Raw genomic sequence first — 55,211 nt, forward strand, 5'->3', positions numbered from 1 at the left:
CTTGCGTTTCCGACTCTATCAGATCTTTCCGATCCGATTTCCTCGGTGCTTTCCAGGTTCTCGCTTTCGCGTTTCCCTTTCCGGCGGTTCCGACTCTATCAGACCCTTTCGGGCCTGATTCCCAGTCGGCGGGGTTTGCCGTGGCTTTCCGGCTTTCGCCCGTCGGCCTTTCGACATTCACTACGTTAGCCGATTCCTCCGTGGGCTCATAATCGAGTCCTGCGAGTTTGAATTCAGGCATGCGGACACGCCGAATTCTCCCCCGCTGAGGGGATGTCGTAGGTAGTGGGTTGGCCGCTTCCGGCTGCAGGCGATTGCCGTACCCGGGTCAAGCGGCTCGGGCTACGTTACGCGCCTCCCAAGGGAGAGTCAACTTCGGCGCCGCCTCGGTACGTGGGCCCGGTACGGGCTGACCGTCGGGTCGTCGGCGACCCAGTAGCGCCACGGGTGGACGCCGCCCTCACCCGCCACGCCGGTGCGCGGGCCGCTGCGTACCTGGTCGCGCGGGACGGCGGCGCCGGTCAGGATGCGCAGCGGGGTGTCCTCGGCTGTGCACGCGTCCGTGCCGTTCAGGGCACGGTCCACGCCCAGGGCGGTGGCCAGCCGGGCCGGGCCTTTGGCCAGTTCGTTGTCGTTGCGGGCGGAGAGCCGACGGGGGCGGGCCAGGTCGGCGCCCTCGATGATCTCGCCGGCGCGGAGCAGAACCGCGCTCGCCCGGCCCTCGGGGCCGCACACCAGGTTCATGCAGAACCACATGCCGTAGGTGAAGTAGACGTACACATGCCCGGGGGGACCGAACATCACGTCGTTGCGGGGTGTGCGACCGCGGTAGGCGTGGGAGCCGGGGTCGTTCTGACCGTCGTAGGCCTCGACCTCTGTCAGGCGGAGGGCGATCGGACCGTCCGGGGCGTTGCGCACGAGGACACGGCCCAGGAGGTCGGGGGCCACTTCGAGGATGGGCCGGTCGAAGAATTCCCTGGGGAGGGGCGTACGGTCGGGGCTCGCGATCATGCCGTCCGAGCGTAACGCAGACGGGTCCGTGCACGGGGTGGCCAGGGGGCGTCCGCCTTGCCAGGGTGTGGCGGTGTGGAACCGGCCACCGCCGGATCGCGTTTGTAGGGATCAAGGGTTCACACACTGCCTGGAGAGGGAGAGACATGGCGTTCAAGAAGCTGCTCGCGAGCCTGGGGGCCGGCGGGGCTTCGGTCGAGACCGTCCTGAGCGAGGTCAACGTCGTTCCGGGCGGTGTCGTCCAGGGCGAGGTGCGGATCCAGGGCGGGTCCGTCGACCAGCGGATCGAGGCGCTGTCGGTCGGTCTGCAGGCCAAGGTCGAGGTCGAGAGCGGCGACCAGGAGCACAAGCAGGACATCGAGTTCACGAAGAGCCGGCTCGGCGGTGCCTTCGAGCTCAAGGCGAACGCGGTGCACGCGGTGCAGTTCGGGCTCGAGATCCCGTGGGAGACGCCGATCACGACGATCGACGGACAGCCCCTGCGCGGCATGGACATCGGCGTGACCACGGAGCTGGAGATCGCGCGCGCCGTGGACTCCGGCGACCTGGACGCGATCAACGTGCACCCGCTGCCGGCGCAGAAGGCGATCCTGGACGCGTTCATCCAGCTGGGCTTCCGCTTCAAGAGCGCGGACATGGAGCGCGGCCACATCCGGGGTACGCGGCAGAAGCTGCCCTTCTACCAGGAGATCGAATTCCTTCCCCCGCAGCAGTACCGGGGGCTGAACCAGGTCGAGCTGAGCTTCGTGGCCGACGCGCAGGCGATGGACGTCGTGCTGGAGATGGACAAGAAGCCCGGGCTGTTCAGCGAGGGCAGCGACACGTTCCGTTCCTTCAAGGTGGGGCTGAACGACTACCAGGGAACCGACTGGGTCGCGTACCTCAACCAGTGGCTGTCGGAGGTCGGCAGCAAGCGCAACTGGTTCTAGGGGCTGATCTAGGCTCGGTCGTCTCTGCACCAAACGATCAGGAGGTACCGAGGTGACCGAGCTCGAGCGGCGTCCGCTCCCCCATGACTTCCACCCGCCCGTGCCGTCGTTCACGGTCGTGAGCGAGGACGTCCAGGAGGGCGCGACGCTCAAGGACGCTCAGGTCCACGCGGCCGGCAACACCTCGCCGCAGCTGCGGTGGGAGGGTTTCCCCGCCGGGACCAAGAGCTTCGCCGTGACGTGCTACGACCCGGACGCCCCGACGGGCAGCGGGTTCTGGCACTGGGTGGTGTTCGACATCCCGGCCTCGGTGACCGAGCTGCCGGTGGGCGCGGGCAGTGGCAGGTTCGAGGGACTGCCGGACGGTGCCGTACAGGCACGCAACGACTTCGGCAGCAGGGACTTCGGCGGTGCCGCGCCGCCGGCCGGGGACGGACCTCACCGGTATGTGTTCACGGTGTACGCCGTGGACCAGGAGAAGCTGGGGCCGGACGCGGAGGCCACTCCGGCGTTCGTCGGGTTCAATCTGCGGTTCCACACGATCGCGCGTGCCCAGCTGATCGGTGAGTACGAGGTGCCCGCCGAGGGCTGAGTGTTCCCAGCTTTCATGGAACGTTTGCCCGCCTCTGGTCTTGGAATGGATCAGGGGCGGGCATTTTTGTTGCGGGGGTGGCGGGGGCTCGTCCCCCGCAGGAGCAGCAGATATTGCGTTGTCCATCCCGGCGTGCCCGGCCAGAGTTGATCCCAGCCTGCCAGGGGGTGGGCCGGTGCGCACGGGAGGTGGGCTGGTATGCGGGACACGCTGGTACTGAACGCGAGCTTCGAGCCGTTGTCGACGGTGACGCTTAATCGAGCCGTCGTTCTGGTGCTCCAGGACAAGGCCGTCGTCGAACAGGCCCACCCCGAACTGCGGATGCGCGGAGCCGCGCTCGACATACCGGCGCCCCGGGTGATCAGGCTGTGCCACTACGTACGGGTGCCCTTCCGAAGACGGGCGCCGTGGTCGAGGCGGGGGGTGCTGGTCCGGGACCGGCACCGGTGCGCGTACTGCGGGCGGAGGGCGACGACCGTCGACCACGTGGTGCCGCGGTCGCACGGTGGGCAGGACACGTGGCTGAACACGGTGGCCTCGTGCGCGGAGGACAACCACCGCAAGGCGAACCGGACTCCGGAGCAGGCGGGTATGCCACTGCTCCGGGCGCCGTTCGAGCCGACACCCGCGGACGCCATGTTGCTGGCGCTGGGACGGGACGACTTCGACGCGCTGCCCGAGTGGCTGGCGCAGCCGGCCGCGTAGCCCGTAGACGGTGCCTCGTGGCTCGTAGTTCGTGATCCGTGATCCGTGATCCGCCGCTACGTCGATGGGGGCGCAGCCTCTGGTGAGAGGTGCGCCCCCATCGGCGTAGTGGGTGTTGCCGTCAGTCGATGGACGGCTTCTCGCGCCGCTCCTGCGCCGGGACGCTCGCACCGGAGCCGCCGCTTCCCGAACCGCCGCCCAGGCCGCCGAAGTTGCCCATGGCGCCGGACAGGCCCTTGAGGGCGTCGCCGATCTCGCTGGGGACGATCCAGAGCTTGTTGGCGTCGCCCTCGGCGATCTTCGGCAGCATCTGGAGGTACTGGTAGGAGAGCAGCTTCTGGTCCGGGTCGCCGGCGTGGATGGCCTCGAAGACCGTGCGGACGGCCTGGGCCTCGCCCTCGGCGCGCAGGGCGGCGGCCTTGGCCTCACCCTCGGCGCGCAGGATCTGGGACTGCTTCTCGCCCTCGGCGCGCAGGATCTCGGACTGCCGGACGCCCTCGGCCTGGAGGATCGCGGCGCGCTTGTCCCGGTCGGCGCGCATCTGCTTCTCCATCGAGTCCTGGATGGAGGTGGGCGGTTCGATGGCCTTGAGCTCGACGCGGTTGACGCGGATGCCCCACTTGCCGGTGGCCTCGTCGAGGACGCCGCGCAGGGCCGCGTTGATCTCCTCGCGGGAGGTGAGGGTGCGTTCCAGGTCCATGCCGCCGATGATGTTGCGGAGTGTGGTGACGGTGAGCTGTTCGATGGCCTGGATGTAGCTGGCGACCTCGTAGGTCGCGGCGCGGGCGTCGGTCACCTGGTAGTAGATGACCGTGTCGATGTTGACGACCAGGTTGTCCTGGGTGATGACCGGCTGCGGCGGGAAGGGGACGACCTGTTCGCGCAGGTCGATGCGGTTGCGGATGGTGTCGATGAACGGGACGACGATGTTGAGGCCCGCGTTCAGTGTCCGCGTGTAACGGCCGAAGCGCTCGACGATGGCGGCGCTTGCCTGTGGGATGACCTGGATGGTCTTGATCAGGGCGATGAAGACCAACACCACCAGGATGATCAAGACGATGATGACCGGTTCCATCGTGGTTGTCCGTCCCCTTCTCCGCCTCGGCGCTCCGGCAGATCCTATTGACCCCGGCTACTGAACCTGACTACTGCTGATCCTACGGCTGTTGAGGATCTTGCTGGTCGAGTCTGACAGACCGTCGTGTACCTCGGGGGGTGTTCGGTCCACTTTCGTCCGGCGAGGTCACAGGATGATCGCCGTGGCCCCCTCGATGTCCACGACATCCACTTCCTCGCCCGTCTCGTAGGCACGTCCGCTGTCGAGTGCGCGTGCCGACCAGACCTCTCCGGCGAGCTTGATCCGGCCGCCGGAGCCGTCGACCCGCTCCAGCACCACGGCCTGTCTGCCCTTCAGGGCGTCCACGCCCGTGGCGAGTTGGGGCCTTTGGGAGCGATGTCGGGCGGCGATGGGCCGTACGACGGCGATGAGCGCGACCGAGACGATGACGAAGACGAGTACCTGGACGACGACGTCCACACCGAACCCGGAGGCGATGGCGGCGGCGACCGCGCCGATCGCGAGCATCCCGAACTCCGGCATCGCGGTCACGACGAGCGGGATTCCGAGCCCTGCCGCGGCGACGAGCCACCACACCCATGCGTCGATGTCGTTCACGTGGTCATGGTAGGTCCGCAGGACTCGCTGGGGACAGGGCGCACGGGGGGCGGGTCAGGACAGAGGGAGCCCCTGCGCGGTCCAGCGGTCGCCGACCTGCTCGACGACGAGCGGCAGCCCGAAGCAGAGGGACAGGTTGCGGGAGGTGAGCTCGAGCTCCAGCGGGCCGGCGGCCATGACCTTGCCCTGACGGATCATCAGAACGTGGGTGAAGCCCGGGGCGATCTCCTCGACATGGTGGGTGACCATGATCATCGAGGGGGCGATCGGGTCGCGGGCGAGGCGGCCGAGGCGGCGGACGAGGTCCTCGCGCCCGCCGAGGTCGAGGCCGGCGGCCGGCTCGTCCAGGAGCAGCAGCTCGGGGTCGGTCATCAGCGCGCGGGCGATCAGTGTGCGCTTGCGCTCGCCCTCGGAGAGGGTGCCGAACCTGCGGTCCAGGTACTCGGTCATGCCGAGGCGGTCGAGGAAGGCACGGGCGCGCTGCTCGTCGATGTCCTCGTACTCCTCCTGCCAGCCGGCCGTCATGCCGTAGGCGGCGGTCAGCACGGTCTGCAGGACGGTCTGGCGCTTGGGCAGCTTGTCGGCCATGGCGATGCCGGCCATGCCGATGCGCGGGCGCAGCTCGAAGACGTCGGTGCCGGGCTCGCCGAGGGTCTCGCCGAGGATGGTGGCGGTGCCCTGGCTCGGGTAGAGGTAGCTGGACGCGACATTGAGGAGGGTGGTCTTGCCGGCGCCGTTGGGGCCCAGGATGACCCAGCGCTCCCCCTCCTTCACCGACCAGGAGACCTGGTCCACCAGAGCCCGGCCCTCGCGGACCACGGATACGTCCTGAAGCTCCAGAACATCGCTCATGAGCGCGTTGTCTCCCCTTGCATTGTGGCCGGTCTCGGCTGTCGCGTACGCCTGTGCTCGGGCCGCCGCGCCGGGGGGCGCAGGCCCTCCAGGAAATCTACGCCACCGGTCGGCTTCACCGTTCCATCGGTCCGGTCCTTAGGGTGGGGGCATGCTCTCGGAACCACGCGCAGGGCGCCTTGCCGCCTGGGGAAACGCCCTTATTGCCGGAATGGTCTCGCCGGATGACGCCGCACTCGCGATCGTCGGCGAAGACGCGGTGCACCGGGTGGAGGGGTTGCCCGGTGAACCGGCGCCGGTCGGTCTCACGCTGGCGCTGGGACGGCTGCGGGCGCTGGGGGCCGGTGGGCTGCGGGTCGCGCTGCCCGCGCCGGGGCATCCGCTGGGCCTGAGCGGGCCGCCGGAGTTCAACGCGCGGGCGCTGGAGGCCGAGGAGGCGGTGATCTGTCACGGTGCCGCGCTCGGGCTGGTGCCGGAGGTCTACGAGGCCGGTCCCGAGGGTGATGTGCATGTCGAGGTCGTCTGGCACTGCCTGCCGGTGCGGGAGGCGCCGCCCGCCGATGTGCCCTCGCTCGGGGAGGCCGAGCGGGAACTGGCGGAGGGGCTGCGGGACGCGACGGAGGTGCTGACGCGGCTGGATGTCGCCGGGTCGGGGCCGGTCGCGGAGGCGGCGGTCGCGGCGTACCGGGCACGGGCGGAGCGGGGGCGGGAGGTTCTCGCGCCGGGGTATCCGCCGCGCGCTGTACGGGTGCTGGAATTGGCACAGCGGGTGGGGGCGTTGGTGTCGCTGGCGTATGAGAACGGTCACGGGGGTGCGGTGAGCGCGTCCGAGATGGCGGCGCGGGGGGAGGCGTTGCGGCCGGTGGAGCGGACGGCTCGGCGGGCGCAGGTCGCGGCGTACAACTCTGTCGTGGAGGAGCGGGAGCGGGGGGTGCGGTGACGTCCCTTGGTCGTGCGGGGGCGTTGCTCTGAGGAGGTGCCCGGCGTTGGTGCGGCCGGGGTGGGGTGCGCGGCCCGGCGCTGACGGGGTGCCTCCCCCACTCTCGGCTGCGCTCGAGCGGGAGGTGCCCCCACCGCCCACCCGTGCCGCCCCAGCGGCACGACTGCCCGCAGCTGGGGGGTGGGGGAAATGCGACCGGCCTCCCGGGGTTGGCCCGGGAGGCCGTGGTCGGCTTGGTGGCCTGGGTCAGTGGTTGACGCCGAGGTTGCCGAAGGCCGGGTTCAGGACGCCGATGACGTTGACGCTGTTGCCCACGGCGTTCACCGGGATGTGGACCGGCGCCTGGACGACATTGCCGGAGGCGACGCCCGGGGAACCGATGGCCTCGCCGTGGGCGACGGAGCCGTCGGTGGCGGAGGCCATGCCCGCGCCGGCGGCGATCAGCCCGCCGGCCATCATCGTCACGGCCGCTGCCTTCTTCAGGTTCTTCACTTACTAGCCCTCCTTGCGATCGCCGCGGCAGTCGCCGCGGCACGCACTGGAGAACGGCCGGGCCCCTCGAAGGATGCGCCGTATGGGGGACATTCCCACGACGGTATGAATCTCCGACCGGAGGGGAACCCTCCGGGCTGCCGCCGCGTACCGGGCAGCCGGTCACGGGTCAGCCGGTCATGCCGTGGCGCACGGCCCACAGCGCGGCCTGGGTACGGTCCGCGAGATCGAGTTTCATCAGGATGTTCGAGACGTGGGTCTTCACGGTCTTCTCCGAGAGCACGAGCGCGCGGGCGATCTCCCGGTTGGAGCGTCCGTCCGCTATCAGGCCCAGCACCTCGCGCTCCCGCTCCGTGAGGGTCCCCGCTCTGCCCTGGCCGGAGTTGCCCTCCTCCTGGGACAGCAGGGCGCCCGCGACCTCGGGCTGGAGCAGGATGTGGCCGGCGTGGACGGAGCGGATGGCGCCCGCCAGCGCGTCGGGATCGACGTCCTTGTACACGTAACCGGCCGCGCCCGCCCGCAGGGCCGGGACCACCGTGCGCTGTTCGGTGAAGCTGGTGACGACCAGCACGCGCGCGCGGTTGTCCAGCTCGCGGAGTCTGCGCAGCGCGTCGACTCCGTCCATGCCCGGCATCTTGACGTCCATGAGGATCACGTCGGGCTTCAGCTCCTCGGCGCGGTCGACTCCCTCGGCACCGTCCGCGGCCTCGCCCACCACCTCGATGTCGTCCTGCACCTCCAGGAAGGTGCGCAGGCCCCGGCGGACCACCTGGTGGTCGTCGACGAGCAGCACCTTGATCGCGTCAGCCACCGGGGACCTCCATCTCGATGGTGGTGCCCTTGCCGGGCGCCGATTCCACGGTCAGCGTGCCACCGGCGCCGTTCGCCCGGTCCCGCATGGAGACCAGGCCCAGATGGCGTCCCGCGCGGCGCACCGTACGCGGGTCGAAACCGCTGCCGTCGTCGGTGACCCGCAGCACGGCTCCGGTGCCGCACCGGTGCAGCGTCACGTCGACGTGTTCCGCCGCGGAGTGGCGCAGGGCGTTGTGCAGCGCCTCCTGGGCGACGCGCAGCATCGCCTCCTCCTGGGCGGCGGGCAGGGCCTTGACCCCGTGCCCGGCGAAGGTCACCCGTGCGGCGTGGGCGCGGTCGAGGACCTGGATCTGGGTGCGGAGGGTGGCGACGAGGCCGTCCTCGTCCAGGGCGGCCGGGCGCAGCTCGACGACGGCGGCACGCAGTTCGTCGGCGGCCTCCGCGGCGAGCGCGGCGACCTGTTGCAGCTCGCCCTTGGCACGCGCGGGGTCGCGGTCGACCAGGGTGGCGGCGGCCTGAGCGGTCAGGCGCAGGGAGAACAGTTTCTGGCTGACCGCGTCGTGCAGTTCGTGGGCGAGGCGGGAACGCTCCTCGGCGATGGTCAGCTCGCGGCTGCGCTCGTAGAGGCGTGCGTTGGTCAGGGCGATCGCGGCGTGCTGGGCGAGGATGCCCAGCAGTTCCTCGTCGTCCTGGGTGAAGCCGCAGCCACCGTCCGGTTTCGGGCAGTTCTTGTTGGCCAGGAACAGCGCGCCGATGACCTCGTCGCCGTCGCGGATCGGCAGGCCCAGGAAGTCGACCAGGTCGGGATGGGCGGAAGGCCAGCCCTCGAAGCGGGGGTCCTTGCGGACGTCGCCGAGGCGCTGGGGCGTGGCCTCGTGCAGCATCGCGGCGAGGATTCCGTGCTGACGCGGCAGGGGGCCGATGGCCTTCCACTGCTCCTCGCTGACGCCGTCGACCACGAACTGGGCGAAGCCGCCGTGGTCGTCGGGGACGCCGAGGGCCGCGTACTGCGCGTCGAGCAGCTCGCGGGCCGAGGCGACGATCGTCTTGAGGACGTCGCGCACCTCGAGGTGCCTGCTCATGGCCAGCAGCGCGGAGCTGACCGCGGCGAGGCCGGACCGGGGGCCGTGACTCATGTCCTCACGGTACCGGCGGAGTGTGACACCGGGATCGGACCTGCGGCCGCCGTCGCCTAGGGCGGTGGGCCTAGGCCTCCGGTCCCCCGGCCGGTCCTAGGCGGGAGGGCTCCCGGTGGTCCTAGGGCGAAGGGCCCCGCACGGTTGCGGCTCGTGCCCGAGGCGGCCGGTGCGGCCCGGTTCCTACGTTGAGGATCACGCCGCGCCGATCAGGAGGCGTGGACGACGAGAGGACCTCTGTCATGCCTGTCGCGATCATCACGGGAGCTTCGAAGGGACTGGGCCGGGCGCTCGCCGGGGCCTTGGCGGCACGGGGATGGGATCTGGTGCTCGACGCCAGGACGCCGGAGACGCTCGAGGAGACGGCGGCGGCGCTCGAGGCGTACGGCACGCGCGTGACGGCGCTGCCCGGGGATGTCACCGACGCCGGGCACCGGGCCGGGCTGGTCGCGGCGGCCTGGCGGCTGGGCGGGGTGGACCTGCTGGTCAGCAACGCGAGCGCGCTGGGCGCGGAACCGCTGGTGCGGCTGGAGGAGCTGCCGGCGTCCGGGCTGCGGCGGGCACTGGAGGTGAACGTGGTGGCCGCGCTGGGCCTGGTCCAGGAGGCGCTGCCGTTGCTGCGGGCGGCCCCGGCGGGCGCGGTGCTGACGGTCAGCTCGGACGCCGCGGCGGAGGCGTACGAGACGTGGGGCGGCTACGGGGCGTCCAAGGCGGCCCTGGACCTGCTGGCGGCGGTGCTGGGCGTCGAGGAGCCGGGGCTGCGGGTCTGGGCGGTCGACCCCGGGGACATGGCCACGGACCTGTACGCGGCGGCCGTACCGGAGGACGACGGTCCGCGGCCCGATCCGGTGAGTGTCGTACCGGCACTGCTCAGGCTCCTGGACGAGCGGCCGGCCAGCGGTCGCTACGGGGCTGCGGCGCTGCTGGAGGGAGTGCGATGACGCGGGCGACGGGGGTCCGTCCGCACGGGCCCGTCGGAGCGTGGGGGCGCGTTGCCGAGGAGCTGTCGGCGCGGGCGCCCGCCGAGCGGCGGGGGGCCGGGCTGGGCCGGGACGGCGTACGGCTGCTGGTGTCGCGTGGCACCGAGGTGTCGCATCACGGGTTCCGGGAGCTGCCCGGGCTGCTGCGGGCCGGGGATCTGCTGGTCGTCAACACGTCGGCCACGCTGGCCGCCGCGGTGGACGGGCGCGTCGGGCACGCGCGCGTGGTGGTGCATTTCTCCACGCGGGGGGACGACGGCCGGTGGGCTGTGGAGCTGCGGGATCCGGACGGGCGGGGCACCACGCGCGCGCGTGCGGGAGGACCGAGGGGGACGGAGGTGCGGCTGCCGGGCGGTGCGGGGCTGATGCTGGAGGAGCCGCTGAGTCCGCGCGGGGAGCGGTTGTGGTGGGCCCGGGCGTCGGGGGCCGGGGTGCCCGTGGTGCTGCGGGAGCACGGGCGGCCCATTCGTTACTCCTATACGGAGCGGGATCAGCCGTTGTCCGCGTACCAGACGGTGTTCGCGCGGCCGGCCGCGGACGGGTCGGGGAGCGCGGAGATGCCGAGCGCGGCGCGGCCCTTCACCGCGCGGCTGGTGGCGGAGCTGGTGAGCCGGGGGGTGCTGTTCGCGCCGGTGACGCTGCACACGGGGGTGGCTTCGGCCCAGTCGCACGAGCCGCCGTATCCGGAGCGGTTCTCCGTGCCGGAGGCGTCGGCACGGCTGGTCAACGCCGTGAAGGCCGGGGGCGGCCGGGTGGTCGCGGTGGGCACGACGGCCGTGCGGGCGGTGGAGTCGGCGGCCGGTGCCGACGGGGTCGTACGGGCTCGGGCGGGGTGGACGGAGCTGGTCGTGACCCCGGAGCGCGGGGTACGGGTGGTGGACGGGCTGCTGACGGGGCTGCACGAGCCCGAGGCCTCGCATCTGCTGATGCTGGAGGCGGTGGCGGGGCGGGCCGCGATCGACCGCGGGTACGAGGCGGCGGTGCGGGAGCGCTACCTGTGGCACGAGTTCGGGGACGTCCATCTCCTCCTGCCGTAGGAGTGCCGTGCACAGCCCTCACAGATTGCATTGCTCCAGCAACCATCGGTGAGATGGGCGGGGTGCTGATGTGAGCCCGCGCATAGGGCGCACGTCACGTACGAAGGCGGATAGGAGAGCGACTCGTCCGTTTTGACCGGGCCGCCAGTCCGGACTGCCCCGTTTTACCCGGCCCTGATCCACTACCCCGGATCGTACGTCACACCTTTGCCTCCGAATTTTGCGGCCGCTAAGAATTGCTCTCGTCGCTCAACGCGGCGGGTCCCGCCCCGCGGCGTTTGTGCCGGAAGCACCAACTGTCCCCACCGGACGAGAGCGACCTCCGCGCTATTCGAAGAGGTCTATCCCGCCATGCCCAAGAACATCTTCACCCGTGGTCGCAGTCTTCCCCTGAACCGCAAGCACAAGATCGCGGTCGCCGGTGTCGGCACGCTCGGCGCCGCCGCCGTCGCGCTCACCGCGGTCCCGGCCAGCGGCCAGACGACCACGAGCGAGGCCGCTCCGACGGCCAAGGTGGCGTACAGCACCGAGCAGATCCAGGACGTGCACGCCGGCATCACCGGCCAGCTCGCCGGTGCCAGCCAGAAGGTCGCCTCCATCGAGGCGAAGCAGGAGGCGGCCACCAAGACCACCTCCACGAAGAAGGCCGCTGCCGAGAAGGCCGCGGAGAAGCGCACGGCCAAGGAGAGCACGAGCCGGTCCGCCGAGCGCGCCGAGGCCAAGCAGTTCCCGAAGAAGAGCTACGCCGACAACCTCGACGGCTGGATCCGCGAGGCCCGGGACATCATGAAGAAGCACGACATCCCGGGTACCTACGAAGGCATCCACCGCAACATCATCCGCGAGTCCTCCGGCAACCCGAAGGCCATCAACGACTGGGACATCAACGCCATCAACGGCATCCCGTCCAAGGGCCTGCTCCAGGTGATCCCGCCGACGTTCGAGGCGTACCACGTACCGGGTACCTCCAAGAACATCTACGACCCGGTCGCCAACATCGTCGCCGCCTGCAACTACGCCGCGGACAAGTACGGCACCATGGACAACGTCGACAGCGCGTACTGAGGTCGGCGCGGACCTCTTCACGCCGGCTCGAAACCGAACGCCGAAGGGCGGCACCCTCCTGACGGGGTGCCGCCCTTGGGGCGTCTCGGGCCGCGGTTACTTGCGCATGACCTCGGGCTCGTGGCGGCGCAGGAAGCGTGCCACGAAGAAGCCGCAGATCACTCCGAGGACGATCAGCGCGGCCATGTTCAGACCCCAGGCACCGACGGTGTGCTCCCACAGCGGGTCCACCTCGGCGCCCTTCTCCGGCGGAGTGACCTTGTTCAGGTCCAGCGTGGCGCCGGCCGCGGCGACCGCCCAGCGCGACGGCATCAGGTACGAGAACTGGTTGACGCCGACCGCCTCGTTCAGGGCGAAGAGGCAGCCGGTGAAGACGACCTGGACGATCGCGAACATGACCAGCAGCGGCATGGTCTTCTCGGCGGTCTTCACCAGCGAGGAGATGATCAGGCCGAACATCATCGAGGTGAAGCCCAGCCCCATGATCGGCAGGGACAGCTCGACGAGCGTCAGCCCGCCGAGGACCAGCCCCTCCTCCGGGATCTCCCGGGTGGCGAAGCCGATGACGCCGACCAGCAGGCCCTGGAGCACGGTGATCAGGCCGAGCACGAAGACCTTGGACATCAGATACGCGGACCGGGACAGGCCGGTCGCGCGTTCCCGCTCGTAGATGACCCGTTCCTTGATCAGCTCGCGGACCGAGTTCGCGGCGCCGGCGAAGCAGGCGCCGACCGCGAGGATCAGCAGGACCGTGGTCGCCGTGCCGTTCGGGACGATCCGGCCCGCCGCGTTGGGCGCGTTGGGCAGCAGGCCCTTGTCGGCGTCGATCAGCAGGCTCACCGCGCCCAGCACGGCCGGCAGGATCACCATCAGGGCGAGGAAGCCCTTGTCGGAGACGATCACCGAGGTGTAGCGCCGCACCAGCGTGACGAACTGGGACATCCAGCCCTGAGGCTTCGGCGGCTTCATCGCCTGCATCGTCGGCGCCTGTACGGACTGCGGCGCGACGGCGTCGATGTCCGCGGCGTACATCTGGTAGTGCTGCGAGCCCTTCCAGCGGCCCGCCCAGTCGTAGTCGCGGTAGTTCTCGAAGGCGGAGAAGACGTCGGCCCAGGTGTCGTAGCCGAAGAAGTTCAGCGCCTCCTCCGGCGGGCCGAAGTAGGCCACCGAGCCGCCCGGCGCCATCACCAGCAGCTTGTCGCAGATCGCCAGCTCGGCCACCGAGTGGGTGACGACGAGGACGGTGCGGCCGTCGTCGGCGAGGCCGCGCAGCAGCTGCATGACATCGCGGTCCATGCCCGGGTCGAGGCCGGAGGTCGGCTCGTCCAGGAAGATCAGCGACGGCTTGGTGAGCAGCTCCAGCGCGACGGAGACACGCTTGCGCTGACCACCGGACAAGGAGGTGACCTTCTTGTCCTTGTGGATGTCCAGCTTGAGCTCGCGCAGCACCTCGTCTATGCGGGCGTCGCGCTCGGCGCCCGTGGTGTCGGCCGGGAAGCGGAGCTTGGCCGCGTACTTGAGGGCCTTCTTGACGGTCAGCTCCTTGTGCAGGATGTCGTCCTGCGGGACCAGACCGATGCGCTGGCGCAGCTCGGCGAACTGTTTGTACAGGTTCCGGTTGTCGTAGAGGACCTCGCCCCGGTCGGCGGGCCGGTATCCGGTGAGCGCCTTGAGCAGGGTCGACTTGCCGGAGCCGGACGGGCCGATGACCGCGATCAGCGACTTCTCGGGTACGCCGAAGGAGACGTCCTTGAGGATCTGCTTGCCGCCGTCGACCGTGACGGTCAGGTGGCGGGCGGAGAAGGACACCTCACCGGTGTCGACGAACTCCTCGAGGCGGTCCCCGACGATCTGGAACGTCGAGTGGCCGACGCCCACGATGTCGGTCGGGCCGAGCAGCTGGGAGCCGCCCTTGGCGATCGGCTGACCGTTGACGTACGTGCCGTTGTGCGAGCCCAGGTCGCGGATCTCCATGCGCCCGTCGGGCGTCGCGTGGAACTCCGCGTGGTTGCGGGAGACCTGCAGGTCGGACACGACCAGGTCGTTCTCCAGGGCACGGCCGATGCGCATCACGCGGCCGAGCGAGAACTGGTGGAACGTGGTCGGACTGCGGTCCCCGTAGGCCGGTGGCGCCCCCGCCGCGCCGCCGGGCCCCTGCTGCTGGGGGAAGTGCGGTGCGGCCTGCGGCTGCTGTTGCTGCTGCTGCTGCTGCCAGCCGGCCTGCTGCTGCCCGTGCTGCGGCGCCTGCTGCTGCGGGGCCGCCTGCTGCTGCGCGGCCTGCTGCTGCGGCTCCTGCGGCGGCGCCTGCTGGGCCCAGCCCGCGTTCGCGCCCTGAGCGGCGTACGGCTGCTGCTGGGCCTGCGGCGTGCCGACGGCGGCCTGGGTACCGGTCAGGTTCAGACGCGGTCCGTCGGTCGCGTTGCCCAGGTTCACCACCGTGCCGGCGCCGAGCTCCATCTGCTGGACGCGCCGGCCGTGCACGAACGTGCCGTTGGTGCTGCCGTGATCCTCCACGACCCAACTGCTGCCGTTGAAACGGATCGTGGCATGCCGCCAGGAGACCCTGGCGTCGTCGAAAACAAGCTCCCCCTGCGGATCGCGTCCGAGCGCGTATGACCGGGACGGATCGAGCGTCCAGGTCTGTCCATTGGATTCCAGTACGAGTTCCGGCACTCCATGCCCCACTGAGTTGTCCCCCGATTTGCCCCCGTCGCGGGGAGTCTAGGGATGTCGAACATCGGGGGGAACTATTTCAGGCTCGGCCCCCTGACCGAAAGTCGGGCCTTGTGAAAACTGCGTGGGCGCCCTTCGGCCGTTCCCGTTGACGGGGTTGAAACCTGCCCGGAGAGTGGTATTCCACGCGAGGGGGACATGCGCGGCAACTCGGCCGCGCAGCGGATCGGGGGGTCTGCCATGAGCGTGTCCACGAGCGTCGAGGCCAAGGGGTACGGCACCGGGGTGCCGTGGGGAGATGTCCTGCTGTCCGCGATCGCCTCGGTGAGCTGGGCGTTGATCGGCATGGCGGGGACGGCGGCGCTCGGTCTGCGTCTGCTGGGCGCGGACGCGGCCGGTTCGCTGGGCCCGATGACCGCGGCGGTCGTGGCGCTCGGAGCCGGTGGTTCGGTCACACCGGCCGGAGACGTGTCCGCGTTCGGGCTGGAAGGGGCTCAGGCCCACACGGCCATCGAGTTCACGCCACTGGGCGTGGGGCTGGTCGGTGCGCTGCTCCTGTCGTTCTTCTTCCTGCGGTCCCTGCGGGCGGCCGGGGTCGTGGTCGCGCCCGCCGAACTCCTGGCGCGCGCGGGGGCGGTGATCGCCCTGTTCGTGGCGATGACCGGCGGACTGGCCTGGGCGGGTCACGACGTCATCACGATCGACGGCGGCTCGCTCGGACTCGACGACCTGCCCGGAGAGGGGGGTGGTGGCGGGAGCATCGAGATTCCGGGACTCGGTGACCTGGGCGGCGTCGGCGGACTGCTGCCCGACCGGATCGGTGACCTCGTGGACGCCGAGGCGGCCGTCGGCTTCTCCGTCGACCCCGCGCCGACGCTGCTGGGCGGCCTGGTCTGGTCCGCCGGGGTCCTGCTGATCGCGTTGCTGGCCTCGCGCCGCACTCCCCTGCCGCGCGGGTGCCAGGCCGTGCACCGGGTGGTACGGCCGGCCGTGTCCGCCCTGGTCACGGTGGCGCTGACGGCGGTGGTGGCCGGCTTCGCGGCAGCGGCCTACGCGGCGGTCGGCGACGACCACCCCCGGCGGATCGCGGGGGCCGCGTTGCTGGGCGCGCCGAACGGGGTGTGGCTCGGCGTTCCGATCGGCCTGTTCGTGCCGTGGGACGGGCGAGCCACCGGTGAGCTGGTCCGGGTTCTCCCGGCTCCGCTGGACGAGCTGCTCGGTGCCGGCGCCGGGAATCCGGTCACCCTCGGGCGGCTGGCGGAGCTGGACGAACGGGTGTGGCTGCTGGGAGTGGCGGCGGCTCTGATGATGCTGCTGGCCGGGGTACTGACGGCGGTACGGACACCGGTGGCGCGGGACGAGGCACGCTTACCGGCTCTCGCCGGGCGGTGCGCCGTGCGGCTGGGCGTCGTGACCGCGCTGACGCTGCCGCTGCTCGCCTGGCTGACGGAGATGTCCGTGGACGCCTCACTGTCGGTACTCGGCGTCGACGCCTTCGGCGCGGGCATCGACCTGCGCGGGCACCTCGGCACGGCCCTGCTGCTGGGTGCCGTGTGGGGCGCGGGGGCGGGGGCCGCCGGGGCGTTGCTGGCACGGGCGAGCGGGGCGGCGGGGTCGCGGGCATCGGCCTTGGCACGGAGTGCCGGGACGGCGGGCGTGGGTGTCCCGGGCGGAGGTGGCGCGGGCGTCGACGCTACGGCGTACCCGGGGTCACCGTCCTCGGGGCCGTACCGGCCGGGGGCGCCGCATCGGCCGCCCGACCCGGGCACCAATCCGTATCTGCGCCCGCGGGAAGCGGCGGGCGGGGAGGCGGAAGCGGAGGAACCCGAGGACGCGCGGCCGGCCGGGTCGCGCACCCGTCCGCCGTCCGACCCTGGGCGTGCGCCGGGTGCCGGGCGGCCCGCTCCCGGAGCCCGGCCGCCCGGCGGCACGGGGCAGCCGCCCGGCGGCACGGGGCAGGGGCATGCGGGCGGGGGCCGGCCGTCCGAGAGCGCGGGGCAGCGGCCCGACAGCGACGGACAGCGGTCGGGCGACGACGTGTACGGCGCCCCTACGGTGGCCGGGCCGCTGGGACCGCGGCCGGGAACGCCGCCGCGGCCTCCGCGGCCCGGGGTGCGGCCCGGCGGCCGACCGCCGTCCCGGTGGGGCGAGCGGCCCCCGCCCCCGCCTCCCCCTCCTCCCCCGCCTCCGGCGCCACCCCGGCGGCCCGGGGGCGGGCACTGAGGGAACAGCATCCGGACGGGCAGGCCGTGGCCGCCACCGGCCATGGTCCCCGCAGCCTCCGGGCGACTGCGTTCACCGCCCCCTGAGCACCGCTGCGGCCTCGGCGCCCGGCAACGGCCCGACGCCGATCCCGTGGGGACGAGCCCCCTTCCCCTGCCGGACGGCGCCCGAGGCAGACCGGAACGGGCCTCGGACAGGGACCGGGCCTCGGACAGAGACCGGCAGGACCGGGATCACACCCTCTCTCAACGGCCGGACCACCGGCTCCGCCGCCCCGGGCGCCCTGCGGCATCGGCGCCCGGCAACAACCAGCGAGACCGACCCCGCAGGCACGAGGCCCCCTCCCGGCCGGCGACGGCACCGAGGTGGGCAAGGAGGGTGCGGACTCGGTGCGAGCCGAGACCCGTGGGCCCCGAGCCGCCGAACCGCTGCGATCACCACCCGGCGCGCCTCCACCGCCTCCACCGTCTTCCGCCTTCCTCGGTCCTCGGTCCGGCGAACGGCCACAGCCGGTCGTCGTCGTCCCCACCCGGGGTGCGGAGCAGCCGCCTCCGCCACCCGTGTCCCGGAGGCCACCGGGTCCCCCGGGTGGGTCCTGTCCGTCAGGCGGACCTCGGGGGCGGGAGGCACCGGGTGCCGGATACGGTTGGAGCACCATGAGCGCTTCGCAGACCTCTGACGTTCCCACGCTTCTCGTCAAGATCTTCGGCAAGGACCGACCGGGCATCACGGCCGGCCTGTTCGACACCCTCGCCGCCTACTCCGTCGATGTCGTCGACATCGAGCAGGTCGTCACCCGTGGCCGGATCGTGTTGTGCGCGCTCGTGACCGAGCCGCCCCAGGGTCTGGAGGGCGATCTGAGGGCCACCGTCCACAGCTGGGCGGAGTCGCTGAAGCTGCAGGCGGAGATCATCTCCGGCATCGGCGACAACCGGCCGCGCGGTCTCGGCCGCTCCCTGGTCACGGTGCTCGGGCACCCGCTCACCGCTGAGGCGACGGCCGCCATAGCGGCCCGGATAGCCGAGTCCGGCAGCAACATCGACCGTATCTTCCGGCTGGCCAAGTACCCGGTGACCGCCGTCGAGTTCGCGGTGTCCGGCGTACAGACCGAGCCGCTGCGCACCGCCCTGGCCACCGAGGCCGCGGCGCTCGGTGTGGACGTCGCGGTCGTCGCGGCGGGACTGCACCGGCGGGCGCAGCGCCTGGTCGTGATGGACGTGGACTCGACGCTGATCCAGGACGAGGTCATCGAGCTGTTCGCCGCGCACGCCGGCTGCGAGGACAAGGTCGCCGAGGTGACGGCGGCCGCGATGCGCGGGGAACTGGACTTCGAGCAGTCGCTGCACGCGCGCGTGGCGCTGCTGGCGGGGCTGGACGCCTCGGTGGTGGAGAAGGTCCGCGGCGAGGTGCGGCTGACACCGGGTGCCCGCACCCTGATCCGTACGCTGAAGCGGCTCGGCTACCAGGTGGGGGTCGTCTCCGGCGGCTTCACGCAGGTCACCGACGATTTGAAGGAGCGGTTGGGACTGGACTTCGCCCAGGCCAACACGCTGGAGATCGTCGACGGCAGGCTGACGGGCCGGGTCACCGGGGAGATCGTGGACCGGGCGGGCAAGGCGCGGCTGCTGCGTCGGTTCGCCGCCGAGGCCGGCGTACCGCTGGCGCAGACCGTGGCGATCGGGGACGGGGCCAACGATCTGGACATGCTGAACGCGGCCGGGCTCGGCGTCGCCTTCAACGCCAAGCCGGTGGTGCGCGAGGCGGCGCACACGGCGGTGAACGTGCCCTTCCTGGACACGGTGCTGTATCTGCTCGGTATCACCCGGGAAGAGGTCGAGGCGGCGGACACGCTGGACGAGGGTCTCGTCGAGGGCCTCGGGCTGCCCATCGACCGGATCTGAGCGGCCCAGGCGCCTCCTGGTACGGCCGGGGCCCGGACCGCCCGAGTGCCGGGCCGGGCCCTGTCCCGCGGGGCCGGATCAGTCGGTCGGTGCCCAGTAGTCGACCAGGGAGGCCGTGCCCGGCTCCACGTCCTTCCAGGAGCCCGTGAAGGTCAGGACGGCGAAGGCCGCGGTCGGGAAGCCACGGCGGCCCATCCGCTCGCGGACGTCGTCCTCGGCCGAGCCGGCCAGGATCTCGGCGAGTGCCTCCATGCCCGGGTTGTGGCCGATCATCAGCACGTTGCGCAGGTCGTCGGGGGTCTCGTTGAGCACGGCGATCAGCTCGCCGGGCGAGGCCTCGTAGATCCGCTCCTCGTAGACGGTTTTCGGCCGCTGCGGGAACTCCTGGACGGCGAGCTTCCAGGTCTCGCGGGTCCGGGCCGACGTGGAGCACAGTGCCTGGTCGAAGGGGACGCCGGTATCCGCCAGCCTGCGCCCGGCCTCTGCGGCGTCCTTGCGGCCCCGATCGGCGAGCGGCCGCTCGTGATCGGTCACCTGTGGCCAGTCGGCTTTCGCATGCCGGAAAAGGATGATCCTGCGGGGTTCTGCGACGCTCATGGCATCCAGCTTCGCATGAAACAGGCCACGAGGCGCAGGGAGTTGACATGCGGATTCACCGCTTCGAGCGCGCCCCGGGACGCCGGTCCGGCCTCAGCGGGCGGTGAGCTGCCGCACCCGCTCCAGCAGGTGGGCGATCCCGGGTTCACCGGCGGTGGCGTGGGCCTCGGCGGGGTTGAGTATCAGCAGGAGCAGCGCGACGAAGGCGAGCACGGGCAGGGCGAGGGCCCACCAGGGCAGCCGGATCTCGACGCCGCCCCGGGTCGCCTGGGGAGGCCGGGTGTGGGTTGGGGCCGACATGAGTGCCTCCGCTGGTCTTCGAGCGTCGCTGGTCCGTGCTCCGCGGCCCGCCTGCCGTACTGCGGGCACATCTCGAAACTACGGAATCCGCGGGCCCCAACCCATCCGGAAGTCCACCCACTTGACCCTGACCCTCGCCCCCTAGGGGATGGGGGGTTAACCCCACCGTCGGGCGGACGAGGGCGGGGTCACGGTGAGGCGATCGTCGCGACGATGCCGATGATCACGAAGATCGCGAGGAAGCCTCCGAAGACGAACAGCATCTTCTTCTGGCCGTGCTGGGGATTCGGGTCCAGGACTGGCATACGGCAAGTCTCGCATCCGCCTCCCCCACCGGAGCGGGCGGGCCGCACCCCGGGAGGGCGAACCGGCCGCCGACGGGTTCAGCGGGCCGCTTCCTCCTCCACCGTGCGGTCGCGTCCCGCCAGGAAGCCCACCAGCATCTGCGGCACCATCAGGGCGCTCATCAGCGCGATCGGCATGCCCCAGCCGCCGCTGTGCTGGTAGAGCACGCCCACCAGCAGCGGCCCCGGGATGGAGATCAGGTAGCCGGTGCTCTGCGCGAAGGCGGACAGCTGGGCGACGCCCGCGCCCGTCCTGGCCCGCATCCCGACCATGGTCAGCGCGAGCGGGAAGGCACAGTTGGAGACGCCGAGCAGCAGGGCCCAGGCCCAGGCGCCGCCGGCCGGGGCGAAGTACAGGCCGGCGTATCCGGCGAGTCCGCACACGCCCAGTACCAGCACGATCGGGCCCTGGTGGGGCAGGCGGGTGGCCACCCGCGGGATGACGAAGGCGAGCGGCACGCCCATCACCATGATGACGGCGAGCAGGAGTCCGGCGGTGCCGGCGGACACACCCGCGTCCCGGAAGATCTGCGCCATCCAGCCCATCGTGATGTAGGCGGCGGTGGCCTGGAGGCCGAAGAAGACGGCGAGGGCCCAGGCCGTACGGCTGCGGGTGATCCGCAGCGGAGGCTGCTCGGCGGGCTGTGCCGCCGGCCGAGCGGCCCCCGCTGCACGGCGGTCCGCCCGGCGCGCGGCCGTGGGCTCCGCGGCACCCTCGCCGACCTCGTCGATCTCGTGGGCGCCCTTGGAGGCGTCCCGGGCGGGCGGGGGCTCGGACGGTGCCTTCCGGTCGCGTACGAAGGGGATCCACGGCAGGACGGCGGCCGCCGCCAGGACGGCCCAGACCGCGAGGCCGGGCTGCCAGTCCCCGCCCAGCGCGTTCGTCATGGGCACGGTCGCCGCGGCGGCGATCGAGGTGCCGAAGGCGAGGGCCATGGAGTACAGGCCGGTCATGGAGCCGACCCGGTCGGGGAAGAAGCGCTTGACGATGACCGGCATCAGGACGTTGCTGACCGCGATGCCCATCAGCGCGAGGGCGGTGGCGGCCAGGAAGCCTGCCGTTCCGCCTGCGTACGGGCGTATGAGCAGGCCGGCGGTGATGGCGACCATGCCCGCGCAGACCACCGCGCCGGGTCCGAAGCGGCGGGCCAGCCGCGGGGCGGTGACCCCGAAGACGGCGAAGCACAGCGGGGGCACGGAGGTGAGCAGTCCGGCCACGCTGCCGCTCATGCCGAGCCCGTCGCGGACCTCTTCCAGCAGCGCTCCCAGGCTCGTGATGGCGGGGCGCAGGTTGACCGCGGCCAGGACGATGCCGAGCAGGAGCAGGCGGGTCGTCCACGTCGTCCACGCGCGCGTGCCGGGCGCTCCGGGCGTCCGGCCGGGTACTCGGGCATCACGTTCGGCCGCCTCGCGGCCGAGGGGCGCGGACTGCGGGGTCTCCGTCCGAGTCTCCGTCCGGGTTTCGTCACTAGCCATGAGACCCATCATAGAATCATGGGATGATTGGTTGTCCATCCCGGCGTTCATCCGGTGGCTGTCCGCCGCCGGGACCCGCGTGCGAAGGTGAGCCATGCCCCTGAGCCATCCCCGTCGTTCGGCGCTGTCCGAGCAGGTCATCGCGGCACTGCGCCAGCAGATCGCCACGGGCGAGTGGCCGGTCGGCTCCCGCATCCCGACGGAGCCCGAACTGGTCGAACAGCTCGGTGTCGCCCGGAACACGGTCCGTGAGGCGGTCCGCGCGCTGGCCCACAACGGTCTGCTGGACATCCGCCAGGGCTCCGGCACATACGTCGTGGCGACCAGCGAGCTGGCGGGCGTGATGCAGCGCCGCTTCGCCGACGCCGACCCCCGGCACATCGCGGAGCTGCGTTCCACGCTGGAGTCGGCAGCCGCCCGGCTCGCCGCCGAGCGGCGCACGGAGAAGGACCTCAAGCAGCTCGACGCGCTGCTGGTGCGCCGCGAGGAGGCCTGGGAGTCGGGCGCCACGGAGGCGTTCGTGACAGCGGACGCCACCTTCCACCTGGCCGTCGTGGCCGCCTCGCACAACGACGTGATGACCGCGATGTACGCGGATCTGGGTGAGGTGATGCGGGACTGGCTGCGGGTGGACGTCGGCAGCGAGCTCACGCCGGAGTCGCACATGGACCACACACGGCTGGTGGACGCGATCCGCGCGGGGGACGCGGTGACGGCCGCCCAGGAGGCGGCCGGCTATCCGTTCCTGTGCCGGCCCGGCCGGATCAGTGCGCCCGCTGGTGGCTGACCCAGGCCGCCTGGACCTCCTTCCAGCACCGGCCGTCCAGACGTACGGTCTGCGCGGGCCCGGCCGATACCGCCGAACCGTCGCTGTCGAGGTCCCACCAGCGGACGCACTCGATGTGCAGCCGCACCTGGTCGGGTCCCGGGTACGGGTTGTGGCAGTGGGCGGTCACCCGGGAGCCGTCGACGCGGACCCTGCACTCGGCGCCGAACGGCTCCTGCGAGGCGGAGTCCCCGGCATCCCCCGTGTCCCCGGCGGGCACGCGCGCGTGGGACACCGCCTGGGACGGCAGGAGCAGCGCACAGGCGAGGGCGGCGGGCACTGAGGCCAGGCGGAAGAGCAGACGCACAGGGGACCCCCTCGGCCGTGCGGGGAACTGGGAGGGAAAGCGCGTGGTGAACTCGTACTCCAGCGTGTGCCGCCCACCGTCCCACCGCCCGGCCGACTGAGCCGAACGGGTGACATGCCAGGGGCCCGCGCCCGTGAAGGACGCGGGCCCCGAACCAGGCGGCCGGTCAGGCGCCGACTGCGTGCAGACCGCCGTCGACGTGGACGATCTCGCCCGTGGTCTTCGGGAACCAGTCGCTCAGCAGCGCGACGACGCCGCGGCCGGCCGGCTCCGGGTCCTTCAGGTCCCACTCCAGCGGGGCGCGGTTGTCCCACACGGAGGCCAGCTCGGCGAAGCCCGGGATGGACTTGGCGGCCATGGAGCCGATCGGGCCCGCGGAGATCAGGTTGCAGCGGATGTTCTGCTTGCCCAGGTCACGCGCCATGTAGCGGCTGGTGGCCTCCAGGGCGGCCTTGGCCGGGCCCATCCAGTCGTACTGCGGCCAGGCGTACTGCGCGTCGAAGGTGAGGCCGACGACCGAGCCGCCGTTCTGCATCAGCGGCAGGCAGGCCATGGTCAGCGACTTCAGGGAGTACGCCGAGACGTGCATCGCGGTGGCGACCGACTCGAACGGCGTGTTCAGGAAGTTGCCGCCGAGCGCGTCCTGCGGCGCGAAGCCGATGGAGTGCACGACGCCGTCGAGGCCGCCCAGCTCCTCGCCGACGATGTCGGCCAGGCGCCCGAGGTGCTCGTCATTGGTGACGTCGAGCTCGATGACCTTGGTGGGCTTGGGCAGCTTCTTGGCGATGCGCTCGGTCAGCGTCGGCCGCGGGAAGGCGGTCAGGATGATCTCGGCACCCTGCTCCTGGGCCAGCTTGGCGGTGTGGAAGGCGATGGAGGACTCCATCAGCACACCGGTGATCAGGACGCGCTTGCCCTCGAGAATTCCGCTCATGGTGATCAGTGACCCATTCCCAGTCCGCCGTCAACGGGGATGACGGCTCCAGTGATGTACGAGGCGTCGTCCGAGGCGAGGAACCGCACCGTCGCGGCGATCTCCTCCGCCTGCGCGTACCGGCCGAGCGGCACCTGCGCGAGGATTTTCGTCTGCTGCTCCTCGGTGAGCTCCCGCGTCATGTCGGTGTCGACGAAGCCCGGCGCGACGACGTTGAAGGTGAGGTTGCGCGAGCCCAGCTCACGGGCGAGGGAACGCGCGAAGCCGACCAGGCCCGCCTTGGATGCGGCGTAGTTGGCCTGCCCCGCGGAGCCGAGGAGCCCGACGACCGACGAGATGAGCACGACACGGCCCTTCCTGGCCCGCAGCATGCCGCGGTTGGCGCGCTTGACGACGCGGAAGGTGCCGGTGAGGTTGGTGTCGACGACGGAGGTGAAGTCCTCCTCGGACATGCGCATCAGGAGCTGGTCCTTGTTGACGCCCGCGTTGGCGACCAGGACCTCGACGGGACCGTGTGCTTCCTCGATCTCCTTGTAGGCCTGCTCCACCTGCTCGCTGTCGGTGATGTCGCACCTGACGGCCAGGCAGCCCAGCTCCGTCAGGGCGGCGGGCGGCTCACCCGAGCGGTACGTGATCGCGACCTTGTCGCCGGCGTCGGCGAAAGCGCGGGCGATGGCGAGGCCGATGCCCCGGTTGCCTCCGGTGACGAGAACCGAGCGGCTCAACGGATCACCCTTTCAATAGCGGTCTGGTAGCCACCCGAACACCCGGTTGACGGGCGGCGATGACAGGCGGCTTCCTCGAAAACCTATCGGTCCCCACCCGTCCGCAAAGACTCGGGCACCCACAGTGGCTTACGGGGCTGGCTGTCGGGTCCCTACAGAAAAGGCCCGGGCGTCACCCCTCCGACACGGCCGGCACCGCTGCCGCGCGTACGGTCCCGGCCCGGCGCGAATCCATTGGCAGGTCCCGGTGCCGGCACCCCATGATTCACTGCGGGACGAACACGTCTCGCTCACCATGACTCAGGGAGGCAGTTCGTGGCCCACGAGGTCGATCAGTCATTCCTAGCACTCCCCCTGCGCCCCCTCGCCGACGCCGCCCTCGCCCGCGCGCGGGCGCTCGGTGCCGAGCACGCGGACTTCCGGCTGGAGCGGGTGCGCGACGCCTCCTGGCGGCTGCGGGACGCCCGGCCCGCCGGGTCCTCCGACACGACCGACCTCGGATACGCGGTGCGCGTGGTGCACGGCGGTACGTGGGGCTTCGCGTCCGGTGTGGACCTGACGATGGACGCCGCCGCCAAGGTCGCCTCGCAGGCGGTGGCGATGGCCAAGCTGTCCGCGCGGGTGATCAAATCCGCCGGGTCGGACGAGCGTGTCGAGCTGGCCGACGAACCCGCGCACGCCGACCGGACGTGGGTCTCGTCGTACGAGGTGGACCCCTTCACCGTGCCCGACGCGGAGAAGTCGGCGCTGCTGGCCGACTGGAGCGCGCGGCTGCTCGCGGCGGACGGGGTCGACCACGTCGACGCCTCGCTGCTCACCGTGCACGAGAACAAGTTCTACGCCGACACCGCCGGGACGGTGACCACGCAGCAGCGGGTGCGGCTGCACCCGGTGCTCACCGCCGTGTCGGTGAACGACTCCAGCGGCGAGTTCGACTCCATGCGCACCCTCGCGCCGCCCGCCGGGCGCGGCTGGGAGTACCTGACCGGCACCGGCTGGGACTGGGACGCCGAGCTGGCCGAGATCCCGGAGCTGCTGGCCGGGAAGATGCGGGCGCCGAGCGTCGAGGCGGGACCGTACGACCTGGTCGTCGACCCGTCGAACCTGTGGCTGACCATCCACGAGTCCATCGGCCACGCCACCGAGCTTGACCGCGCCCTCGGCTACGAGGCCGCCTACGCCGGCACCTCCTTCGCCACCTTCGACCAGCTCGGCAAGCTGCGCTACGGCTCCGAGCTGATGAACGTCACCGGCGACCGCACCGCCGAGCACGGGCTCGCGACCGTCGGGTACGACGACGAGGGCGTCGAGGGCCAGTCCTGGGACCTGGTGAAGGACGGCACGCTGGTGGGCTACCAGCTCGACCGGCGCATCGCGCGGCTCACCGGGTTCGAGCGGTCCAACGGGTGCGCCTACGCCGACTCCCCCGCGCATGTGCCCGTGCAGCGCATGGCCAACGTGTCGCTGCGGCCGGATCCCGGCGGGCTGTCGACGGAGGACCTGATCGGGGGCGTGGAGCGCGGGATCTACGTCGTCGGGGACCGGTCCTGGTCCATCGACATGCAGCGCCACAACTTCCAGTTCACCGGGCAGCGGTTCTTCCGGATCGAGAACGGGCGGCTCGCCGGTCAGCTGCGGGACGTGGCCTACCAGGCGACGACCACCGACTTCTGGGGGTCCATGGCGGCCGTCGGCGGCCCGCAGACGTACGTCCTGGGCGGCGCCTTCAACTGCGGCAAGGCCCAGCCCGGACAGGTCGCGGCCGTCTCCCACGGCTGCCCGTCCGCCCTCTTCAAGGGAGTCAACATACTGAACACCACCCAGGAGGCGGGTCGATGAGCGCCGGTACGAGCGTCGGCCGGGGGTCCGGGGGTCGTCCCCCGGGACAGCACAGCCTGAACACCACCCAGGAGGCGGGTCGATGAGCGCGCGTACGGGCAAGCCGCACGAGATCGTCGAGCGGGCGCTGGAGCTGTCCCGGGCGGACGGGTGTGTGGTCGTCGCCGACGAGGAGTCCACCGCCAACCTGCGCTGGGCGGGCAACGCGCTCACCACCAACGGTGTCACGCGCGGGCGCGCACTCACCGTCGTCGCCACCGTGGACGGGCGGGAGGGCACGGCGTCCGGGGTCGTGTCGCGCTCGGCCGTGACCGCGGACGAGCTGGAGCCCCTGGTGCGCGCCGCCGAGGCCGCCGCGCGCGACGCCGGACCGGCCGAGGACGCGCAGCCACTGGTCACGGGCGTGCCGGCCTCGCCCGACTTCACCGACGCGCCCGCCGAGACCTCGTCGGCCGTCTTCGCCGACTTCGCGCCGGCCCTCGGTGAGGCGTTCGCACGCGCGCGTGCGGGCGGCCGGGAGCTGTACGGCTTCGCCAACCACGAGATGACGTCGACGTACGTGGGCACGTCCACGGGACTGCGGCTGCGGCACGACCAGCCCACCGGCACGCTGGAACTGAACGCCAAGTCGCCGGACCGCGCCCGGTCGGCGTGGGCGGGGCGCTCCACGCGTGACTTCAAGGACGTCGACCCGGCGGCGCTCGACGCCGAGCTGGCCGTACGGCTCGGCTGGGCCCGGCGGCGGGTGGAGCTGCCGGCGGGCCGGTACGAGACGCTGCTGCCGCCGACCGCGGTCGCGGACCTGCTGATCTACCAGTTGTGGTCGTCCTCGGGGCGGGACGCGGCCGAGGGGCGCACGGTGTTCTCGAAGCCGGGCGGCGGCACGCGCGTCGGCGAGCGGCTCGGCGAGCTGCCGCTGACCCTGCGCAGCGATCCGCACGAGCCGGGTCTTCAGAGCGCGCCCTTCGTGGTCGCGCACTCCTCGGGCGGCGATCGGTCGGTGTTCGACAACGGGCTGCCGGTCGGCGCCACCGACTGGATCCGCGCGGGCGAGCTGAACCGGCTGACGACCACCCGGCACAGCGCCGGGCTGACCGGGCTGCCGGTGGCACCGGCGATCGGCAACCTGGTCCTGGACGGCGGCGACCCCGACCGGTCCCTGGACCGGATGGTCGCCGGCACCTCACGCGGCCTGCTGCTCACCTGCCTCTGGTACATCCGCGAGGTCGACCCGGCGACGCTGCTGCTGACCGGGCTGACCCGGGACGGCGTCTATCTCGTCGAGAACGGCGAGGTCGTCGGCGAGGTGAACAACTTCCGGTTCAACGAGTCGCCGGTGAGTCTGCTGGGCCGGGCCACTGAGGCGGGGCGCACGGAGAAGACGCTGCCCAGGGAATGGGGCGACTGGTTCACCAGGGCGGCGATGCCCGCGCTGCGCGTCCCCGATTTCAATATGAGCTCTGTCAGTCAGGGCGTATAACCTCGTAGTCGGCTGTCACCCGACTGCCCAAAGATCATCAGCACGCGTCAGCACGCGTGAACACGTAGGAGACACGAGAACCGTGACGGACATCGTCGACGAGTTGCAGTGGCGCGGGCTGTTCGCCCAGTCCACCGACGAGAACGCATTGCGCAAGGCGCTCGCGGACGGTCCCGTCACGTTCTATTGCGGTTTCGACCCGACCGCGCCGTCCCTGCACGTGGGGCACCTGGTACAGGTGCTCACCGTGCGCCGGCTCCAGCAGGCCGGTCACCGGCCGCTGGCGCTGGTCGGCGGTGCGACGGGGCAGATCGGCGACCCGCGCCCGACCGCGGAGCGCACGCTGAACCCGCCGGAGACCGTCGCGGGCTGGGTGGCGCGGCTGCGCGGCCAGATCGAGCCGTTCCTGTCCTTCGAGGGCGAGAACGCGGCCGTGATGGTCAACAACCTCGACTGGACCGAGGGGCTCTCCGCGATCGAGTTCCTGCGGGACATCGGCAAGCACTTCCGGGTCAACAAGATGCTGACCAAGGACTCCGTCGCGCGGCGGCTGGAGTCCTCCGAGGGCATCAGCTACACGGAGTTCAGCTACCAGCTCCTCCAGGCGATGGACTTCCTCCAGCTCTACCGGAGGTACGGCTGCACGATGCAGCAGGGCGGCAGCGACCAGTGGGGCAACCTCACGGCCGGCCTGGACCTGCTGCACCGGCTGGAGCCGGACGCCACCGCGCACGCCTACGCGACGCCGCTGATGACGAAGGCGGACGGCACCAAGTTCGGCAAGACCGAGGGCGGCGCCGTCTGGCTCGACCCCGAGATGACCACGCCGTACGCGTTCTACCAGTTCTGGCTGAACGTGGACGACCGGGACATCTCGAAGTACATGCGCATCCTGTCCTTCCGCTCCCGCGAGGAGCTTGAGGAGCTGGAGCGGCAGACCGAGGAGCGTCCGCAGGCCCGGGCCGCGCAGCGCGCGCTGGCCGAGGAGCTGACGACACTGGTGCACGGCGCCGACCAGACGGCCGCCGTGATCGCCGCGTCCAAGGCCCTCTTCGGCCAGGGCGACCTGACGGAGCTGGACGACCGGACGCTGGCCGCGGCCCTCTCCGAGCTGCCGCACGTCGAGGTCGCCGAGCTGGGTCCGGTGGTGGACCTGTTCGCCGAGGTCGGCCTGGTGGCCAGCAAGTCCGCCGCGCGCCGCACGGTCAAGGAGGGCGGCGCCTACGTGAACAACGCCAAGGTCACCGGTGAGGACGCGGTCCCCGCCGCGGAGGACCTGCTGCACGGGCGCTGGCTGGTGCTGCGCCGCGGCAAGAAGAACCTGGCCGCGGTGGAGGTCACCAGCGCCTGAGCGCGGTACTGCCCGCGCCCGAGCGTGCGTACGGGGGGCGGTTTCCGGTGCCGTGCGGCTGCCGGAGGCCGCCCCTTCGTCGTACGGGTGTCCTACGTGCCGTCAGGCCCGTTCGCGCCGCTTGTTGCCCCGTACCGCCATGTACATCGCGTCGCCCACGGCCACGATGACGATGGCGGCCACCAGCTGGAAGACGTGCCGCCACCAGTCGATGCCGGAGGTCGCGTCCACGCCCGCCGCCCGCGCGATCGCGTTGCCCGCGATCGCGCCGAGGATGCCGAAGATGGTGGTCAGCCACAGGGGGCTGTGCTGCTTCCCGGGAATGATCGCCTTGGCGATCAGACCGAGCACGAATCCGACGATGATCGCCCACAACCAGCCCATGACTGCCTCCTCATACGGCCCTACGCGAGCATTACCGCCAGTGTTCGGCGGTACCGCGTACGGCGCATGCCGGATACGGCCGAACGGGGTACCGGACTACGCGGTGCGGCGCACACCGTGCGCGCGGAACGGGGGTGCCCCGGTCTCGTGGGCGGCGCAGGCGCGGCGTAACGTGGGGAGTTGTCCGGGACCGGAGTCCCCGAGCGGCCGCGGACGGGAGCGGGCGGGGAGAGTCCGATGCGGGCGGATGGTGGAACCAGATGCGGAAGCAGAGTGCCGGCGGCAGTGCCGAGGTGTTCCGGATCACCGGGGCCCGGACGGGTCTCCAGGAGGACGTGCGCGGGCGGCAGCGCCGGTACATCATCTCGATGTCGGTCCGTACGCTGTCGGTGATCCTCGCGGTCTGCCTGTGGAACGTGGAACGGCACGTCGCGATCGTGGCCTTGATCCTCGGGGCTGCCCTGCCGTACATCGCGGTCGTGATCGCCAACGCCGGGCGTGAGAACGCGCCATCGTTGCCGTCGACGTTCGTGACGGCGCGGACCGCCCCGATGATCATGCCGCCACGCGCCGAGGACGGTTCGGCGGGAGCGGTTCCGGAGGACGCCAGGACCGACCCGGCGCCGGGCGCGGCCGGTGAACCACGCGGCCGGGCCTGACCGCTGGGCGTCCATCCGGGCCGGTGCCGGGGCGGCCGTCGATTCCACGCCAGGCCGAAGAAATGCTCAGATGAATCGCGCTGTTCCGGTGCCGGGCCACGGGTGACCCGTGACATACTTCGTACTCGCTCCGCATCCCCCGTCGGAGCGACGGACCGACGCCGGGCAGCTCCCCCCGTGGCTGCTCGGCGTCGCCTTTTTCGGTGGGTGTCCGCGGCTGTCGCGCGGTGGATTCGTTGATGTTTTCGGTAGTTCTGATTCGGTAGTTGTGAGACGAAACTGTGAGTGACGAGACCGCCCCGATCTGCTCCGCGAAGGGCTGCCGTGCCACCGCCCTATGGGTGCTGGCATGGAACAACCCGAAGGTGCACACACCGGAGCGCCGCAAGACGTGGGTCGCCTGCGACGAGCACCGGGAGCATCTGTCCCAGTTCCTCGGGGCGCGGGGCTTCCTGAAGGACGTGGTCCCGCTGGCCGACTGGGAGCCCCCTGCGGGCTCCCGGCCAGGGCCTGCCGTGAGCGGGCCCTGAGCGGGCCCTAGCCTCCGATCGCGGACATCGGCCGGTCGGGCTGGACGAAGGCCGGGTCGTCGAGGCCCGCGCCCGCCTTCTTCCCCCACATGGCCAGCCGCCAGACGCGGGCGATCTCCTCGTCGGGGGCGTCGGAGCGCAGGGCGGCGCGCAGGTCGGTCTCCTCCGTGGCGAACAGGCAGGTGCGCACCTGGCCGTCGGCGGTCAGGCGGGTGCGGTCGCAGGCCGAGCAGAACGGGCGGGTGACGGAGGCGATGACGCCGACGCGGTGCGGGCCGCCGTCCACGAGCCAGCGCTCGGCGGGGGCCGAGCCGCGTTCCTCGGAGCCCTCGGCGGTCAGCTCGAAGCGGGTGCGCAGGGAGGTCAGGATGTCACCGGCGGTGACCATGCCCTCGCGCTTCCAGCCGTGCTGGGCGTCCAGGGGCATCTGCTCGATGAAGCGCAGCTCGTAGTCGTTCTCGACGGCCCAGGCCAGCAGGTCGGGGGCCTCGTCGTCGTTGAGCTCCGGCATCAGGACCGAGTTCACCTTGACCGGGGTCAGCCCGGCGTCGCGGGCGGCTTCCAGGCCCTCCAGGACGTCCTTGTGGCGGTCCCGGCGGGTGAGGGTCTTGAAGACGTCCGGGCGCAGGGTGTCCAGCGAGACGTTGACCCGGTCCAGGCCCGCGGCCTTCAGAGCCGGCGCCGTGCGGCGCAGGCCGATGCCATTGGTCGTGAGGGACATCTGGGGACGCGGCTCCAGGGCGGCGACGCGCTCGACGATGCCGGTCAGACCGGGGCGCAGCAGGGGCTCGCCGCCGGTGAAGCGGACCTCCTCGATACCGAGGGAGGTGACGGCGATGCCGATGAGGCGGACGATCTCGTCGTCCGTGAGCAGGTCGGGCTTGGCCAGCCACTGGAGGCCCTCTTCGGGCATGCAGTAGGTACAGCGCAGGTTGCAACGGTCGGTGAGCGAGACCCTCAGGTCGGTGGCCACTCGGCCGTAGGTGTCGATGAGCACGTGGGCCCCCTCCCTCGACGCGGATCGGCGGAGCCATTCCACTTCTCTCCTCCGACACCTGCGAGCCTACGTGACGGGTCCGACATCGACAGCGGCCCGATCCCACGACGTGGGACGCGGCCGCGTCGTAGGGATCTACGAGCGGCCGCGTCCCGGTGGCGTCGTGCGGGGCCCGCAGCGTGGCCCCGCGCATGGTCCGGCGCGTGGCTCAGTGGGCTCCGGTGCCGGTCAGGGACCGGACCTCCAGCTCCGCGTACTTCGCCTCGTCGGGCTCCTCCTTGGACAGCACGGTGCCGAGCCAGCCCATCAGGAAGCCGAACGGGATGGAGATGATGCCCGGGTTCTTCAGCGGGAACCAGGCGAAGTCGACGTCGGGGAACATCGCCTTCGGGTCGCCGGAGACCACGGGCGAGAAGAGCACCAGGCCGACGGCGACGATCAGGCCGCCGTAGATCGACCACAGGGCGCCCTGGGTGGTGAACCGCTTCCAGAACAGGCTGTAGAGGATGGTCGGCAGGTTGGCGGACGCGGCGACCGCGAAGGCCAGGGCGACCAGGCCGGCCACGTTCAGGTCGCGGGCGAGGGCACCGAGCGCGATGGAGGCGATGCCGATGAAGACGGTCGACCAGCGGGCCGCCCTCATCTCCTCCTTCTCGGTGGCCTTCCCCTTGCGGATGACGTTGGCGTAGATGTCGTGCGCGAAGGACGAGGAGGAGGCGAGGGTGAGGCCGGCGACCACGGCGAGGATGGTCGCGAAGGCCACCGCCGAGATCGTGGCGAGCAGGATCGCGCCCCAGGCCGAGTCGACGCCGCCCACGTGCAGGGCGAGCAGCGGCGCGGCCGTGTTGCCGGACGGGTTGGACGCGATGATCTCCTTCTGCCCGACGAGCGCGGCGGCGCCGAAGCCGAGCGCGATGGTCATCAGGTAGAAGGCGCCGATGATGCCGATCGCCCAGTTCACGGACTTACGGGCGGCCTTGGCGTTGGGCACCGTGTAGAAGCGGATCAGGATGTGCGGCAGGCCGGCCGTGCCGAGCACCAGGGCGATGCCCAGGGAGATGAAGTCGAGCTTGGTGGTGCCGCTGGCGCCGTACTGGAGGCCGGGCTCCAGGAAGGCGGCGCCCTTGCCGCTGTTCTCCGCGGCCGTGCCGAGCAGGTCGGAGATGTTGAAGTTGAACTTCAGCAGCACCAGGAAGGTGATCAGGATGGTGCCGCCGATCAGCAGCACGGCCTTGACCATCTGGACCCAGGTGGTGCCCTTCATACCGCCGATGGAGACGTACACGATCATCAGCAGGCCGACGAGGGCGACGATGAGGATCTTGCCCGCGTCGGAGGTGATGCCGAGCAGCAGCGAGACGAGGATGCCCGCGCCCGCCATCTGGGCCAGCAGGTAGAAGATCGAGACGACGATCGTGGAGGTGCCGGCGGCGGTGCGCACCGGGCGCTGGCGCATGCGGTACGCGAGGACGTCGCCCATGGTGTAGCGGCCGGAGTTCCTCAGCGGCTCGGCCACCAGGAGCAGGGCGACCAGCCAGGCGACCAGGAAGCCGATGGAGTAGAGGAAGCCGTCGTAGCCGAAGAGGGCGATGGCGCCGGCGATGCCCAGGAAGGACGCGGCCGACATGTAGTCGCCGGAGACGGCGAGTCCGTTCTGGAAGGCGCTGAACTGGCGCCCGCCCGCGTAGAAGTCGGCGGCGTCCTTGGTCTGGCGGCCCGCCCAGACGGTGATGCCGAGCGTGGCGAGGACGAAGATCGCGAAGAGCGTGATGATCAGCGGGCGGTGCTCGCTGGCCTCGTTCGCGGCGAGCTGGGTGGCGAGAACGGTCTGTGCGGGGCTCATGCGCCGCCCTCCATCCGGGACTTGATGGCCTCGGCCTTGGGGTCGAGCTTCGCGGCGGCGTACCGCGAGTACCACCAGGCGATGAGGAACGTGGTGACGAACTGGGCGATGCCGAAGACGAAGGCGACGTTGATGTTGCCGAACAGCTTGGTGCCCATGAAGTCGCCGGCGTAGTTGGACAGCAGCACGTACAGCAGGTACCAGGCCACGAAGGCGATCGTCAGCGGGAACGCGAAGGAGCGGAAGGAGCGGCGCAGTTCGGCGAACTCAGCGCTCTGCTGCACTTCGGAGAACTCCTCGGCGGACGGAAGCGGGCGTTCCTCTTTCGAGGGGGGTGGTGCGTCGGTGGCCACGGAGTCTCCTCGTACGACGGACATGACGGCTTGGACCTCGGTGTTCTCACGGGGGCCTGATGGTGCTCGGGCTCCCTGTCCAACGACACGGCCCCCCACGGGGACCGGTTCAACACCCGGGGCACTTTCCGAAGTCACCTGTGGCGGGTCATTGCTGGCCAGGGACTGCGGGGGATAGCTTCGCCCTGCACCACTCCGTCATGTACCTGCCCGAGCGTCACCTGTGTCTCGGGCCGGTTTCGTTTCCGGATGATGTGGAGACCCCATGGATCATCTGCATGCGCCGCGTCCGTCGCGTTCTCCGCGTCCGTCGCGGTCCCCGCGTTCCAGACGGCGGCTCGCCCTCGCCGTACCCGTCGTGCTGTCGCTGACCGCGTCGCTCGGCTTCCTGCCGGCCGCCGCCTCGGCCGCCCCGCAGGCGGAAGCGGCCGCGGAGGCCGCCGCCAAGACCGCGCGGGCCGGCCTGGCCGAGGACGCGCCCACTCTGGCGTACGTCGTCAACACGAGGACGGACCATCGCACGCTCGCGTCGGTGAAGCGCGCGATAGCCGGGGCCGACGGCACCGTCGTGGCCACGTACCAGAAGATCGGCGTGATCGTCGTCCACTCGGCGAACCCGGACTTCGGGGAGCGGATACGCGAGGCGCGCGGAGTGCAGTCGGCGGGCGCGACCCGCACCGCGCCGCTGACCGCCGCCGGGACGACGGACCAGGGCGCCGCCCGGATGCTCTCCGCCGAGCAGGCGGCGAGGACCGCGAAGGCGTCCGAGGCCGCGGGGGCCGGCGAACCGCTGGAAGCGGAACAGTGGGACCTGCGCGCGATAGGCGCCGACAAGGCCGCGAAGATCAACCCGGGCAGCTCCAGGGTCACCGTCGCCGTGATCGACACCGGCGTCGACGACACCCATCCCGACCTCGCCCCGAACTTCTCCGCCTCGCAGTCCGCCAACTGCGTCGGCGGCAAGGCCGACACCAGTGACGGCGCCTGGCGGCCGTACACCGCCGACGACTACCACGGCACCCACGTGGCCGGTGAGATAGCCGCCGCCCGCAACGGCACGGGCGTCGCCGGCGTCGCGCCGGGCGTGAAGGTGTCGAGCATCAAGGTGAGCGACCCGGACAACGGGCTCTTCTACCCCGAGAACGTCGTGTGCGCGTTCATGTTCGCCGCCGACCACGGCGTGGAGATAACGAACAACAGCTACTACGTGGACCCCTGGCTGTACAACTGCATGGACCACCCCGACCAGCGCGCGATCGTCGACGCGGTCAACCGGGCCCAGCTGTACGCCCAGCGCAAGGGCACCCTGCACCTCGCCTCCGCGGGCAACTCCAACCACGACCTGGACTCCGACGCGATCGTCGACGACTCCAGCCCGAACGACACCACGCCGGGGACGCGGACCATCGATCCGCACGAGTGCTACGACATCCCGACCCAGCTGCCGGGCATCGTCACGGTCAGCGCCACGGGCGTCGACAAGGAGAAGTCCTACTACTCGACGTACGGCAACGGTGTCGTCGACATCGCGGCGCCGGGCGGTGACGGGCGCTATCAGATCCCGGACACGCCGTCGAAGAACGGCCGCATCCTGTCGACCATGCCGAACAACGAGTACGCCTGGCTCCAGGGCACCTCGATGGCCTCGCCGCACGCCGCGGGCGTCGCCGCGCTGCTGAAGTCCAAGCACCCGTGGGCGTCCCCGGCGCAGTTGCAGTGGCTGCTGAAGGCCCAGGCGGACAACCCGGGCTGCCCGGCCTCCTACGACCAGGACGGCGACGGCACGCAGGACGCCGACTGCGAGGGCGGCAAGCGGGTCAACGGCTTCTACGGCTTCGGCATCGTCAACGCGCTGCGGGCGGTGAGGTGACCGGCCCGCCCGGCGTCCAACGCCCGCCCCTCCGCTCCGCTCACGAAGTCCCTCGGACCAACTGGAGACATCGCACATGACAGCGTTCCACCCGCGTCACCGCCGTGCCCTCGCGATCCCGGCCGGCCTGGCCGTGGCCGCGTCCCTCGCCTTCCTGCCGGGCGTCCCGGCCTCCGCCGCACCGGCCTCCGAGGCCGCTCAGGCCGCGTCCTCCGTCTCGGCCGGCTCGGCGTCCTCGTTCAGCTACGTCGTCAACGTCCGCCCCGGGCACGGCCCGTCGGCGAAGGTCGAACGCGCGATAGCCAAGGCCGGCGGCACGATCGTGACGTCGTACGACCGGATCGGCGTGGTCGTCGTCCACTCCGCGAACCCGGACTTCGCCAAGACCGTCCGCAAGGTACGCGGCGTGCAGTCGGCCGGTGCCACCCGCACCGCTCCGCTGCCCTCGGCCGCGACGACCGACACGGGCGCGCCGAAGGTGCTCGGCGGCCAGGAGATCGCCGCCGCCCGGGCGGCCGCCCGGGCCACCGAGGGCCAGGACCCGCTGCAGCCCCTCCAGTGGGACCTGCCCGCCATCAAGGCGGACAAGGCGCACGAGAAGTCGCTCGGCAGCAGCAGGGTGACGGTCGCCGTGATCGACACCGGCGTGGACGACACCCACCCGGACATCGCCCCGAACTTCGACCGGGACGCCTCCGTCAACTGCGTCTCGGGCAAGCCGGACACGACCGACGGCGCCTGGCGGCCGGGCGCGGCGGAGAGCCCGCACGGCACGCACGTGGCCGGGGAGATAGCCGCGGCCAAGAACGGCGTCGGCATGACCGGCGTGGCGCCCGGGGTGAAGGTCTCCGGCATCAAGGTGTCCAACCCCGACGGCTTCTTCTACGCCGAGGCCGTGGTCTGCGGCTTCATGTGGGCGGCCGAGCACGGCGTCGACGTGACCAACAACAGCTATTACACGGATCCCTGGTACTTCAACTGCGAGGACGACCCGGACCAGAAGGCGCTCCTGGAAGCCGTCACCCGGGCCTCGCGGTACGCGGAGAAGAAGGGCGCGGTCAACGTCGCCGCGGCCGGCAACGAGAACTACGACCTCGCGGCCGACGAGATCACCGACCCGTCCTCGCCGAACGACACGACGCCCGGCGACCGGGTGGTCGACCCGTCGGAGTGCCTCGACATCCCGACCCAGCTGCCGGGTGTCGTGACGGTCGCCTCGACCGGTGCGAAGGACCTCAAGTCGTCCTTCTCCAACCACGGCCTGGGGGTCATCGACATCGCCGCGCCCGGCGGCGACTCGACGGCCTACCAGACGCCGGAGCCGCCCGCCACCAGCGGACTGATCCTGGGCACGCTGCCCGGCGGCAAGTGGGGTTACATGGCCGGTACGTCGATGGCGTCACCGCACGTCGCGGGTGTCGCCGCCCTGATCAAGTCGACGCACCCGCACGCCTCCCCGGCCATGGTCAAGGCCCTGCTGTACGCCCAGGCCGACGCCACGCCGTGCACCGAGCCGTACGACATCGACGGCGACGGCAAGGTCGACGCGGTGTGCGAGGGTTCGAAGAACCGCAACGGCTTCTACGGCTGGGGCATGACCGACGCACTGGACGCGGTGACCTGGTAAACGGCACACGCGCGTGAAGCGGGCCGGGACAGCCCCCGTTCCGCTTCACGCGTACGGCAGGATCCTCGCCATGCGCGTGCACGAGGATTCCGAGACCCGGGCAGGAGGTGCGGCTGAGGTGGCCGACGGCCTCTGGCACCGGCGTGGCCGACGCCGCGCAGTGCTCCGATGAGAGCCATCGAGCAGGTGTGGTCGGCGCTGGAGGGCGATCCCGCGCTGGTGTCCCGGGTGTCGGAGGTCGTACGCGGCGAGGCACTCGACGCGCGGCTTCCGGTACGGGAGTCGGCGAGGGCCTGCGTCGGCGCGTGCGCGCTGGCCGCGGCCGAGCTGGGGGCGCGGCGGGCCGGGCTCGCGGAGGTGCCCGGGGTGCGGGTGGACGACGGGGCCGTCGCCGCGGCCTTCACCAGCGAGCGGCACCTGCGGGTCGGTGGTCGGGAGCCGGTGTCCTTCGCGCCCCTGTCGCGGCTGTGGCGGACGGCCGACGGGTGGGTACGGACGCACGCGAACTATCCGCACCACCGGGCGCGGCTGCTGGACGCGCTGAGCGCGCCCGCGGACGTGGAGGCGGTGGGATCGCTGCTCGCCCAGCGGTCCGCGCTGGAGGTCGAGGAGAGCGTGTACGCGGCCGGCGGACTGGCCGTCGCGCTGCGGACGCCCGAACAGTGGGCGGCGACCGGGCAGGGCGGGGCCGTGGCCCGACGGCCGCTGGTGGAGCGGGGGCGGCTGGACGCCTCCCACGCGCGCGTGTTCACGTCGTCGGTTCCCCCGTCCTCCTCACCGGTCCACCCCTCCTCCTCGGCGTCTCCCCTGCTGCCCGCCGCCGGGCTGCGGGTCCTGGATCTGACCCGGGTCATCGCGGGGCCGGTCGCCACCCGCACGCTCGCCCTGCTCGGCGCGGACGTACTGCGCCTGGATCCGCCGGGGCTGCCGGAGCTGTCCGACCAGCATGCCGACACGGGCTTCGGGAAGCGGTCGGCGACGCTCGGCCTGTCGGGCGGGCGTGGCCTGCGGACGTTCGAGGAACTGCTCGGCGCGGCCGACGTCGTCGTCACCGGCTACCGGCCGGGCGCCCTCGACCGGTTCGGACTGTCTCCGCAGGCGCTCGCCGGGCGCAGGCCGGGGCTGGTCGTGGCACAGCTGTCGGCGTGGGGCGCGTACGGGCCGTGGGCCGGGCGGCGCGGTTTCGACAGCCTGGTGCAGGTGGCCACCGGGATCGCCGCGGTGGAGGGGACGGCCGAGCGGCCGGGCGCGCTGCCCGCACAGGCCCTCGACCACGGCACCGGGTACCTGCTGGCGGCCGGGGTGCTGCGGGCGCTGACCGAGCAGTCGTACGAGGGCGGCAGCCGGTACGTCCGGGTGGCGCTGGCACGGACCGCGGCCTGGCTGACCGGCGCGGTCCGGCCGGACGGCACGGACGAGGCGGACGGCGGCACTGACGGCGGCAGCGGCAGCGGCGACGCGAACGGCGTCGGCGACGAGGCGTACACGGGGCCCGAGCCCTGGCTCGCGGAGCGGGAGAGCCGGCTGGGGCGGTTGCGGTACGCGCTGCCGCCGGTGTCCTTCACCGGCGGCCCGGCCGACTGGGCCCGGCCGCCGGGGCCCTGGGGCGCGGACGCCGCGCGGTGGATGTGACGCGTTCCTCACGCTTTCCCCGGCCTTCCCGAACCGTACGGCGGCCGAAAACGTCCTCATGTGCGGAATGCCGGACCGCCAGTTGTTTTCCGGAACTTGCCCGGATCTGGGGGAGCTGGTGAAGATCTCGAGGTGACCTTGACAAGACCCCCGTCCCGGACCGCCGACACCGGACGGCACGCGCGGCCCTCCGGTACCGGCCGGACCGCGGCCGTGCTCGTGCTGGTGGTGCTGGCCGCTCTGATACCCGTCCTCGGCCCGTCTCCCGCCCTGCACGGCACCGGGGAGGCCGAAGCCCCCGGCACCGGCGGGATAGCCCTGCTGCGCACGGTGCTCTTCGCCGCGCTGAGCGTTCCGCTCGGCGAGCTGTTCGTGAACCGGCTGGCCCGGTCGCTCCCCGACGCGCCCCCCGAGCGGCCCCGCAGCTGGTCGCCGTACGCGGCCGCCGCGGGCTTCGTCGCCGCGCTGGGCCTGGCGTCGGTCGTGGCCACGGGCAACCTGGTGCCGGACAGTGTCGCCGACATCGACGTCGGCGGCCTCTACGAGTCCCGTGACGGCGCGCTCGCGCTGCTGGAGGTCAACGGTTTCCTCGCGGCCGGTCTGTGCGCCACCTCGCGCCGGCCGGGCCTCCAGGTCTGGCCGCTGGCCGCCGTGGTCGTCGCGGAGGCGCTGCGCGCACACCCCACGACCGAGTACAGCCCGCTGATCGGCTCGGGTCTGACCCTCGTCCATCTGACGTGCGCGTCGCTGTGGGTGGGCGGTCTGCTGTACGCGCTGCGGACCCTGCGGCGGTGGCGGGGCGACGAGGCGGGTCCGGCCCTGCTGGGGCTCTACGCGCGCGTGGCGGCCGTTCTGCTCGCCGCCATCACGGCGACGGGGGTGTGCAGTTCGCTGCGCCGGATGCCGGCGGGCACGATCACGGACCAGCTGACGGACACGGCCTACGGCCGGGTCCTGCTCGCCAAGGTGATCCTCGTGGCGGCCGTCGCCGCCCTCGCCCTGTGGGCCAGGATCCGGCTGAGCCGCGCGTCCGATCCGCTGGCCGCCTGCTCCCCCGCGCGCGCGGAGGTGGTCGCCCTGGGTGTGGTGGTCGCGGTGTCGGGACTCCTGACGGCCCTTCCGGTGCCGATCCGGTGGTGACCCCGCGCGCCGGCCGGCCGGGGGCCTCGCCGTGCGTGCGTCGTGTCACACGCGGGACGCCGGCAGCCGGAGCGCCGCCCGCCTCGTACCGACGGTCCGCACTCGTCCACCCACTCGTCTCCGCGCCCGCTTCCGCGGGTCTCCTCGCGCCCTCTCACGGCGCCTCACCGCAACCCTCCCCCGCCGCGCGGAACTTGACGGAGGAACCGTTTCGCCGGGTGTCGCGGGGCACCTGCCGGGCCGGAGTGTCAGTCGCGGCCCGTATCCTCATGGACCATGCTCGAAGACCACACGACCGCAGCGTCGTCCGCCACGACGTGGCCGGCCGCGTATCCCCAGGGGTACGCGGTCGTCGACGTGGAGACCACCGGCCTGGCCCGCGACGACCGCATCATCTCCGCGGCCGTCTACCGGCTGGACGCCCGCGGCGAGGTCGAGGACCACTGGTACACCCTGGTCAATCCTGAGCGGGATCCCGGTCCGGTGTGGATACACGGGCTGACGAGCGAGGTGCTCCGGGGGGCACCGCTCTTCCCGGACGTCGCCGAGGAGTTCGCGGCCCGGCTCGACGGGCGGGTGCTCGTCGCGCACAACGCCGTCTTCGACTGGCAGATGATCGCCCGCGAGTACGCGCGCGCGAAGCGCGAGGCGCCGGTGCGTCAGCGGCTGTGCACCATCGCGCTCTCCAAGGAACTGGGCCTTCCCCTGCCCAACCACAAGCTGGCGTCGCTGGCCGCCCACTTCGGCGTCGTACAGCAGCGGGCGCACCACGCGCTGGACGACGCGCGCGTGCTGGCGGAGGCGTTCCGGCCCAGTCTGCTCGCCGCGGCGGCCGGCGGCGTACGACTACCGCTGCACGAGTGCCGGCCGCTGACCGAGTGGTCGGACCGGCCCACGCCCGTGATCGGGCAGCAGGCGGGCTACGGCGGCTACCGGCCGACCAGTTGGCGCCCGTCCCGCAAAAGGCCCGCGTGCCCCCATCCCAACCCGGGGCAGTACGAAAAGGGCGAACGGCTCAAGCAGGGCATGCGCGTCGCCTTCTCGGGTGACACCTCCGTCGAGCGGGACCTGCTGGAGGACCGCGCGACCGAGGCCGGACTGCACGTCGCCACCAGCCTGTCCCGGCTGACCAGCCTGCTGGTCACCAACGATCCGGACTCGGGCACGTCGAAGGTGGTCAAGGCCCGCCAGTACGGCACGCCGGTGGTGGACGAGGCGGCGTTCGGTCAGCTGCTGGCGGATGTCGAGCCCGCGGACGGCTGAGCCGTACGTGAGCCACGCGTGAGCCGTACGGACGGGTGATTCCGGGCGACTCGCCCGCCGTCCGCTCGCCCGCGTCGCGGCGACGGCCCACCCTGTGGCGCATGGCGACATGTGAAGTCTGCGGCAACAACTACGGAATGACCTTCGAGGTCCACGCCCAGGGAGCGGTGCACGTCTTCGACTGCTTCTCCTGCGCGATCCACCGGATGGCCCCCATCTGCGAGCACTGCCGGGTGCAGATCATCGGCCAGGGTGTCGAGGTCGAGGGCCACTGGTACTGCGGCGCCCACTGCGCCCGTGCCGAGGGGAGGGCGGGGGTCGTCGACAAGGTCTGATCCTGGTCGTGACCGCCGGCGGGGGCCTCGTTGCCACCAGGCCGCGGTGATCGAGTCACCTGTGCTCCCCGCCGACGCGGGGTCACGGCTCTCGCGGGCCCTCCCCGCGAGGGCCGATCCCGGCCGAGGTACCGTCGACGCGTGTACCGGTTCCTGTTGTCCCGCCAGTGGGTGATCCTCACCCTCGTGGTCCTCGCGCTCATCCCGACGATGATCGAGCTGGGCTTCTGGCAGCTGCACCGCCACGAGCGCAGGGTCGAGCTGAACGGGGAGATCGCGGACTCCCTGGCGGCGGATCCCGTGCCGGTCGAGTCCATGACCTCGCCGGGAGCGAAGGTCGACGACGACGACCGCTACCGCAGGGTGACCGCGAAGGGGCGCTTCGACCGCGCCGACGAGGTCGTCGTGCGCCGCCGCACCAACGCGGACGACCGGGTCGGCTACCACGTCCTGACCCCCTTCGTCCTGGACGACGGCAAGGTGCTGATCGTCAACCGGGGCTGGATCCCGTCGAACGGCGCGAGCCAGACCGCCTTCCCCGAGATCCCGGCGCCGCCCGAGGGCGAGATCACCGTCACCGGCCGGCTGATGCCCGACCAGACGACCGAGGGCAGCGGCATCAAGAACGTCGAGGGTCTGCCCGACCGCCAGGTCATGCTGATCAACAGCGGCCAGCAGGCCGAGCGCCTCGGCAAGCCCGTCCTCGGCGGTTACGTCGAGCTGACCGAACCCCAACCCGCGGGGGACACACCCGAGCGGATCCCGGAGCCCGACCACGACGGCATCGGCAACCACATGGCGTACGCCGTCCAGTGGTGGCTGTTCACCGCGGGCGTCCCGGTCGGCTGGTTCATCCTGGCCCGCCGTGAGGCCCGGGACCGGGCGTCGCAGGACGAGCAGCGGACCACGGAGGCGGAACCCGCGTCGGTGTAGCCGGTGGCGGTGCGGCCGGTGGCTCCTGCGGGTCGGCCGGCCGGCGGGCCGTGGGAGCGGATCCGATTGCTCCGCTCCCCGTCGGGAAGACGGAGCCCGTGCACCCCCACATCGAGGACTACGCGCTCATCGGCGACCAGCAGACCGCCGCACTGGTTTCCACGGACGGCTCCGTGGACTGGCTCTGCCTGCCCCGCTTCGACTCCGCCGCCTGCTTCGCCAAACTCCTCGGCGACGAGGACAACGGCCACTGGCGCATCGCGCCCAAGGGCGCCGAGCGCTGCACGCGGCGTGCCTACCGGCCGGACACCCTCGTCCTGGACACCGAGTGGGAGACCGAGGACGGCGCGGTACGGGTCACCGACTTCATGCCCCAGCGCGACCGCGCCCCGGACCTCGTACGCGTCGTGGAGGGGCTGAGTGGTGAGGTCACCGTGCACAGTGTGCTCCGGCTGCGCTTCGACTACGGCTCGATCGTGCCGTGGATGCGCCGGGCCGACGGACACCGGGTGGCCGTCGCCGGACCGGACGCGGCGTGGCTGCGCAGCGAGCCCGAGGTGCGCAGCTGGGGCCGGGACTTCGGGACGCACGCGGAGTTCACGGTCGCCGCGGGCGAGAAGGTCGCGTTCGTCCTGACCTGGCACCCCTCGCACGAGTCCCGCCCGCCGGTGATCGACCCGTACGTGGCGCTGGAGCACAGCATCGAGGACTGGCGGGCCTGGGCCGCCCACTGCGGCTACGACGGCCCGCACCGGGAAGCCGTGGTCCGCTCCCTGATCACCCTCAAGGCGCTCACCTACAAGCCGACCGGCGGCATCGTGGCCGCCCCCACCACCTCGCTGCCCGAGGAACCGGGCGGCGTGCGCAACTGGGACTACCGCTTCTGCTGGCTGCGCGACTCCACCCTCACCCTGGGCGCCCTGCTCTCGGCCGGATACCTGGAGGAGGCCGAGGCCTGGCGCGACTGGCTGCTGCGGGCGGTCGCGGGCAACCCGGCGGACCTGCAGATCATGTACGGCCTGGCGGGCGAGCGGCGACTGCCCGAGTCCGAACTGCCGTGGCTGTCCGGCTTCGCCGGGTCGACGCCCGTGCGGATCGGCAACGACGCGGTGAACCAGCTCCAGCTGGACGTGTACGGCGAGGTCATGGACTCGCTGTCGCTGGCGCGGCTGGCGGGCATGCACCCCCAGCCGCAGATGTGGCAGCTTCAGTGCGCGCTGATGGACTTCCTGGCCACGGCGTGGCGGCAGCCCGACGAGGGGCTGTGGGAGGTGCGCGGCGGACGCCGGCAGTTCGTGCACTCGAAGGTGATGACGTGGGTGGCCCTGGACCGGGCGGTGCGCACCCTGGAGGACCACCCCGAGCTGGGCGGGGGCGACCCGGACGGCTGGCGCGCGCTGCGCGAGGAGGTGCACCGCGAGGTGTGCGAGAAGGGCTACGACCCGGAGCGCAACACCTTCACCCAGTCCTACGGCTCCTCGGAGCTGGACGCCTCCCTGCTGCTCATCCCCCGCCTGGGGTTCCTGCCGCCGGACGACCCGCGGGTCGTCGGCACGGTCGACGCGATCGGCGAGGAGCTGACCCGGAGCGGGCTCGTGCGCCGCTACAGCACCGAGGGGGACCCGGTCGACGGGCTGCCGGGCGGCGAGGGGACCTTCCTGGTGTGCTCCTTCTGGTACGCGGACGCGCTGCACACGACCGGCCGGACGAAGGAGGCCCGGGAGCTGTTCGAGCGGCTGGTGGGACTCGCCAACGACGTGGGGCTGCTGGCCGAGGAGTACGACCCGGTATCCGGCCACCAGCTCGGCAACTTCCCGCAGGCGTTCAGCCACATCGGCCTGGTGAACACGGCCCTCGCCCTGTTCGGCGACGAGGGGGCAGGATAGGGCCATGGATCTTGGACTGAAGGACCGGGTGTACGTCGTCACGGGAGCCACCCGCGGCCTGGGCAACGCGGCGGCCCGCGAGCTGGTCGCCGACGGCGCGAAGGTGGTCGTCACGGGGCGGGACGAGAAGAGCGTCGCCGACGCGGCGGCCGCGCTGGGCCCGGACGTGGTGGGGGTGGCCGCCGACAACGCCGACCCCCGGACCGCCGAGCGGCTGGTCGCGACCGCCCGTGAGCGCTTCGGCCGCTTCGACGGCGTGCTGATCAGTGTGGGCGGGCCGCCGCCCGGGTTCGTCGCCGACAACACGGACGAGCAGTGGCAGGTGGCGTTCGAGTCGGTGTTCCTCGGCGCGGTACGGCTGGCCCGGACCGCGGCGGCGGAGCTGGAGCCGGGCGGTGTCGTCGGCTTCGTGCTGTCGGGCTCGGTGTACGAGCCGATCCCGGGCCTGACCATCTCCAACGGCCTGCGGCCGGGACTGGCCGGCTTCGCCAAGTCACTCGCCGGCGAGCTGGGCCCGCGCGGCATCCGCGTCGTCGGCCTGCTGCCGGGCCGCGTCGACACCGACCGGGTGCGCGAGCTGGACGGTATGTCCGCCGACCCGGAGGCGACCAGGGCGGCCGCCGAGTCCCGCATCCCACTGCGCCGCTACGGCGCCCCGGAGGAGTTCGGCCGCGCGGCGGCGTTCCTGCTGTCCCCGGCGGCGTCGTACGTGACGGGCGTGATGCTGCCGGTGGACGGCGGGGTACGGCAGGGGTTCTGAGCCTGTCGCCCCGGCCCGGGACCCATGGCCCCGGGGTCCAAGGCCCCGGGGTCCAAGGCCCGGGATTCATGACCGAGCCCGGGCCCCGGGGCCCGCTCACGGCTCAGCCGACCCGCTCGGCCCCGTGTCCGACGCCCCGGAGGTGGACCTTGGCCGGGAAGGTCGTGAGGTTCGCCGAGACGCGGGCGTGGGTCAGGGCGTGGGCGGTGAGGTCGTCCAGCGCGGTGCCGGGGTCCACGTGGGGTGCCAGGAGCAGCCGGACCCGGCTCGCCGGTGCGCCGCGGCGGCCGGTGAGCCGGACCTTGGCTCGCTCGACCCCGTCCATCCGTTCCGCCTCCTGCGCGAGGACGGCCTCCAGCGCCCGGCCGCGCAGCACCGCGCCGTCGCCGTCGCCGGTGTCGACGAGCACCTCGGTGAGCCGGCGGCGGCGCACCACCGCGACCAGCCACCACAGGGCGAGCAGCAGCAGGACGGCGAGCACGGCGATGACGACCGGCCACCACCAGCCGGCGTCCCGCCACCGGGTCCGCTCGGTGGCGCTGAGCAGCACGTCGTGCGGCCCGTCGTGGAGCCACCAGGACGGTGCGGAGGCGCCCAGGCCGATGGCCAGCACCGGGCCGCCGAGGGCGACCAGGACCAGGCCCACGAGCCCGAGCAGCACACGGTCGACGGTTCTGAGCACCACTCTCACCTCTTCCGTCCGGGCCGCGCCACCCGTACGGACACGGCGGGCGGCCGGGCCAGCCCCAGCCCGCGCACCGCGTCCTGCAGCACGCCGTCCAGATCCGTCCGTACGTCGTCCAGTTCCCGGAAGTGTGACAGCGCGCGCACGCGGGCTCTGCGCCGGCGCACGCGTACCCGCGCCGACTGCACTCCGGCGACCTCCATGGCCCGGTCGCGCAGCACCGTCGCGGCGGCGTCCCGGTGGAGCCCCGCGCGTACGTCCGGGTGGGTACGGCGCATCGGCAGCTCCTTCCGCAGGCCCGGGGTGAGGGCCAGGGCGAGCAGCCAGAGCCCCAGGGCGGTGGCGACTCCCGCGCCGACCAGCACCCACGTGTTGTCGAGGGGCCGGTCGGCGAGCTGCCCGGCCAGTTCGCGGCGCCATCCGAGGGCGGACCGGCCGGCGCGCACCGCGGTGACGTCGTAGAGGAAGGCACCGGTGACGAGGAGAAGCAGCAGCGCTACGACTCCGGCGGGGACGCGGCGCACGGACCAGAAGCGGCGTGCCGGTCCGCCGCCGGACGCGGGCGGGGGCTCGGCGCCGGGCGACTCCTTCGTCATGAGGGGTCCCGTGGCGGGCTCCATGACGGGCAGGCTCCGGGTGGCGCCCTCGGGGCCCCCGCCGCCCGAGGGGTCCGCCGGACCCCTCGGCTCCCGGGGCTCGCTCATCGCGTCCTCCCCCGTGTCGCTTCGTACTCCGCCGTCAGGTGCAGCCGTTCCACCTGGACGGCCACCTCCGGCACCGCCATGCCCACCAGCGCACGTACCCGCTGGACGACTTGATGGCGCACCCGTCCGCAGCGGGCGCCGACGTCGCACGGGTAGTCGAGTTCGAGGTGGATCCGGACGTGGGCGGTGTCGTGGTGGACGACGACGGTGGCGTAGGGGCGCGCCGCCTCCGGGTGGAGCGGACCCACCGCTTCGCGCGCCGCGCGGGCGGCGACCTTGGCGACGACCCGGTCGGCGATCCGCGTGGCACCGCGCTCGCCCGGCGGCACGACGGCCCGGGGCCCGGGGAGCTCACCGGCGGCCCCGCCGCTCACGCCTGTCACCGCCGCCTGTCGTCGCGGGAACGGAAGAAGTCACCGAGGTCCATGTCCCCCTCCAGAAGGCGGCCGGCCACGAACCCGACGGCCCCCAGGGCCGCCACCAGCAGGAAGGCGCCGAACCCGCCGAAATACCCGGCGAAGCCCAGCGCCATGCCGGCGATCATGCCGACCACGGCCATGCTCATCGTGCGCTCCCCTCGGTCCGCGTCCACGTCACTTGATCCGGGGCTCCGGCTCCTCGTCCTCCTCGTCCGGCAGCTTCACGTCGCTCACCGCGATGTTGACCTCGACCACCTCCAGGCCGGTCATCCGCTCCACCGCCGCGACCACGTTCTCCCGGACGTCGCGGGCGACGTCCGCGATCGCCACGCCGTAGTCGACGACGATCTCCAGGTCGAGCGCGGTCTGCTTCTCCCCGACCTCGGCCTTCACGCCCCGGGTGACCCCCGACTTGGTCCCGCCGGGCACCCGGTCGCGCACGGCGCCGAAGGTGCGGGACATCCCGCTGCCCATGGCGTGCACACCGACGACGTCGCGTGCGGCCATCCCGGTGATCTTCTCCACGACGCCGTCGGCGATGGTGGTCCGCCCCCGGGCCCCGGGGTCTCCGCCACCGCGCCGCATCGTCTGGGCCTTGCCCGCCCCGGGGGACTCGATCGTTTCCTGCCCTGTCCGGTGGCTCTCCATGTCGCTCATCGCCGTACGTCCCTTTCGGTCGTAGTCATGCGACCACGGTAAGTGAGGTTACGGCGGGACGCGCCGCGGATGCGGCAGGCTGGAGGAATGACGACGTCGGACCGGTGGACAGGAACGGTGCGGGAGCGGTTGGCGCTCGGCAGGCTGCTGCCGCTTGGGGGTCCCCGGGACGGCGCGTGGATCGCCGAGCGTGCGGCGCGGGAGGTCCTGCTGGCCGCGGCCCGGGGCGTGGCGGGCGTACGTCCCGGCGGTCTGCGTATCGCGCCCGCCGGTGCGGAGGACTCGGACGAGCCGGTCGTACCGGCACCACCGAGCGCCCTGCCGCCCGGCCCCCTGCGGGTGACGGCCGACTTCGCTGCGACCGTCGACGGCGCCGCGGTGACGGCCGAGCCCCTGCCGGCGACGGCGTCCCGGCTGCGTGCCGCCCTGGCGGCCGCGGCGACGCGGGGGCTCGGCCTGACGGTGACCGCCGTGGACCTGCGCGCGACGGCCCTGCTGGACGCGCCCACGGAACCGGAACCGGCTCCCCGGAGCGAGCCACGGCATCCTCCGGCCGTGGGCCGTGCGGAGCGGGGCGCGGAGGGAGACAGCGACGAGGGTCGTGCGGCCGGCGCCGCGCTGTCGGTCCAGGGCGTGGCCCGGCTCACGACGACGCTGGGCCGTCCGGTCCAGGTCACGGAGTTGTCGCGGGGGCCGGCCCTGCCGCGTCGGCATGTCCGGCTGGAGCTGGCCGTCGACGCGGACCACCGGGCCGTGGAGGTGGCCCGGCGGGTCCGTGCGGCGGTGGCGGAGGCCCTGCCGGACCGCCCGTCGGTGGCGGTGCTGGTGACGGAGGTCGGCTGAGCTGAGCCGCCCGCCCCCGGAAGTTCCCCGGACCACGCGCGCCGGACCGGCGCGCATGCCCGCCACGGCCGCCCGGCCGGCGGGGCGGTGCCGGACGCCGGACACCGCGCGGGCCGTCAGGCCGCCGTCACGGCCCGCGCCCGCCCGGATCACTCCCGCCCGCGCCCGGGTTACTCCCCGAGCCCGGCCAGGTCGCGCAGTCGGCGTCCCTGCGCGGCCCGCTCGGCGGCGCGCTGGGCGTCGTAGTCCCGGCTCCGGGCGCCCTGGAGCAGCGCCTTGGTCTCGATGACCGCGTCGCGCGGCGCGGCCAGGACCGCCGACGCCAGGTCGCGCACGGCACCGTCGAGCTGGTCCGCGGGCACGGCGAGGTTGGCGAGCCCGGTGTTCACCGCCTCCTCGGCCATGACGAAGCGGCCCGTCGCGCAGATCTCCAGCGCGCGGGCGTAGCCGACGAGGGAGACCAGGGGGTGCGTGCCCGTCAGGTCCGGCACGAGGCCGAGGCTCGTCTCGCGCATGGCGAACTGCACGTCCTCGGCGACGACCCGCAGGTCACAGGCGAGGGCGAGCTGGAAGCCGGCCCCGATGGCGTGCCCCTGCACGGCGGCGACCGACAGGATGTCGCTGCGCCGCCACCAGGTGAACGCCTCCTGGTACTCGGTGATGGTCGCGTCCAGCTCGGCGTCGCCGCCCCGGGCGAGGTCGATGAACGACGGTTCGCCGTCGAAGCCCTCGGGGGTGAACGCCTGCCGGTCGAGCCCGGCCGAGAAGGACTTGCCCTCGGCCCGCAGCACCACGACCCGGACGGAGCCCGGCAGCAGCCGACCGGTCTCGGCGAGCGCCCGCCACAGAGCGGGGCTCTGCGCGTTGCGCTTGGCCGGGTTGGTCAGCGTCACCGTGGCGATCGCGTCGTCGACGGTGAGCCGCACGCCGTCCCTGTCGAGTACGGGAGCGGGGTCGTGGGCGGGCGAAGCCATGGGGCGCCTCCGAAGGGTGCGGTCGTCGTCCTCGTCGTGCGCCGCGGTTTCCACGCCGTACGACGGAGGAGATAAGTGACTGCACAGTAACCACCCGGACGGTCTGACGACCGGCCGGGTGACCACCTTCACTTTCGGAGTCGGGGGATCGCCCGGGGATATCAGGCCGATGCGGCCTTTTTGCCCCGGGTAGCCCCGCCACGCCCTCGCAGCGTGACGCCCGACTCACTGAGCATGCGGTGCACGAAGCCATACGAGCGGCCGGTTTCCTCGGCCAACGCCCGGATGCTCGCACCGGCGTCGTACTTCTTCTTCAGGTCTGCCGCGAGCTTGTCGCGCGCGGCGCCGGTAACCCGGCTGCCCTTCTTCAGAGTCTCGGCCACCCGTGCCTCCTCAAGGGAAGTGCGCTCTGGTCTCCTCATGATCACCCCTCCAGGGCTTCATGGCCACCCATTCGGCAAGGTCGATGAGACAAGGTGGTGACGACAGGAGCGGGTCCGCACATACGGAATCTGCGATTCCACGAGATCGCGTCCGTACGGCCGATCGGGTTTTTCCGCGAAGTTCCAGGTCAGAAAGGTGTCGCGGCCGGGTCCCCCGGCAGTGGGGACCCGGCCGCGAAATCGATGTAGGACACACCTCGTGATGAGGAGATCTCACACAGATGGTGGATCACGGATCGGCCGAATGATCCATACCCAGTGGATCATCCGTTCGATCAAGCCAGGGCGACGAGGTCCGCGTAGTCGGCGCCCCACAGGTCCTCGACGCCGTCCGGAAGCAGAATGATCCGTTCCGGCTGGAGCGCCTCGACGGCGCCCTCGTCGTGGGTGACCAGGACGACCGCGCCCTTGTAGGTGCGCAGCGCGCCGAGGATCTCCTCGCGGCTGGCGGGGTCGAGGTTGTTGGTCGGCTCGTCGAGCAGCAGCACGTTCGCCGAGGACACCACGAGGGTGGCCAGCGCGAGGCGGGTCTTCTCGCCGCCGGACAGGACGCCGGCCGGCTTGTCGACGTCGTCGCCGGAGAACAGGAACGAGCCCAGCGTCTTGCGGACCTCGACGAGGTCGAGGTCGGGGTTGGCCGAGCGCATGTTCTCCAGGACGGTGCGCTCGGGGTCGAGGGTCTCGTGCTCCTGCGCGTAGTAGCCGAGCTTGAGGCCGTGGCCCTCGATCACCTGGCCGGTGTCGGGCTTCTCGACGCCGCCGAGGAGCCGCAGCAGCGTGGTCTTGCCGGCGCCGTTGAGGCCGAGGATGACGACGCGGGAGCCCTTGTCGATGGCCAGGTCGACGTCGGTGAAGATCTCCAGGGAGCCGTACGACTTGGACAGGCCCTCGGCCATCAGCGGGGTCTTGCCGCAGGGCGCGGGCTCCGGGAAGCGGAGCTTGGCGACCTTGTCGGACCTCCGCTCGGCCTCGAGGCCGGCCAGCAGCTTGTCCGCGCGGCGGGCCATGTTCTGCGCGGCGACGGTCTTGGTGGCCTTGGCGCGCATCTTGTCGGCCTGCGAGTGCAGCGCGGAGGCCTTCTTCTCCGCGTTCTGCCGCTCGCGCTTGCGGCGCTTCTCGTCGGCCTCGCGCTGCTGCTGGTAGAGCCGCCAGCCCATGTTGTAGACGTCGATCTGGGAGCGGTTGGCGTCCAGGTAGAACACCTTGTTGACGACCGTCTCGACCAGGTCGACGTCGTGGGAGATCACGATGAAGCCGCCGCGGTAGGTCCTGAGGTAGTCGCGCAGCCAGACGATCGAGTCCGCGTCGAGGTGGTTGGTCGGCTCGTCGAGCAGCAGGGTGTCCGCGTCCGAGAACAGGATCCGGGCCAGCTCGATACGGCGGCGCTGACCACCGGAGAGCGTGTGCAGGGGCTGGCCGAGCACCCGGTCGGGCAGGTTGAGCGCGGCGGCGATGGTGGCGGCCTCGGCCTCGGCGGCGTATCCGCCCTTGGTGAGGAACTCCGTCTCCTGGCGCTCGTACTGCCGGAGCGCCTTCTCGCGGGTGGCGCCCTGGCCGACCGCGATGCGCTGCTCGTTCTCGCGCATCTTGCGGATCAGGACGTCCAGTCCGCGCGCGGACAGGACGCGGTCGCGGGCGAGCACGTCGAGGTCGCCGGTGCGCGGGTCCTGCGGGAGATAGCCGACCTCGCCGGAGCGGGTGATGGTGCCGCCGGCGGGCTGGCCCTCGCCGGCGAGGCACTTGGTGAGGGTGGTCTTGCCGGCGCCGTTACGGCCGACCAGGCCGATGCGGTCGCCCTTGGCGACGCGGAAGGTGGCGCTTTCGATGAGGACGCGGGCACCGGCGCGCAGCTCGATGCCGGAGGCGGAGATCACGGTCAGACTCCTGGGCGGGTGGTTGGCGGGATGGGCGGCTGGAGGACGTTCCCGCCGTCTAATGCGCGAGGAGAATGGCCATGGGGGCCAGTCTAACGGGGCCGTGCAAACGCTTTTCACGGGTTCCGGTGCCGGGGGGCTCCTGTTCGGGGGTCCCGTGTTCGGGGGCGCGGGTCCGGGGCGTTGTCAGTGGGCGGTGCGAGACTGGGCGACAGGGCTGGATTCCATGATTTTTCCGGGCTTGTGGGACCTTCGCGGCATCCGCCTCCGGGACCGGATCAGACCGGTTCGCACGACCGGCTCACAAGGGAGTGATCGGCATGGCAGGCATGGACGGCGGGCGTCCGAGCATCTACCCGACGCTGCTGTACGCGGACGCCAAGGCGGCGGTCCGGCAGCTCACCCAGGCCTTCGGCTTCACGGAACTGGCCGTGTACGAGGGCGAGGACGGCTCGGTGGCCCATGCCGAGCTGGCCCAGGGCAACGGCGCGGTCATGCTCGGCTCGAAGGGCACGGGCAGCCGCTTCGACGAGGCGATGAAGAACGCCGGGCCGGCGGGGCTGTACGTCGTGGTGGAGGACGTCGACGCCCATCACCGGCGGGCCGTGGAGCACGGCGCGGAGATCCTGATGCCTCCGACGGACCAGGACTACGGCTCGCGGGACTACATGGCCCGGGACCTGGAGGGCAACGTCTGGAGCTTCGGGACGTACGCGCCGGAGATCCCCGGGTAGCCGCCGGCGGCTACCCGGTCCGTCCGACGGCACCGGCCCGGGAGTCGGAGCCTCGCATCGTGCCGGTGCGGACCTCCGGCGTGGTCAGCTGCCTCCGGTGTGGACCTGGAAGGCCGCCCTGCGCACGGCCTTGGCCAGGGCGGGGTCGGGGTGTGCGGCGGCCAGGGCGACCAGGACCTGCACGGTGCGGGGATGGCCGACGGCGCGGACCTCGTCCAGCAGGGCCGGGACGGTGGGCTGCACCGCGGACTCCAGGTGTCTGACGAGCAGCGGCGCCTCACCGTGGTCCGCGACGGCGGCCGCGGTGTCGACCCACAGCCACGTGGCCTCCTGGCGGGTGAGGACCTCGTGGGCGTCCTCGGGGTCGGCGCCGTCGTGCTCGGCCAGCCACAGCAGGGCGTAGGGCCGCAGCGTCGGCTCGTCGAGGACGGCGCGGACGTCGGGCTCGGCGGGTGCGCCGACGACGCGCAGCGCGTCGAAGGCGAGGCCGCGCAACAGGGCGTCCTCACCGCGGGCGCCGCCGAGCAGTTCGGCGACGGCGCTGCCGACGGGGCGGGCGGCGAGCCAGGCGCGGTACTCGGCGCGCGCGGCGTTGGGGCGGAGCTGGGCGCAGCCGCGGAGCATGTCCTCGGCGGACTGCTCGATGTTGCCGGCCGGGCTCTGCGCGGCGACGCAGATCTGCTCCAGCTTGACCCAGACCGCCCAGCTGCCGAGCGGGGTGAGCGTGGCGTGTCCGTCGCCGCAGGTGAGGGCGTCGACGGAGGCGAGGGCGCGCAGGGCCCAGTCGAGGAGGGGGGCGAGCGGGGTGTCGGAGACGGCTGCCGGGAGCGGGGCGGCCGGAGGGGGCTGCGGGGTTCCGGACTCGAGGCGGGGGCCGTAGGGCACTTCGCAGCGCTCGGTGCGCAGTTCGGTGACGCGCTGCTCCAGCAGGTCCAGGAGCTGCGCCACCGGGACGGGGCCGGCGGACAGCTGGAGGAAGGAGAGGACCTGGGGCATCGCGGAGATGACCTCGGCCACGGCGGCGGACTCCTGCCCGGCGGGCTCCGGGTGGGCGAGCGACCAGGCGTCGAAGAGGGCGACCCAGCCGCGCAGTACGGCGCTGTCGTCGCGGTTCCAGGCGCGCAGCCGCCAGCCGGGACGGGCGCTGTCGCCGTGCACCTCGATCAGGCCGGCGAGCCGGGCGGTGTCCCAGTCGGCGCGGACCTTGACCGCGGTCAGGCCCAGTTCCCCGGCCGCCTGGTCGGCGGTGGCGTCGGAGAGGGTGGCCTTGCCGTCGGCGGTCGCGCTGCCGCGGCCGGGGCCGAGAGCGGTGTCGGCCCAGCGGGCGACACGGGCCGCGTCGGCCAGAACGGAGCGGGCCATTCTGGCCAGCTCCGACCGGGCCGGTGTGCCCTCCGGGGGTCGCGGCGCGGCGCGGCGCGGACGCCGCTGGTTCATCGCTTGGGGGGCGGCGGCCAGGGGTCGCGGGCGGACGAGTCGAAGCCTGGAGTCGCGCGGGATACGGGACGTCACGGGTGCAGTCTTCCGGTTGACGGTCCGAAAACCCAAACGGAATGCCGTGGTGGGCGTCCTGCACGGCGGACGCGCGGGTCCAGAGGGCCGTCCGGGCATCGGAACAGGCCAGTGGTACGACGCTAAACGGAACCGGGGGGATGCGCGGGGGAGCGAGGGTGCGGCGGGGTCACACCAGTGGGGTCATGAAGCGGCGGAGGGTCTCTTCGTAGTCCTCCGGGTCGGCGTTCCACATGGCGCCGTGCGGGGCGCCCTCGACCGTGTGGAGGGCGACCAGCCGCGGGTGGGTGTCGGCGAGGCGTCGGGAGAGCCGCCAGGGGGCCACCGTGTCGTCGGGACCGTGGAAGATCAGGGTCGGGACCGCCGGGCGGTGCAGGCCCGCGGTGCCCGCGTCGTGGTCGGCGCGCAGCCCGGCACGGCCCTGTGCGGCACGGACGGCGAGCGGCAGGAGGGCGCCCGGTGTGCGGCGGGCGGTGGCCAGCGCACGCAGCGTGGTCTCCCAGCTGAGCACCGGGGAGTCCAGCACGAGCCCCGCGATTCGCTCGCGTACGCCGGAGAGCGCGGCGGCGTGCAGGGCCATGGTGGCGCCGGTGGACCAGCCGAGCAGCACGACCTGACGGGCGCCGTGGTCGAGGGCGTAGCGGATCGCCGCGTCCACGTCGCGCCACTCGGTCTCGCCGAAGTGGTGCAGGCCGTCCGGCGAGGGCGGGGCGCCGACGTCGCCGCGGTAGGCGAGGGCGAGCACCGGGACGTTCCGGTGGCGCAGGGGGGCCATCAGGTTCATGGCGTGTTCCCGGGTGGCGCCCAGGCCGTGCAGGGCGATGATCCACGTCGGGCGGGCGCCGGGCAGGAACCAGGCCGGGAGAGGGCCGAGTTCCCCGGGGACCTCCACGTCGGCGTACTCGAGGTCCAGGGCGGCGCCCGGGTTTCCGACGTACAGGTTCGGGGTGA

56 protein-coding genes (1 of these 56 running past the window's edge) are annotated in these 55,211 nt (G+C 72.2%); 26 read left to right on the top strand and 30 right to left on the bottom strand.

What is annotated here, in order from left to right; translation table 11 throughout:
* Both ACH4NX_RS28705 and ACH4NX_RS28710 read right to left on the bottom strand, forming a co-directional pair.
* Positions 1-241, bottom strand: a 241-nt coding sequence (locus ACH4NX_RS28705) for a hypothetical protein (protein ID WP_398129356.1), incomplete at its 3' end; no start/stop codon positions are given.
* Between the two features lie 128 nt (positions 242-369).
* A complete protein-coding gene (locus tag ACH4NX_RS28710) occupies positions 370-1,011 on the bottom strand; it encodes a DNA-3-methyladenine glycosylase (RefSeq protein ID WP_398129357.1) in 642 nt (213 codons plus the stop codon).
* Positions 1,012-1,157: 146 nt separating this feature from the next.
* On the opposite strand from ACH4NX_RS28710, the gene ACH4NX_RS28715 reads away from it, so the two are divergent.
* The 3 genes from ACH4NX_RS28715 to ACH4NX_RS28725 all read left to right on the top strand — a co-directional run bounded on the left by ACH4NX_RS28715 (position 1,158) and on the right by ACH4NX_RS28725 (position 3,237).
* Positions 1,158-1,940 carry a sporulation protein gene (locus tag ACH4NX_RS28715; RefSeq protein WP_351399178.1) on the top strand — a complete coding sequence of 261 codons (783 nt, stop codon included), beginning with the start codon at positions 1,158-1,160 and terminating at the stop codon, positions 1,938-1,940.
* Between the two features lie 52 nt (positions 1,941-1,992).
* Positions 1,993-2,532 carry a YbhB/YbcL family Raf kinase inhibitor-like protein gene (locus ACH4NX_RS28720; protein WP_351399180.1) on the top strand — a complete coding sequence of 180 codons (540 nt, stop codon included), beginning with the start codon at positions 1,993-1,995 and terminating at the stop codon, positions 2,530-2,532.
* Between the two features lie 198 nt (positions 2,533-2,730).
* On the top strand, positions 2,731-3,237 hold the full coding sequence (locus ACH4NX_RS28725) for an HNH endonuclease (protein ID WP_279566139.1): 507 nt from the start codon (positions 2,731-2,733) through the stop codon (positions 3,235-3,237).
* Between the two features lie 121 nt (positions 3,238-3,358).
* Here the strand turns inward: ACH4NX_RS28725 and ACH4NX_RS28730 are convergent, their stop codons facing one another.
* The 3 genes from ACH4NX_RS28730 to ACH4NX_RS28740 form a co-directional block, all read right to left on the bottom strand.
* Positions 3,359-4,312 carry an SPFH domain-containing protein gene (locus ACH4NX_RS28730; protein ID WP_351399182.1) on the bottom strand — a complete coding sequence of 318 codons (954 nt, stop codon included), beginning with the start codon at positions 4,310-4,312 and terminating at the stop codon, positions 3,359-3,361.
* A 168-nt stretch (positions 4,313-4,480) separates the two neighbouring features.
* A complete protein-coding gene (locus ACH4NX_RS28735; protein WP_398129358.1) occupies positions 4,481-4,912 on the bottom strand; it encodes an NfeD family protein in 432 nt (143 codons plus the stop codon).
* Positions 4,913-4,966: 54 nt separating this feature from the next.
* Positions 4,967-5,764 carry an ABC transporter ATP-binding protein gene (locus ACH4NX_RS28740; protein ID WP_351399186.1) on the bottom strand — a complete coding sequence of 266 codons (798 nt, stop codon included), beginning with the start codon at positions 5,762-5,764 and terminating at the stop codon, positions 4,967-4,969.
* Between the two features lie 151 nt (positions 5,765-5,915).
* On the opposite strand from ACH4NX_RS28740, the gene ACH4NX_RS28745 reads away from it, so the two are divergent.
* On the top strand, positions 5,916-6,704 hold the full coding sequence (locus tag ACH4NX_RS28745) for a hypothetical protein (protein WP_351399188.1): 789 nt from the start codon (positions 5,916-5,918) through the stop codon (positions 6,702-6,704).
* 246 nt (positions 6,705-6,950) lie between these two features.
* Here ACH4NX_RS28745 and chpE read toward each other — a convergent pair whose 3' ends face one another.
* The 3 genes from chpE to ACH4NX_RS28760 form a co-directional block, all read right to left on the bottom strand.
* Positions 6,951-7,196, bottom strand: a complete 246-nt coding sequence (chpE, locus tag ACH4NX_RS28750) for a chaplin ChpE (RefSeq protein ID WP_351399190.1) — start codon at positions 7,194-7,196, stop codon at positions 6,951-6,953.
* Positions 7,197-7,365: 169 nt separating this feature from the next.
* On the bottom strand, positions 7,366-8,007 hold the full coding sequence (locus tag ACH4NX_RS28755) for a response regulator transcription factor (RefSeq protein ID WP_351399193.1): 642 nt from the start codon (positions 8,005-8,007) through the stop codon (positions 7,366-7,368).
* Positions 8,000-9,145 carry a GAF domain-containing sensor histidine kinase gene (locus tag ACH4NX_RS28760; protein WP_351399194.1) on the bottom strand — a complete coding sequence of 382 codons (1,146 nt, stop codon included), beginning with the start codon at positions 9,143-9,145 and terminating at the stop codon, positions 8,000-8,002. The genes ACH4NX_RS28755 and ACH4NX_RS28760 overlap by 8 nt, the downstream gene beginning before the upstream one ends.
* Positions 9,146-9,387: 242 nt before the next feature.
* On the opposite strand from ACH4NX_RS28760, the gene ACH4NX_RS28765 reads away from it, so the two are divergent.
* The 3 genes from ACH4NX_RS28765 to ACH4NX_RS28775 all read left to right on the top strand — a co-directional run bounded on the left by ACH4NX_RS28765 (position 9,388) and on the right by ACH4NX_RS28775 (position 12,227).
* Positions 9,388-10,086 carry an SDR family NAD(P)-dependent oxidoreductase gene (locus ACH4NX_RS28765; RefSeq protein WP_351399196.1) on the top strand — a complete coding sequence of 233 codons (699 nt, stop codon included), beginning with the start codon at positions 9,388-9,390 and terminating at the stop codon, positions 10,084-10,086.
* A complete protein-coding gene (locus tag ACH4NX_RS28770) occupies positions 10,083-11,162 on the top strand; it encodes an S-adenosylmethionine:tRNA ribosyltransferase-isomerase (protein WP_398129359.1) in 1,080 nt (359 codons plus the stop codon). The genes ACH4NX_RS28765 and ACH4NX_RS28770 overlap by 4 nt, the downstream gene beginning before the upstream one ends.
* 351 nt (positions 11,163-11,513) lie before the next feature.
* The gene (locus ACH4NX_RS28775) at positions 11,514-12,227 is read left to right on the top strand and encodes a transglycosylase SLT domain-containing protein (RefSeq protein WP_398129360.1); all 714 of its coding nucleotides are present in this window, start codon (positions 11,514-11,516) and stop codon (positions 12,225-12,227) included.
* A gap of 96 nt (positions 12,228-12,323) precedes the next feature.
* Here ACH4NX_RS28775 and ACH4NX_RS28780 read toward each other — a convergent pair whose 3' ends face one another.
* A complete protein-coding gene (locus ACH4NX_RS28780) occupies positions 12,324-14,900 on the bottom strand; it encodes an FHA domain-containing protein (RefSeq protein ID WP_398129361.1) in 2,577 nt (858 codons plus the stop codon).
* Between the two features lie 240 nt (positions 14,901-15,140).
* On the opposite strand from ACH4NX_RS28780, the gene ACH4NX_RS28785 reads away from it, so the two are divergent.
* Both ACH4NX_RS28785 and serB read left to right on the top strand, forming a co-directional pair.
* Positions 15,141-17,123: a streptophobe family protein gene (locus tag ACH4NX_RS28785; RefSeq protein WP_398129362.1), complete on the top strand. Its 1,983-nt coding sequence runs from the start codon at positions 15,141-15,143 to the stop codon at positions 17,121-17,123.
* Between the two features lie 656 nt (positions 17,124-17,779).
* A complete protein-coding gene (gene serB / locus ACH4NX_RS28790) occupies positions 17,780-19,024 on the top strand; it encodes a phosphoserine phosphatase SerB (RefSeq protein WP_351399206.1) in 1,245 nt (414 codons plus the stop codon).
* A 78-nt stretch (positions 19,025-19,102) separates the two neighbouring features.
* Here serB and ACH4NX_RS28795 read toward each other — a convergent pair whose 3' ends face one another.
* From ACH4NX_RS28795 to ACH4NX_RS28810, 4 genes are all read right to left on the bottom strand, one after another.
* Entirely contained in the window at positions 19,103-19,621 is a 519-nt protein-coding gene (locus ACH4NX_RS28795) for a SixA phosphatase family protein (protein WP_398129363.1), read from the bottom strand.
* Positions 19,622-19,714: 93 nt separating this feature from the next.
* The gene (locus ACH4NX_RS28800) at positions 19,715-19,921 is read right to left on the bottom strand and encodes a hypothetical protein (protein WP_351399209.1); all 207 of its coding nucleotides are present in this window, start codon (positions 19,919-19,921) and stop codon (positions 19,715-19,717) included.
* A 188-nt stretch (positions 19,922-20,109) separates the two neighbouring features.
* The gene (locus ACH4NX_RS28805; RefSeq protein WP_345589758.1) at positions 20,110-20,226 is read right to left on the bottom strand and encodes an SGM_5486 family transporter-associated protein; all 117 of its coding nucleotides are present in this window, start codon (positions 20,224-20,226) and stop codon (positions 20,110-20,112) included.
* Between the two features lie 78 nt (positions 20,227-20,304).
* A complete protein-coding gene (locus tag ACH4NX_RS28810; protein WP_398129364.1) occupies positions 20,305-21,753 on the bottom strand; it encodes a CynX/NimT family MFS transporter in 1,449 nt (482 codons plus the stop codon).
* A gap of 82 nt (positions 21,754-21,835) precedes the next feature.
* On the opposite strand from ACH4NX_RS28810, the gene ACH4NX_RS28815 reads away from it, so the two are divergent.
* The gene (locus ACH4NX_RS28815) at positions 21,836-22,528 is read left to right on the top strand and encodes a FadR/GntR family transcriptional regulator (protein ID WP_351399215.1); all 693 of its coding nucleotides are present in this window, start codon (positions 21,836-21,838) and stop codon (positions 22,526-22,528) included.
* Here the strand turns inward: ACH4NX_RS28815 and ACH4NX_RS28820 are convergent.
* From ACH4NX_RS28820 to fabG, 3 genes are all read right to left on the bottom strand, one after another.
* Positions 22,506-22,874 carry a hypothetical protein gene (locus tag ACH4NX_RS28820; RefSeq protein WP_351399217.1) on the bottom strand — a complete coding sequence of 123 codons (369 nt, stop codon included), beginning with the start codon at positions 22,872-22,874 and terminating at the stop codon, positions 22,506-22,508. The two genes, ACH4NX_RS28815 and ACH4NX_RS28820, sit on opposite strands and share 23 nt — an antisense overlap.
* A 166-nt stretch (positions 22,875-23,040) precedes the next feature.
* Complete coding sequence (fabI, locus tag ACH4NX_RS28825; RefSeq protein ID WP_279566108.1) at positions 23,041-23,808, bottom strand: enoyl-ACP reductase FabI; 768 nt, start codon at positions 23,806-23,808, stop codon at positions 23,041-23,043.
* A gap of 5 nt (positions 23,809-23,813) precedes the next feature.
* Positions 23,814-24,533, bottom strand: coding sequence for a 3-oxoacyl-[acyl-carrier-protein] reductase (gene fabG / locus ACH4NX_RS28830; RefSeq protein WP_351399219.1), 720 nt, complete (start codon positions 24,531-24,533; stop codon positions 23,814-23,816).
* Positions 24,534-24,848: 315 nt separating this feature from the next.
* Here fabG and ACH4NX_RS28835 point away from each other — a divergent pair, with 315 nt between their 5' ends.
* The 3 genes from ACH4NX_RS28835 (at position 24,849) to tyrS (ending at position 29,203) form a co-directional block, all read left to right on the top strand.
* Positions 24,849-26,372, top strand: a complete 1,524-nt coding sequence (locus ACH4NX_RS28835; RefSeq protein ID WP_398129365.1) for a TldD/PmbA family protein — start codon at positions 24,849-24,851, stop codon at positions 26,370-26,372.
* 82 nt (positions 26,373-26,454) lie between these two features.
* Entirely contained in the window at positions 26,455-27,852 is a 1,398-nt protein-coding gene (locus ACH4NX_RS28840) for a metallopeptidase TldD-related protein (RefSeq protein WP_398129366.1), read from the top strand.
* An 82-nt stretch (positions 27,853-27,934) separates the two neighbouring features.
* Positions 27,935-29,203 carry a tyrosine--tRNA ligase gene (gene tyrS / locus ACH4NX_RS28845; RefSeq protein ID WP_351399225.1) on the top strand — a complete coding sequence of 423 codons (1,269 nt, stop codon included), beginning with the start codon at positions 27,935-27,937 and terminating at the stop codon, positions 29,201-29,203.
* A 102-nt stretch (positions 29,204-29,305) separates the two neighbouring features.
* Here tyrS and ACH4NX_RS28850 read toward each other — a convergent pair whose 3' ends face one another.
* Positions 29,306-29,587, bottom strand: coding sequence for a GlsB/YeaQ/YmgE family stress response membrane protein (locus tag ACH4NX_RS28850; RefSeq protein WP_351399227.1), 282 nt, complete (start codon positions 29,585-29,587; stop codon positions 29,306-29,308).
* Positions 29,588-29,847: 260 nt separating this feature from the next.
* On the opposite strand from ACH4NX_RS28850, the gene ACH4NX_RS28855 reads away from it, so the two are divergent.
* Positions 29,848-30,246 (top strand): DUF3099 domain-containing protein, encoded by a 399-nt coding sequence (locus ACH4NX_RS28855; protein WP_351399229.1) that lies wholly within the window; start codon positions 29,848-29,850, stop codon positions 30,244-30,246.
* Between the two features lie 281 nt (positions 30,247-30,527).
* Entirely contained in the window at positions 30,528-30,776 is a 249-nt protein-coding gene (locus ACH4NX_RS28860; RefSeq protein WP_398129367.1) for a hypothetical protein, read from the top strand.
* Positions 30,777-30,783: 7 nt separating this feature from the next.
* On the opposite strand, the gene moaA is transcribed toward ACH4NX_RS28860, so the two are convergent.
* From moaA to ACH4NX_RS28875, 3 genes are all read right to left on the bottom strand, one after another.
* The gene (gene moaA, locus ACH4NX_RS28865) at positions 30,784-31,773 is read right to left on the bottom strand and encodes a GTP 3',8-cyclase MoaA (protein ID WP_351399233.1); all 990 of its coding nucleotides are present in this window, start codon (positions 31,771-31,773) and stop codon (positions 30,784-30,786) included.
* Between the two features lie 208 nt (positions 31,774-31,981).
* Positions 31,982-33,616, bottom strand: a complete 1,635-nt coding sequence (locus tag ACH4NX_RS28870; protein ID WP_351399234.1) for a cation acetate symporter — start codon at positions 33,614-33,616, stop codon at positions 31,982-31,984.
* A complete protein-coding gene (locus ACH4NX_RS28875) occupies positions 33,613-33,969 on the bottom strand; it encodes a DUF485 domain-containing protein (RefSeq protein WP_351399236.1) in 357 nt (118 codons plus the stop codon). Before ACH4NX_RS28875 ends, ACH4NX_RS28870 begins: the two co-directional genes overlap by 4 nt.
* Before the next feature lie 265 nt (positions 33,970-34,234).
* On the opposite strand from ACH4NX_RS28875, the gene ACH4NX_RS28880 reads away from it, so the two are divergent.
* The 9 genes from ACH4NX_RS28880 (at position 34,235) to ACH4NX_RS28920 (ending at position 45,415) form a co-directional block, all read left to right on the top strand.
* Positions 34,235-35,839, top strand: a complete 1,605-nt coding sequence (locus tag ACH4NX_RS28880) for a S8 family peptidase (protein WP_398129368.1) — start codon at positions 34,235-34,237, stop codon at positions 35,837-35,839.
* Between the two features lie 76 nt (positions 35,840-35,915).
* The gene (locus tag ACH4NX_RS28885; RefSeq protein ID WP_398129369.1) at positions 35,916-37,466 is read left to right on the top strand and encodes a S8 family peptidase; all 1,551 of its coding nucleotides are present in this window, start codon (positions 35,916-35,918) and stop codon (positions 37,464-37,466) included.
* Positions 37,467-37,634: 168 nt separating this feature from the next.
* Complete coding sequence (locus ACH4NX_RS28890; protein WP_398129370.1) at positions 37,635-39,098, top strand: CoA transferase; 1,464 nt, start codon at positions 37,635-37,637, stop codon at positions 39,096-39,098.
* Positions 39,099-39,230: 132 nt separating this feature from the next.
* Positions 39,231-40,238 (top strand): CopD family protein, encoded by a 1,008-nt coding sequence (locus ACH4NX_RS28895; RefSeq protein WP_398129371.1) that lies wholly within the window; start codon positions 39,231-39,233, stop codon positions 40,236-40,238.
* A gap of 276 nt (positions 40,239-40,514) precedes the next feature.
* Complete coding sequence (locus ACH4NX_RS28900; RefSeq protein ID WP_398129372.1) at positions 40,515-41,501, top strand: DEDDh family exonuclease; 987 nt, start codon at positions 40,515-40,517, stop codon at positions 41,499-41,501.
* Positions 41,502-41,602: 101 nt separating this feature from the next.
* Positions 41,603-41,836 (top strand): hypothetical protein, encoded by a 234-nt coding sequence (locus ACH4NX_RS28905; protein ID WP_161164690.1) that lies wholly within the window; start codon positions 41,603-41,605, stop codon positions 41,834-41,836.
* A 141-nt stretch (positions 41,837-41,977) separates the two neighbouring features.
* Positions 41,978-42,769: an SURF1 family protein gene (locus ACH4NX_RS28910; RefSeq protein ID WP_351399249.1), complete on the top strand. Its 792-nt coding sequence runs from the start codon at positions 41,978-41,980 to the stop codon at positions 42,767-42,769.
* A 98-nt stretch (positions 42,770-42,867) separates the two neighbouring features.
* Positions 42,868-44,655 (top strand): glycoside hydrolase family 15 protein, encoded by a 1,788-nt coding sequence (locus ACH4NX_RS28915; RefSeq protein WP_398129373.1) that lies wholly within the window; start codon positions 42,868-42,870, stop codon positions 44,653-44,655.
* A gap of 4 nt (positions 44,656-44,659) precedes the next feature.
* Positions 44,660-45,415 (top strand): SDR family oxidoreductase, encoded by a 756-nt coding sequence (locus tag ACH4NX_RS28920; RefSeq protein ID WP_351399253.1) that lies wholly within the window; start codon positions 44,660-44,662, stop codon positions 45,413-45,415.
* A gap of 103 nt (positions 45,416-45,518) precedes the next feature.
* Here the strand turns inward: ACH4NX_RS28920 and amaP are convergent, their stop codons facing one another.
* The 5 genes from amaP to ACH4NX_RS28945 are packed head-to-tail and all read right to left on the bottom strand — an operon-like array spanning position 45,519 to position 47,880.
* Positions 45,519-46,106 (bottom strand): alkaline shock response membrane anchor protein AmaP, encoded by a 588-nt coding sequence (gene amaP / locus ACH4NX_RS28925; RefSeq protein ID WP_351399255.1) that lies wholly within the window; start codon positions 46,104-46,106, stop codon positions 45,519-45,521.
* Positions 46,103-46,804, bottom strand: coding sequence for a DUF6286 domain-containing protein (locus tag ACH4NX_RS28930; protein WP_398129374.1), 702 nt, complete (start codon positions 46,802-46,804; stop codon positions 46,103-46,105). Before ACH4NX_RS28930 ends, amaP begins: the two co-directional genes overlap by 4 nt.
* On the bottom strand, positions 46,801-47,187 hold the full coding sequence (locus ACH4NX_RS28935; protein WP_351399259.1) for a hypothetical protein: 387 nt from the start codon (positions 47,185-47,187) through the stop codon (positions 46,801-46,803). The genes ACH4NX_RS28930 and ACH4NX_RS28935 overlap by 4 nt, the downstream gene beginning before the upstream one ends.
* Positions 47,184-47,369 carry a hypothetical protein gene (locus ACH4NX_RS28940; RefSeq protein ID WP_061445473.1) on the bottom strand — a complete coding sequence of 62 codons (186 nt, stop codon included), beginning with the start codon at positions 47,367-47,369 and terminating at the stop codon, positions 47,184-47,186. Before ACH4NX_RS28940 ends, ACH4NX_RS28935 begins: the two co-directional genes overlap by 4 nt.
* A gap of 28 nt (positions 47,370-47,397) precedes the next feature.
* On the bottom strand, positions 47,398-47,880 hold the full coding sequence (locus ACH4NX_RS28945; RefSeq protein ID WP_351399262.1) for an Asp23/Gls24 family envelope stress response protein: 483 nt from the start codon (positions 47,878-47,880) through the stop codon (positions 47,398-47,400).
* An 87-nt stretch (positions 47,881-47,967) separates the two neighbouring features.
* On the opposite strand from ACH4NX_RS28945, the gene ACH4NX_RS28950 reads away from it, so the two are divergent.
* Positions 47,968-48,723, top strand: a complete 756-nt coding sequence (locus ACH4NX_RS28950) for a nucleopolyhedrovirus P10 family protein (protein WP_351399264.1) — start codon at positions 47,968-47,970, stop codon at positions 48,721-48,723.
* A 170-nt stretch (positions 48,724-48,893) separates the two neighbouring features.
* Here ACH4NX_RS28950 and ACH4NX_RS28955 read toward each other — a convergent pair whose 3' ends face one another.
* From ACH4NX_RS28955 to ACH4NX_RS28965, 3 genes are all read right to left on the bottom strand, one after another.
* On the bottom strand, positions 48,894-49,697 hold the full coding sequence (locus tag ACH4NX_RS28955) for an enoyl-CoA hydratase/isomerase family protein (RefSeq protein WP_351399266.1): 804 nt from the start codon (positions 49,695-49,697) through the stop codon (positions 48,894-48,896).
* Positions 49,698-49,858: 161 nt separating this feature from the next.
* Positions 49,859-50,080 carry a helix-turn-helix domain-containing protein gene (locus ACH4NX_RS28960; RefSeq protein WP_018567695.1) on the bottom strand — a complete coding sequence of 74 codons (222 nt, stop codon included), beginning with the start codon at positions 50,078-50,080 and terminating at the stop codon, positions 49,859-49,861.
* A 335-nt stretch (positions 50,081-50,415) separates the two neighbouring features.
* Entirely contained in the window at positions 50,416-52,014 is a 1,599-nt protein-coding gene (locus ACH4NX_RS28965) for an ABC-F family ATP-binding cassette domain-containing protein (protein WP_345589713.1), read from the bottom strand.
* A 320-nt stretch (positions 52,015-52,334) separates the two neighbouring features.
* On the opposite strand from ACH4NX_RS28965, the gene ACH4NX_RS28970 reads away from it, so the two are divergent.
* Positions 52,335-52,748 (top strand): VOC family protein, encoded by a 414-nt coding sequence (locus ACH4NX_RS28970; RefSeq protein WP_351399270.1) that lies wholly within the window; start codon positions 52,335-52,337, stop codon positions 52,746-52,748.
* 84 nt (positions 52,749-52,832) lie between these two features.
* Here the strand turns inward: ACH4NX_RS28970 and ACH4NX_RS28975 are convergent, their stop codons facing one another.
* Both ACH4NX_RS28975 and ACH4NX_RS28980 read right to left on the bottom strand, forming a co-directional pair.
* Positions 52,833-54,260: a hypothetical protein gene (locus ACH4NX_RS28975; protein ID WP_351399272.1), complete on the bottom strand. Its 1,428-nt coding sequence runs from the start codon at positions 54,258-54,260 to the stop codon at positions 52,833-52,835.
* 169 nt (positions 54,261-54,429) lie between these two features.
* Positions 54,430-55,211, bottom strand: partial view of an alpha/beta fold hydrolase gene (locus tag ACH4NX_RS28980; RefSeq protein WP_351399273.1) — the 3' portion only. The gene runs 346 nt beyond the window's last position; only the last 782 of its 1,128 coding nucleotides appear in the window; its start codon lies off the right edge, out of view — the gene reads right to left on this strand; it ends in the stop codon at positions 54,430-54,432.

The organism is Streptomyces sp. NPDC017225, from assembly GCF_044331465.1.
Taxonomy (GTDB): Bacteria; Actinomycetota; Actinomycetes; order Streptomycetales; family Streptomycetaceae; genus Streptomyces.

What these genes read in the sequence shown, in the direction of transcription:
- ACH4NX_RS28710 (WP_398129357.1), bottom strand. Translation starts at nt 1,011, where the DNA reads ATGATCGCGAGCCCCGACCGTACGCCCCTCCCCAGGGAATTCTTCGAC.
- ACH4NX_RS28715 (WP_351399178.1), top strand. Translation starts at nt 1,158, where the DNA reads ATGGCGTTCAAGAAGCTGCTCGCGAGCCTGGGGGCCGGCGGGGCTTCG.
- ACH4NX_RS28725 (WP_279566139.1), top strand. Translation starts at nt 2,731, where the DNA reads ATGCGGGACACGCTGGTACTGAACGCGAGCTTCGAGCCGTTGTCGACG.
- ACH4NX_RS28730 (WP_351399182.1), bottom strand. Translation starts at nt 4,312, where the DNA reads ATGGAACCGGTCATCATCGTCTTGATCATCCTGGTGGTGTTGGTCTTC.
- ACH4NX_RS28740 (WP_351399186.1), bottom strand. Translation starts at nt 5,764, where the DNA reads ATGAGCGATGTTCTGGAGCTTCAGGACGTATCCGTGGTCCGCGAGGGC.
- ACH4NX_RS28745 (WP_351399188.1), top strand. Translation starts at nt 5,916, where the DNA reads ATGCTCTCGGAACCACGCGCAGGGCGCCTTGCCGCCTGGGGAAACGCC.
- ACH4NX_RS28760 (WP_351399194.1), bottom strand. Translation starts at nt 9,145, where the DNA reads ATGAGTCACGGCCCCCGGTCCGGCCTCGCCGCGGTCAGCTCCGCGCTG.
- ACH4NX_RS28765 (WP_351399196.1), top strand. Translation starts at nt 9,388, where the DNA reads ATGCCTGTCGCGATCATCACGGGAGCTTCGAAGGGACTGGGCCGGGCG.
- ACH4NX_RS28770 (WP_398129359.1), top strand. Translation starts at nt 10,083, where the DNA reads ATGACGCGGGCGACGGGGGTCCGTCCGCACGGGCCCGTCGGAGCGTGG.
- ACH4NX_RS28775 (WP_398129360.1), top strand. Translation starts at nt 11,514, where the DNA reads ATGCCCAAGAACATCTTCACCCGTGGTCGCAGTCTTCCCCTGAACCGC.
- ACH4NX_RS28785 (WP_398129362.1), top strand. Translation starts at nt 15,141, where the DNA reads ATGAGCGTGTCCACGAGCGTCGAGGCCAAGGGGTACGGCACCGGGGTG.
- serB (WP_351399206.1), top strand. Translation starts at nt 17,780, where the DNA reads ATGAGCGCTTCGCAGACCTCTGACGTTCCCACGCTTCTCGTCAAGATC.
- ACH4NX_RS28795 (WP_398129363.1), bottom strand. Translation starts at nt 19,621, where the DNA reads ATGAGCGTCGCAGAACCCCGCAGGATCATCCTTTTCCGGCATGCGAAA.
- ACH4NX_RS28800 (WP_351399209.1), bottom strand. Translation starts at nt 19,921, where the DNA reads ATGTCGGCCCCAACCCACACCCGGCCTCCCCAGGCGACCCGGGGCGGC.
- ACH4NX_RS28805 (WP_345589758.1), bottom strand. Translation starts at nt 20,226, where the DNA reads ATGCCAGTCCTGGACCCGAATCCCCAGCACGGCCAGAAGAAGATGCTG.
- ACH4NX_RS28810 (WP_398129364.1), bottom strand. Translation starts at nt 21,753, where the DNA reads ATGATGGGTCTCATGGCTAGTGACGAAACCCGGACGGAGACTCGGACG.
- ACH4NX_RS28815 (WP_351399215.1), top strand. Translation starts at nt 21,836, where the DNA reads ATGCCCCTGAGCCATCCCCGTCGTTCGGCGCTGTCCGAGCAGGTCATC.
- fabI (WP_279566108.1), bottom strand. Translation starts at nt 23,808, where the DNA reads ATGAGCGGAATTCTCGAGGGCAAGCGCGTCCTGATCACCGGTGTGCTG.
- ACH4NX_RS28840 (WP_398129366.1), top strand. Translation starts at nt 26,455, where the DNA reads ATGAGCGCGCGTACGGGCAAGCCGCACGAGATCGTCGAGCGGGCGCTG.
- ACH4NX_RS28850 (WP_351399227.1), bottom strand. Translation starts at nt 29,587, where the DNA reads ATGGGCTGGTTGTGGGCGATCATCGTCGGATTCGTGCTCGGTCTGATC.
- ACH4NX_RS28855 (WP_351399229.1), top strand. Translation starts at nt 29,848, where the DNA reads ATGCGGAAGCAGAGTGCCGGCGGCAGTGCCGAGGTGTTCCGGATCACC.
- ACH4NX_RS28870 (WP_351399234.1), bottom strand. Translation starts at nt 33,616, where the DNA reads ATGAGCCCCGCACAGACCGTTCTCGCCACCCAGCTCGCCGCGAACGAG.
- ACH4NX_RS28880 (WP_398129368.1), top strand. Translation starts at nt 34,235, where the DNA reads ATGGATCATCTGCATGCGCCGCGTCCGTCGCGTTCTCCGCGTCCGTCG.
- ACH4NX_RS28885 (WP_398129369.1), top strand. Translation starts at nt 35,916, where the DNA reads ATGACAGCGTTCCACCCGCGTCACCGCCGTGCCCTCGCGATCCCGGCC.
- ACH4NX_RS28890 (WP_398129370.1), top strand. Translation starts at nt 37,635, where the DNA reads ATGAGAGCCATCGAGCAGGTGTGGTCGGCGCTGGAGGGCGATCCCGCG.
- ACH4NX_RS28900 (WP_398129372.1), top strand. Translation starts at nt 40,515, where the DNA reads ATGCTCGAAGACCACACGACCGCAGCGTCGTCCGCCACGACGTGGCCG.
- ACH4NX_RS28905 (WP_161164690.1), top strand. Translation starts at nt 41,603, where the DNA reads ATGGCGACATGTGAAGTCTGCGGCAACAACTACGGAATGACCTTCGAG.
- ACH4NX_RS28920 (WP_351399253.1), top strand. Translation starts at nt 44,660, where the DNA reads ATGGATCTTGGACTGAAGGACCGGGTGTACGTCGTCACGGGAGCCACC.
- ACH4NX_RS28930 (WP_398129374.1), bottom strand. Translation starts at nt 46,804, where the DNA reads ATGAGCGAGCCCCGGGAGCCGAGGGGTCCGGCGGACCCCTCGGGCGGC.
- ACH4NX_RS28940 (WP_061445473.1), bottom strand. Translation starts at nt 47,369, where the DNA reads ATGAGCATGGCCGTGGTCGGCATGATCGCCGGCATGGCGCTGGGCTTC.
- ACH4NX_RS28945 (WP_351399262.1), bottom strand. Translation starts at nt 47,880, where the DNA reads ATGAGCGACATGGAGAGCCACCGGACAGGGCAGGAAACGATCGAGTCC.
- ACH4NX_RS28950 (WP_351399264.1), top strand. Translation starts at nt 47,968, where the DNA reads ATGACGACGTCGGACCGGTGGACAGGAACGGTGCGGGAGCGGTTGGCG.
- ACH4NX_RS28955 (WP_351399266.1), bottom strand. Translation starts at nt 49,697, where the DNA reads ATGGCTTCGCCCGCCCACGACCCCGCTCCCGTACTCGACAGGGACGGC.
- ACH4NX_RS28970 (WP_351399270.1), top strand. Translation starts at nt 52,335, where the DNA reads ATGGCAGGCATGGACGGCGGGCGTCCGAGCATCTACCCGACGCTGCTG.